The following is a 55,533-nucleotide window of genomic DNA, read 5'->3' as shown; positions in this document are numbered from 1 at the left end:
CTTCCAACCTTAGATCATTCTTCCCATATATCCGAACTGCTTTTGTTTTCATTTTATGTCTCTTTGTTTAGCGAATTGCTAGTAAGTATTGCACAGAGAACCACTGAGAAGTCACAGAGGACCACAGAGAGACTCTTTTACTCTGTGAAACTCTGTGATACCTCTGTGAAACTCTGTGTAATTGATAGTCATATTATCAAGTGTTCCTGTTTACTCCCAATGACGGCCTGTTTTACCTATCTCAACATCTCCTGGCCGCCGGTGACGGGTAAGGCCTGGCCGGTTTCGTATTCCTGGTCGATCAGGTAAAGGATGGCTTTCATCACATCTTCAACCCGGCATCCCCTTCCGGCCGGAACCTGCTTTTCGTAATGTGTCTTCACTTCATCGATTGTAATGGCGCCCGGTACTTTTCCTGCTTTGAGGTACTGCACAAACAGTCCTTTTTCAGGGTCACTCCACAACGGACCTTCAAAAAAATTCCCGGGACAAACCGAATTCACTTTTATATTCCACGGCATCAGTTCAAGAGCAAACGACTGGGTGAGTCCTATGCTTCCGAACTTGCTGCCAGCATAGGCGAAATTGCGGTTACTGCCTTTCAGTCCCGATTTGGAATTGATCTGGATGATATCGGTGAAATAACTCTTGTTGTGGCTTGCCTGCTGTTTCATAATCGCCGAAACATGCCTGGCACAAACGAAATATCCTGTATAATTTACTTTTGTAATAAATTCAAAGGTTTCAAGGGTCATATCTTCGAGTCCTCCTGCACGGAGAACCCCTGCATTACTGATGAGAATATCCGCACCCCCGAAAGACAAAACCGTTGTCGAAATCATGTTTTTTACAGATTCTTCACTTGTAACATCTGTTTCACAAAAGAGGCACTCATTCTGCTGACCAGGTTTATTCAGTCCGGAAGCAAGTTCTCTGCCTTTTTCCGTGTTAAGATCCGCAATCACCACATTGGCTCCTTCATTCATTAATCCTTTTACAATACCTTCACCGAAACCCTGCGCACCACCGGTAACAATGGCTATCTTGTTTTTTATCCTGCCATGACCAGCAGCCGCATCGGCTACCTTTCGCCTGTAGTTTTCAACTTCCCAGTTATCGATGAAAGCTATTTCACTGTCTGACAAGAAATGGGGTCCTCCGAAATTCTCACTTAAATAGCTTACCTGCATCCAGTCCTCAAATACATCCTGTTCCGTTTCAACCGATTTTACATTGGTATCGAAAGCAATTATTCCATAACCCTTTATGCCGGCTATACGGGGCATGTACCCGTGTTCGGCCCTGAATTGAAGTATTTTCTCCCTGCAATGGCTGATTATGCCTGCCGGTTCATCGGCGTCAATATACACCGAGCGGGCTTTGCAGTAGACAATTTGGTCGGGGATAAACGGCAACGAAACTTTCGAGAAGTTTTCCGGTGATGAAGTAAAATACCGGGCAAGCCGGTTGTTCCGGATACGAACCACTTTAAGGGAATCATCCGAAAATATCATACGCAATGCCGGCATGAATTCTACAAGCCCGGCAGGCAGTTCCTCACTGGTTGTATCGGGAAAGAGTCTGATTTCCTTTGTAATAGTATCATCTATATGGTTGTAAACGGCCCTGATTTCATCAGTAGAATCAGCCGCCACAAATACACCGTGGTTCTGAAGGAAGATCATTTTCGGATCGGCATCATGGTTTTCCCTCCACCGGATAAGCCTATCCTTCACCAGGTTGAAGAGTATATAGCCGGGATCGGTATAGGGAATATAAAGGGCATTTTCACCAAAAAGCCTTTTTATGGTTTCTTCTGCTTTGACTGAACACAGAACACCGTTGACCTTTGAAGGATGGGTATGTACTACAAAGGGATACCGGATAAGCTCGTGCAGCGAGGTTTCAACACTTGGTCTCCCGGTTGATCCGGGTTCGCAGGCTTTCTGCAGGTCCTCCTTAACTTCGGCTTCCCTTGCAAAGCTGTCCTGGCTGTAGAGGCGACTGTAAATAACCTGCAGCCGTTCACGGTTAAGTACAACGAAATTTGCTTCACGGATATCCTTCATGGCGGTTCCGCTTGATTTCACCCATATACGGCTGTCGTTCTTGTAAGAAGTATTACCTCCTCCTGCAATTACATAGCTTTTATCACTGCCGTAGAACCGTGTTATTTCAACAAGATCAGAAACCGGGTTATCCATGTTTTTGTGATTTAGTTTTCATATGATGAAGGATGACGGCATTGCCGAGCTTAAGAAAATAGCTGATATCGCCGGAGTGCTGAAACCCGTTTTCACGTCTGGCACGCCGGTATTGGTGCGCGGCAACCACACACGCCCCTTCATAGGCGATTGTCCGCATGGCATCAGTTAAAGGGATTTTGCCACGGGTATCACAGATCAGAGGTATCAATCCCGGTGAATTGTGCTCAGTTCCCATAAGTACAATGAAACCTGCATTGTGAAAGTAATGCACAAATTTCTGAAGTGCCGCCGCATCATTTCTGCCGGGAATGAGTTCAATGCAATTGACGTCCCACGATTGCAGTTCTTTGCTGAGCCTCTCAGGTGAGCTTTCAAATTCTGTGTAATTACCTTTTACATCATCAAGCAGTACCGGGTAACAGGGTATTCCCCCTGCATTCCGGATAATCCTGATGATTTCATCAATGGCAGGAAACGTGGCCTCATCTTCTTCCACAAATGCCTTGCCGCCGGCTTTCAAAAGATTGGACCTGATTTCATTTTCAATGGCAGGAATAGTATGAAGATCAGCCCCCGATGGTTTTCCGTCGTATATTTTCAAAAGAAATTCTTTCCTGGCTGAATCATCATCCGAAAGGTTATATACGGCTTCTCTCACTGCACAGGCAACATGCCGCTCGCGAACCAGGTTTTTAGCATATTTTGACTGAATACCCTCATAGGAAAACTGAATTTCTGATCCTGCCTCTGAGAACAACAGGTTTACTTTATGAATCATAGACCGGATCTGTTCCCGGCTCAATTCAATAACCCTGTTGATTGTTTCAATATCGGTCGGATAAGGCTGAAAGGGATAATCAAGACCTTTACCGCAGAAATAGCACCTGCCGGGATTGTTAGGGTCATTTATCCTGATGTTTTGCTGCTGGTGCTTTTTTAACAAGCCTGTAAACTCTATATTGAAAAGCGGAAATACACCTGTTTTCAGGGCTTCTTCATAAAATGCTGAATAGCCGTCAGTCACAAAAAAATCATTTATGCCGGCTGCTGAAATCCCTTCCTTCAGGGCCATCTGAAAAATCTGTTCAATTGAGTTGAAAGCGCTGAAAGAATAGGGTGTATGCAAATGGGCATTTACATCGGTCACAAGGATCTCCGGATATTTGCTGAGAAGTTTCTTCTCGTCGGGAAATTCGGTAAGCCAGTTCATTTCAGTCAGGTTTAAATTCCGGCACGATTTCTTTTTAACTGGGTTTCTGATGTCCAGTCAGTCTTTACACGGTGGCCGTTCAGGGGAATGATGCGTTCATGGATGGCATCAATGATCCAGTAAGGCTGGGGAAAGAAATATTCTTCCATTTCATAAGCGGGCGTGATCCAGTTTCTTGAACCCACTATTACTGGTGGTGCATCGAGGTAATCAAAAGCCAGGGCTGTTATGTTTGAGGCCATATCACAAAGGAATGAGCCCCGGGCGCATGCATCGCTGGCCAGTATAATCCGGCCTGTTTTTTTAACGGATTCAAGAACAGGCTCATAATTGAAAGGAACAAGGCTTCGGGCATCGATTATTTCAGCTGACATGCCATATTTCGATTGCAGTTCTTCAGCTGCTTTCAGGGCCACATAAAGCGTTGAACCTATAGTGAGGATTGTGATATCCGTGCCTTTTCTCTTTACATCCGGCTCACCAACCGGTATTTCATAATATCCTTCGGGTACGCCGCCTTCATGAAACTGTTCACCGATATCATAAATCCGCTGACTTTCAAAGAATACAACCGGATCGGTTCCCTGCAGGGCGCTGTTCATAAGACCTTTTGCATCATAGGGAGTTACGGGGAAAAGAACCTTGATTCCCGGAACATGCGCGATAAGCGATGACCAATCCTGCGAATGCTGTGCACCATATTTTGAACCAATGGAAACCCTTATCACTACAGGCATTTTAATGAGGTTGCCGCTCATCGATTGCCATTTCGGAAGCTGGTTGAAAAGTTCATCACCGCAGCGTCCGATGAAATCGCAATACATGATTTCAGCAATTACCCGGCCTCCAGCCATGCCATAACCGATGGCGGTTCCAACAATGGCTCCTTCTGCAATGGGGGAATTGAAAAGCCTGTGATAGGGAAGCGCTTCGGTGAGTCCCCTGTATACAGCAAAAGCTCCTCCCCAGTCGCGGTTCTCCTCACCATAAGCCACAAGGGTGGGATCCTTATAAAACCTGTCGATTATGGCTTCAAATATGCCGTCGCGAAGCTGGTACTGCTTTACTTTGGAAACCGGTTTGCCGGATTTATCCAGGTAAAACCTCTCTTTAGTTTTAATGCTTTTTACCCTTGGATTTTCTTCAAGAGGCATGAGGGTCTCAGGCTGTCCGCTTTCAATGGCATCGATCGAACCATTAGAAAACATCATATTTCCGATGGCATCCGGATCAGTCACAAGATTTATCCTCGGTGATACCGAATCATCGATAGTCATTTTCAGAATGTCCTCGATGGTCGAAATAATATCTGATTTGATTTCATTGAGTTTAGCAACGTCCGCAATACCGGCTAGCTCAAGGTCGCGGGCATAGGTTATGATTGAATCCACCTGCTGCCAGGCTTCCACTTCTTCCTTACTTCTGTAGGATGAGGCATCAGAGGGTGAATGACCGCTGAAGCGGTAAGTGAGCGTATCGAGCAAAACAGGTCCCTTTTTCTCTTCGATAATTTTGCGTTTTCGCCTGAATGCGTCAATCACTGCAAGCGGATTGAAGCCATCCACCCGTTCGGCATGCATCATGTCGGGGTTTACGCCGGCCCCAATTCTTGCTGCTATCCCATATCCCATGGTTTCGCCGCATGTTTGTCCGCCCATGCCATACTGGTTGTTCATACAGTTAAAGATTATCGGAAGCCCACCTTTGCAGGAGTCTTCCCATAACTGCGTGTACTGGTCCATTGTGGCAAATGAAATGCCTTCCCATACCGGGCCGCAGGCCATTGATGCATCGCCGATGTTGCAAACCACAATGCCTTTCTTCCTGTTTATTTTTTTAAAAAGTGCGGCGCCCACTGAAATATCACCTGAGCCACCCACTATGGCGTTATTGGGATAAACGCCGAAAGGGGTAAAGAAGGCGTGCATTGATCCTCCCAATCCTTTATTGAACCCGTTTTCCCTTGCGAAAATTTCAGCCAGCGTTCCATAAAGCAGAAATTTCACTGCAAGTTCCCGGATATCGCCGTGAAAGCCTTTTTCAACAACAGCCAGGATTTTACCATTGAAGTATGACTGCATGATGTCATACAACACATTCTCATCAAGCTGATGTATGGCGGAAAGACCTTTGGCAAGGATTTCCCCGTGACTGCGGTGCGAGCCGAAGATCATGTCATCCACCGTTAACGTGTAGGCCATTCCAACCGCAGATGCCTCCTGTCCCATCGACAGGTGCGCCGGCCCCGGATGATTATAGGCAATTCCCCTGTATTCATTTTTAACCTTGATATCGTTAATCATATTCTCAAATTCCCGGATGATGACCATATCCCTGTAAATGCGTACAAGGTCGTTTCCCGAGTAATTTTTGCTTTCCTCGGCCAGGGTCTTGCTGTATTGATTAACAGGGATGGTGCCGAAGGATAAAGTGCCTTTTTTGCGGATATCGGCGGGACTTATGAATTGTGATCTTGGCATAGGATTATACTTTAAAATTCTTTGAAATTTTCAATCTGGTCTTTGATTTCTTTCAGGAAGAGCGTGGCAGGGCCTCCGTCAATGGCACGGTGGTCGTATGTGAGCGATAACCCGATAACCGGGATGAATCCGAAAACGCCGTTGCCGAGGTCGGCCGGCCGGTGAATGATTGTATTCACGCCAAGAATGGCTACCTGTGGAGGATTAATAATAGGGGTAAACATTTCGACTCCATAATTACCGAGGTTAGAAACCGTGAAGGATGCCGCTGAGCCCGATAACAATTCAGGGTTTATGCTGCCTTTCCGGCAAAGTGTGGCCATATCACGCAGGGCTTTTGACAAATCAGCCAAAGATAAGTTTCCGGCATCCTGCAGAGCCGGAACCATTAGTCCGCGTGGTGTATCCACTGCAAGTCCAAGGTGTATCCGGTTGAAATACCTTATTTTGTCGCCCATGAAATGCGCGTTTATGGCAGGATGTTCATTCAATGCCCTGATCACGGCAAAGCATACCATATCGTTTATTGTAATGGAGGCATTGGGACTTTTATCGCCTTCCTGTTTAAAGCGGTTCCTGAGGGCGAGGATGTTGCGGACATCAGCCGACATATGATGAGTAAGCTGGGCGGAATTACTGATCGAATCATGCATGGTGCGTGCGATGATCTTCCTTACATTCGACAGGGCGGTATCAGAATATTCCTGTGAAGGACGATCTGAAACAGTCATTTTAGTTTGCGATGAGGCTGCTTCAATATCGCGGGCAATGATCCTGCCATTGGGGCCGGTTCCTGTAACCGAGTTTATATCAATGCCAAGCTTTTGCGCCATATTCCGGGCCCGAGGTGAAATGCGGAGACCTGCGCAGGGGTCAGTACCTGAAGTCATGCTGAGCAGAGTTGAAGCAGGAGTCGAAGCATTTTCGGTATCAAATACCCTTCGACTTCGCTCAGGGTGACTTTCCGGGGACGCGGACAGGTCTGCGACGCTGACAGGTCTTTCATCCTCCGGATTTCCTATTACAGCCACGACCGAGAGTACAGGCACTTCAGCGCCATCGTCGAAGAATATATCAAGCAGAACACCTGATTCTGGGGCTTCCACATCAAATGAAGCCTTATCGGTTTCATAGGAAAACAGGATGTCACCTGCTTTAACCGGATCACCTTTTCTTTTCAACCACTGTGTGATGATACAGGTCTCAACGGATTGACCCTGTCGCGGCATTATGATGGTAGCAGCCATAAGTTTGAAAAATTTTGTTTACAGGTTGCCGGGTATTGAAATATAAAAAGGCCGGATTTCCTGAAATTTTATTGTAACTTGTAAATATAAGTTATAATTATTTATATCTTTACTACGTAAAAAATACCGTAAATGTTAGCTAGTACAAATATAGTATTTTAACTTGTATTTACAAGTAATTAGTTTTATGAATACAACTTTACCCCTGTACCGTTCATTATATGAACAGCTCCGGAGGCAAATCACCCAGGGCGTTTTTAAAGCAGGCGATATACTGCCATCCGAGAACCAGCTTTGTATCCAGTACGGCATAACAAGGCCGACAGTCCGGCATGCACTCGATGCGCTGCTGAACGACGGCATGATAAGGAAGCACAGGGGAAAGGGCAGTATTGTGGTGGGTCCCCAGAATGGCATCGGCATTCTTTCGATTTCAGGAACAACTTCCGCTTTGGGAAGGCATAATCTCAGGACACGGATCCTTTCGAAACCACTGGTAACCCGATGGCCTGACGATTTCTTTTTTCAGCTTCCGGATCATTTCAGGGAATCAGGATGCATTTATATCGAAAGGCTGAGGCTTGTCAATGATGTCCCTGTTTTTTACGATCTTAATTTTTTGCCCAATATTAACCTGCCGCGCTTTTGCAACCGCAAATTCGAGGACCAGTCGCTTTTCGACATTCTCAGAAAAGCCTACCAGGTTGAAGTGAAGAGCGGAGAACAGCGCATCAGGGCCATTCACGCGGATAATCTTACTGCAAATTACCTGAATGTGCCAATCGGTCATCCGATCCTTCATCTGCAGCGCAAAATCAACACCAACCGTCCGGGCTTTTTCTTTTATTCCTCAATCTATTGCAACACGCAGGAGCACGCGTTGTACGGGACGTTTTAGCAATAGTCCGTCATTGCGAGGAGCTGGGTAAATCATTGATTATTGCAGAATTAAATGTCGACGAAGCAATCTGCCAGCACAGGAATGGCGTTGCAAAGGGATACGCCGATCCTATAACACCGAAAACTAAATACAGATTTACGATTATGAAGATTTGCTGACAGTATCTCATGGCATCGCCCTGCCTGTGCCGGCAGATTGCTTCGTCGCAATAAATCTTTGCTATAATCACTATAAATGTACGCTCCTCGCAATGACGGGGCTCTGCCTACCAGCCTACTCCATCACCGCCTTCATCCCTGAAAAAATAATCTCCTGGGCGGTTTCTTCGTTTTCGGCTTCAGAGTAAAGCCTTATGACGGGTTCTGTGCCGGATGAGCGGATCATCAGCCATTCATTGTCGGAAAAGAAAAACTTAAAACCGTCAAAAACTTCAAACCGTTCCACACCAAAGCGGCCGAAATGATCAAAGGTACCATTGCTGCATTTTTCAATGATCTTGTTCCTGCTGTTCCTGTTTAACTCGATATTCGCCCGCTCATAAGCAAATGGTCCCGTAATGCTCAGCACTTCATTGTATAATTCTTTCAGTGACTTTTTGCTCTCTACAAGCCACTGCCATATGGTTAAGCCTGCCCTTATCGCATCCCTTTCCGGAATATTGTCACCTATCGAAATACCTCCCGATTCTTCAGCTGCAATCAGTATCTGGTCTTCGGTCATGATCCGTGATGACTCCTTAAAACCTACATGCGTTCTGACCACTTCAAGGCCATAATGGGCGGCGATTTTCTCAATTTTATTTGTAGTCGAAAAGCTTACGAGGATTTTGCCTTTCATCTGTTTATACCCAGCCAGGTAATGAATGAGCATCAGGGCAATCTGGTTTGCATCGTAATACCCTGCCTCTTTGTCGAGCATGGCAATCCGGTCGCCGTCGCCGTCAACTGCAATGCTTGAATCAATGTTCTTCCTGCTCCATACGAGTTCGATAAGTTCATGCAGGTTTTTTCTCAGTGGTTCCGGCTTTACGCCTTTGAAATACGGATTTACTTCAGCGTGAATATTGACAGCCTCGGGCAGTATTTTATGGATGAAATTCTGGCTGCTTCCAAACATAGAATCAAAAGCAAAGTTCAGACCTGATTCCTTCATCGCCTGTACATCGAAGGAATCAAGGATATCTTTAACATAAACGCTTTCCAGGTCAATATAATTAATATAACCCTGTTCCAGAAGGTAATTCCAGTTCAGTAATTCAAGGTCAATCTCCACCTCCGAGGTGATGAGGTTTTCGATGTCCTTAAGATCTTTCTCAAACATCGGTCCTCCATGATCGCCCCTTAGCTTGTACCCGTTAAACTCCGAGCTGTTATGACTGGCTGTTATTATTATGCCGCACTGTGCTTTCAGTCTGCTTACTCCCAGCGATACCATGGGGGTGGTAACAAACCTCTCGGAAACATAAACCCTGATTCCTTTTGAAGCCAGGATTTTTGCCACCGCTTCCATAAACATCTCACCACCGAAACGACAATCATACCCGACTACAGCAATTGGATTTTTAAATTTGCGGGTCAACCAGAGCGCGGTGGCGAGTGAAATTTTTGCCACATTGTCGATGGTAAAATCCTTTGCGATTATACCTCTCCAGCCATCGGTTCCAAACTTGATCTTGTCCATAAGGGTTCTTTGTTCAACGGATATTAGGTTTTATGAATATACGGCGATTTTTGCTACCGGAAAATTTATTTTATTCACTATTTAAAAATTTTTCGCTGGTTCAACGCCTTCTGATATATCCTTGCATTTTTGTTATGCTGATCAAGAGTCCGGGCAAAATTGTGATATCCTGAAAAGTCCTCTTTAGCACAAAAGTAGAAGTAATCATGTCGTTCATAATCCAGCACCGAATCAATAGCCTTTATTGTAGGAATGCCTATCGGTCCCGGAGGAAGCCCGTCATACAAGTAGGTGTTATAGGGCGAATCAAAAAAAGTATCATTCTTTAAAATTCGCTGCCGTTCAAAATTTCCAAGTGCGAATTTTACTGTAGGATCTGCCTGAAGCCTCATTCCGTGGTCCAGCCTGTTAATATATACTCCTGCAAGCCTCCTGTACTCATCCTGGTGATTGGTTTCATTAATCACGATGGAGGCCAGCGTAATCACCTCATTAGGTGTAAGTTTGATTTCCCTGGCTCTGCCAGTCCGTTCCATATTCCAGAACTTCCTGTATTCCTTGTTCATCCTCTTGAAAAAAGATTCAGCATCCGTATTCCACCAGAATTCATAGGTGTTCGGAATAAACATTCCGATGATAGTACGACTGTTGAAACCGTACTGCTTAAGAAACTGATCATCCTGCATAAGGTTCAACAATTCATCCTTGCCGGGCTCAATTTGTGCATCAATTTTTTCGGCAAGTTCATCTACAGTCCGTGCCATGTTGATAACCAGCTTTACAGGTTCCTGGTTTCCTGACCGCAGCATGTTGATCAGCTCGTTATTCGACATATTATAACGGATCCGATAACATCCGGGATGGATGTGTTCTGCATAGTTCTTTTTGCGGGCGGCCCATTCGAATGTTTTTCGGTCTTTAATGATCCTGTGTTTTTCAAGCTCATTGATGACGTCATCGTAGGTGGAACCCGTGGCAATGTACAGCAGGTAATCCTTTTTCTGTGGGGTAAGGGTGTTGGGACCGTAAATTTGTTTATACATCCGGCCAAGCTGGATTCCGGCCAGTATAAATATTACAAGAATGATATAAATAATATACCTGATCGTTTTGCGACTGCTACTCATGGAAATTTGTATTAGGCTTTTACAACATACAGCTGACCGGCTTCATCGCGGATCACCCTTATTTTTTCTCCTTTTTCTATATAACTGATATCTGCCCGTGCATCATATATTTCACCTTCAATTTCAACTCTTCCTGAAGGCCTTAATATTGTAAAAGCTGTGCCTGTCTTCCCGATCATTTCTTTCTGCCGTGTATCAATGCTTATATAACCCTGACGGTGATCCTGCACTGTACCCAGTGCCAATCCTGAAACCCGCTTTGAAAAGGCGAATTTGCGGGTTCCCAGAAGCATGATCACAAATGAAAAGAACATCGAAACCACAACGGTGAAGAACGCCCTGGCAAGTTGTGAAAGTGCTGCAACGCCTTCAAACCTGAAGGAAACATTATCAACAAGACTCAGAGTCAGACCCGCAATCACCAGTATGATGCCTGAAATGCCCGCCACCCCGAAACCCGGAATAAAGAACAGTTCAAGAACCACAAGCGCTATGCCAATTATAAAAAGAAGGATCTCCCAATGTTCGGCCAAACCTTCAAGATAAAGCGGGGCAAAATAAAGTAACGCTGCTCCCAATGCCGCTATCAGAGGAAATCCAATACCGGGGGCCTGCATTTCAAAATAAATGCCGCCGATCATGATCATGATCAAGATGCCCTGGACTATCGTGCTTAACAGGAAACCAATCAGTTTGTCGACGCCTGTGGGCTTATACTGAGCCAATTCAGCATCTTTAAGGCCTGCTTTGGCAAGGACTTCCGCTACACTGTTTGCCATGCCTTCGCAATAACCGTTTGCAATGGCTTCCTCAACCGTGAAGGTGAGAACTTTCGATGAATCATCAATTCCTTTGGCCACTATGCGCGGATCTACCATGGCTTCGGCAATTACAGGATCACGCCTCCATTTAATGATCGTATCATTGCCGTTCACAATCGTGTCTTTACCGTGCGCTTCAGCCGTTGAACGCATTGTGGAACGCATGAACGACTGGTATTTGTCGGGCAGCGCCCCGCCTGTCTGATCCACTACTGTTGCCGCCCCTATGCTGCCTCCGCTGCGGATATAAATACTGTCACACGCTATTGATATCAGTGCCCCGGCTGAAATGGCCTGGTTATCCACAAATGCCATTACAGGAACAGGACAGTTCAATATCCTTGTCCTCATGGAATCGGCAATATTCACGAGTCCGCCGTATGTATTTAAATGTAACAGGATATAATCGGCCTTCAATTCAGCGGCTTCTTTAAAAGCTTCCTGCATAATACGCCAGGATGGCTTTCCGATTTCATCCCTGATTTCAAAAACATAAACAAGAGGCTTTTTACCCTTTTTTACGGCACTGCTGTTATTGTCAAGTCCGGCCGAGGTAAGGATCAGCAGAACAGGTACAATCAGGGTCAGTTTTTTAATGAATGGAACGGGGTTCATAGATATGTTCTGATTTATGAAAACGAGGTAACATGCAACAAAAATACAAGTTTCTCAAACCTCAAACAAATTCTTTATCTTCGTGTGTTTAAATAAACTTTATGGAATTAACATCATTGACCGCCGTTTCGCCGGTTGACGGAAGATACAGGAACCTTACAGCAGACCTTGACCAGTATTTTTCCGAATTTGCACTGATAAAATACCGGGTGCAGGTTGAAGTGGAATATTTTATTGCCCTTTGTGAAATTCCTCTGAACCAGCTAAGCGACTTCAGGCCCACTGATCATGAATTGCTCCGGGGCATTTACCGGATTTTTTCGATGGCCGATGCCGTAAAAGTGAAAGAAAGCGAAAAAACAACCAATCACGATGTCAAAGCAGTTGAATATTTCCTTAAAAGCCGTTTTGATGAAATGAAACTTTCAAAGTACCGTGAATTTATTCATTTCGGCCTCACATCACAGGATATCAATAACACGGCCGTTCCGCTTACTGTTAAGCTGGCTGTGCATGACGTGTACCTGCCGCTTCTTCATAAAGTGATTGCAAAACTTAAGGAGATGGCCGGGGAATGGAAGGATGTTCCCATGCTGGCCCGCACTCATGGTCAGCCGGCGTCTCCGACAAGGCTTGGGAAAGAAATCCAGGTTTTCATTGAAAGGCTTGAGACACAAACCAACCAGCTGCTCAATATTCCGTTTTCAGCAAAATTCGGGGGCGCCACAGGCAATTTCAATGCCCATAAGGCAGCTTACCCGTCAACCGACTGGATCGAATTTGCCAACCATTTTGTAAATGACACACTCGGATTAAGCAGGTTGCAAACCACCACACAGATTGAACACTATGATAATATGGCCGCGCTTTTTGATTGCATGAAGCGGATCAACACCATACTCATTGACCTTGACAGGGATTTCTGGACGTATATATCAATGGAATATTTCAAACAGAAGATCAGGGAAGGGGAAGTGGGCTCTTCGGTTATGCCTCATAAAGTAAATCCTATCGATTTCGAAAATTCAGAAGGGAACCTCGGTATGGCCAATGCCATTTTCGAATTCCTTTCGGCAAAGCTTCCGGTATCACGCCTCCAACGCGACCTTACCGATTCGACTGTTTTACGCAATGTGGGAGTGCCGTTCGGCCATACCGTAATTGCGCTGAAATCACTGCTGCGGGGACTGGATAAGGTAATTCTGAACAAGCCGGCTCTTGACCGTGACCTGGAGGCCAACTGGATTGTAATCTCTGAAGCCATGCAGACCATTCTCCGCCGTGAAGGCTATGCCAATCCATACGAAGCACTGAAGAGCCTTACACGTACCAATAAACAACTTGCCCGTGAGGATTTGCATGAGTTCATCGATACTCTGAAAGTTTCGAATGAAGTGAAAAATGAGCTTAAAAATCTGTCGCCGTTTAGTTATACAGGGTTCTAACTGAAATTATCCGAAAAGAACTAATCACCTTTTCCTTTTTCACAGGCTTCGTTTATAAATACATAAGCTATCCGGAAATACTTTTATTATTGTATATTCTTGTTTTAAGTAAACATTAACGGGTTCATAGCAATAGGAATTTTTCATTATGATATATTCAATATCCTTTTGCATTAATGATTTCATTTCATAATCAATATTGACTTGCAGGGCTTTGCGGTGTTCAGGATCACACAAAAGGGAACGATGAACATACCTGACAGGACAATCTCTTTGTAAAATATAATATAAAACGGATTCAAAATTTCCTGTAAAGATACTATCCTCCGGTTTTAACAACGGTTTGAGATATACTGCCACCTCTTTTGGCATATCTTCTTTATCGTAATAATCATGTTTCTGCATCACGACATTACCAGCAATAAGCAGCATTAAGAGTACAGTGCCTATTGAATGATTGATTATTCGATTTACCCAGACCGGTTTCCTAAGATCATTTATAAAAAATCCTCCTGCCACGATACTTACAGGAAGCATTAGCTGAATGAAGTAATGTCCGAACGGCTTCCCGGGCAGAAGTACAGCCACCATTACAATTAAGCACCATGTAATCATCAATTCTTTAGGTAATTCCGATTTACTCTCATTCCTTTTTAATTTGAACAGGGTATAATAGAAGAAAAACAGAATGGGAAGAAAACGCAAATGAAAATCCGATATATACAGTATTGTTTTAAACAAAGATTGCTTAACCGGTATATTGCCTGAAACGGTGAAGGTGTAGAATAATAACTCCTTCAAATGCCCTTTTTCATAATAATAGATTATGAGAATCAAAAAAGGAACCAGGAACCCGAGGCAGGCAGTTGCACAGTTTATAACTGCCGAGGCAATCAATTTCTTTTCTTTCTTAAAAAGGCTTGCGAAAAAAACATAAATCAGCCACGCAGTCAGATCGAAAATCACCGTGTATTTTAGAATGAATCCTATACCCAGCAGGAGACCAATTAAGAGAAAATCAGCTGTCCTTTTTGCATGAATAAAAGTATAAAATCCAACAGCCGTAAGGAAAGTGTAGAAGAGTTCGGGATTAATAAATACACCAAAGTGGGTAAATATTGACAAAAAGAAAATGAATATGACTCCAGCCGCTATGGCTGGCTTTTGTTGTGAATAAAAACTAAAACTGATTCTATAAATGAAATACGAAGTGAAGCCGATAACGATGGCTGTAAATAACCTGATCATTATTATGGACGAACTGATGTATTTGATGAACAAACCCAGTAACAGAAAAATACCAATCGGTTTGGTATCGATCAGATCAACAAAATAAATTTTCCCTTTGAACAATTCCCTGGCTATGACTAAAAAGGTGCCTTCATCATGACTTATTATAGAAGGAAAAAAGGAAAAAAACCGCATGATGATCGAGAAACCAATAAATCCGCATAAAATCATCAAACTGTTACCATGTACAGATGAGACTTTCCATTTCATAGTTTAGTGACAATTGATTTATAAAATTGTACAGTATTTAATACCATGTTCTGTACGGAGAAGATATTTTGCATTCGTTTTAATGCTTCATCAGCAAATCTTTTTCTCAGATCGGCGTTATGAACTAGACTCTCAACAGCAGTTGTTATGCCACGCGCATTTCCTTTTTTTACAACCAGGCCCGATTTGTTATCTTCGATAAGTTCAACAAGTCCTCCTGCATCAGAAACCACACAGGGTACACCAAGGCACATGGCTTCCATAACGCTTCTGCATAAACTTTCACTTAATGATGGTTGTACATAGATATCACAGGCAGCTATTAATTCATAAACATCCTTCCGGAATCCAAGAAGATGTATATTTTGTTTAAAAGGACTCGATTTGATAATTTCCAGATTTGCGGCCGAATCAATTCCCGAACCAATCAGAAGAAAATGCACAGGTAATTCAGGATCCAGGTAGTAAGAGGACTCCAGTAAATATTGCAGCCCTTTTATCTTTCTCATATTGGCAACACAACCTACTATTAATGAATGATCGGCTATCCCAAGATCTTTCCTTGAGAAAGGTTTAACGCTGCTAAAAGAGCTTACGTTCATGCCTTTATAAATCATTACTGCCTTTTTTGGCCTGAATAGAAGTTGTTTCTGCATATGTTGCCGGACATATTCCGAATTGCAAATAATCCAGTCAATACGGGGATTAAGATGTGCCCACCATGAAGTAGGATCATACCAGTATATCCCGGCTGCTCCACGATAGGCAATCACTTTAACAGGAAGTCCGATTGCGGCAAAAGAACCATTGATAATAGCCCTTGTATTGAACAGGTGTACAATCTTGTATTTTTCTTTTTTTATTTCATTTCTAATTTGAAGAATAGACCGCAAACTGAATTTATTACGCGAAAAGCCAGGAATTACTCTGATTCCGGAATGCCTGAAAATATCCACATACGGTGAATCCGCTGGGATCAACACATCCGGGGTTATCCCCTGATTTTTCAGGCCGTAAATCAGTTCAATATCCGGTTTTGAGTAAGCACTATCCTTAATATTGCTTATAATAAGAACTTTTAACTCCATGTAAATCAAATAATAATTTGTCAGAATTAAACATGATAAAAATGATATACCGTATATGCATCATGAAGTGCAGAGAAAACCGCCTGATATTTTAATTCCATTGTTTGACCAGAATGATATGAAAAAAAGCAATCTTTGCGACAAAGATTATAAATTTATAATGAAACAATTTTTCAAATTATTAAAAGATTATATTCCTCCCTATAAAAAGTATCTCTGGCTGAACTTCCTTTTTAATTTTCTGAGCGCCGTTTTTGGCGTGTTTTCCCTCATCAGCATGCGGCCGGTCCTTCAGATCCTGTTTGGTCTTGAGGCAAAAGTATACGGCTATGTAAGCCTCACCTCAGGTATACATAGTTTCGGAGAACTCGGTAAAGCCTTGCAGCACAACGTGTATGCCTACATAACGAATGTAAGTGAAATGAGGGGCGGAGATACGGCTCTTGTGCTGATCGGCCTTTTCCTTGTTTTCATGGTTCTGCTGAAAGTGAGTTTTTCGTATTTCGCCAGCTATTCCATTGTAACGCTCCGCACTTCGGTAATCCGGGATATGCGTGACAGGATATACAAAAAAACAGTAAGCCTGCCCATAGGCTTTTTTACCGAAGAAAAGAAAGGTGATATCATAGCCCGCATCACCGGTGATGTTTCAGAAGTGGAAGCATCCATTATGAGCTCGCTTGATATGTTCTTTAAAAATCCGCCGATCATTATCATCTCATTGATAACGATGGTTATCATGAGCTGGCAACTCACGATTTTTGTGCTTATTCTGTTCCCTGTGACAGGCAGCCTAATCGGGCGCATCGGGAAGTCTCTTAAGAAAAGCTCGCTGAAAGGGCAAAACAAGATGGGAGAGTTGCTGAGCACAATCGAGGAGACTCTTTCAGGACTCAGAATCATAAAGGGCTTTAATGCAGAAAAAAAGGTTTACAACCGTTTTCAGAAAGAAAATGAGGATTACCGGAAGATCATGAGCCGCCTTCTGAAAAGAAGATACCTGGCCCATCCGCTTAGCGAATTTCTCGGTACCCTGATCATTGTTATTGTTATGTGGTACGGGGGCCATCTGATCCTCAATTCAACCAGTTCGCTATCACCGGATAAATTCATCGTATACCTGGCTGTTTTTTACAGTGTGATCAATCCAATAAAGGCGTTTTCACAGGAATATTACAGTATTCAGAAAGGTCTTGCTTCCATGGAAAGAATCAACAGGGTACTTGAAGTTGAAAACAATATCGTTGAAACCCCAAATGCACTGGCTGTTCATGGTTTTACCGACTCGATCGAGTATCGGGATGTTTCTTTCAAATACCGCACCGATTATGTGCTGAAGGATATCAATCTCACTCTTAAGAAAGGAAGGACAATTGCCCTTGTAGGCCATTCCGGTTCGGGAAAATCAACCCTTGTAGATCTCCTGCCCCGATTTTACGATGTGATTAAAGGAAGTATTCTTATTGACGGACATGATGTTCGCGACTTAAAAATCACCGATTTGCGTTACCTGATGGGTATTGTGAACCAGGATCCCATCCTCTTCAATGATACATTTTTCAACAATATAACTTTTGGCGTTGACCAGGCAACTGAGGAGCAGGTAATTGCCGCGGCAAGAGTTGCTCATGCACATGAATTTATAACAAAAACCGAGAACGGGTATTACAGTGTGGTGGGCGACAGGGGAAGTAAGCTTTCCGGCGGACAGAGACAACGTATAAGCATTGCCAGGGCTGTATTGAAAAATCCGCCGATTCTCATCCTCGATGAGGCCACATCGGCACTCGATACCGAATCGGAAAAGCTGGTCCAGGATGCGCTGCTTAAACTGATGGAAAACCGCACATCCATTGTCATAGCTCACAGGCTTTCAACAATAATTCATGCCGATGAAATTTTTGTTCTCAATAAGGGAATCATTGTGGAACGAGGTACACATGAACAGTTGCTGGCATTGAAAGGTGAGTACTCCAGGTTTTACAGTATGCAATATTTTAACTGATCATCTTTTTTGTGAAAGATTCAGGTAATTATCAAAAACATATTGTTGCATTGTTTTGGCAATATCAATAAGACTTGAGTCGATATTCCCATAGGAATAATTTAATCCATGTTCAACAAAATCATAACCAAAACCACTGCTGTCAGTGATCATGGCTATACCGTTTTTTATAGAGTAGAAAGCAAAGGATTTCGATTCGGGTGACAGCAAGTCCTTCCCCAGCAAAAAATTTTCTGCCGGCAGTCCCAGTTGATGCAGCAGGGTATACGCAATGTTGGCCTGCGAACCGATTTTTGAAACAACCGTATCCGTGGCAACTGCACCTCCGGTAAAAAGCAGGGGAATATGGTGCTTCCGCGGCTCAAATACTTCGTCAAATTCGGGCAGACGTGTGCCATGATCAGCTACCATTATGATCAGCGTGTTGTCCCATTGGCCCGATTCCCTGAACCGGCGGATAAAATCGCCCAGGCAGCTGTCAGCATAAAATGCCGAGCTGTAAAATTTTTCTGTAAGAGTCTTGTCGCCGAATTTAGGTTTTCCTGGTATTTCAAAGGGTTCATGATTGCTGAGGGTAAGCATAACTTTAAACCAGGTGCCAGTATCGGCTTTGATATCCTCAAGAAACCGGTTGTATACATAATGATCCGGAACTCCCCATTTACCGGTCCTTACGGATGCAGGGAAATCACTTTCCGAGGTAATCTTCTGGAATCCGCCGTTCACAAAGTACGACCGCATATTGGCAAAGTCTACATCACCACCGTATAGAAAGCTAGTATGGTATCCTGCATCAATGAGTGCTTTTGAAAGGAATGCAAGATTTTGCGTTTTTTCAGAGTATTTCATTATAGGAATTGCCTCGAGAACCGGGTAACCGCTAATAACAGTGGCAACACCCTTATCTGTCCTCGAATCGGTTGAATAGAGCTGGCTAAAAAGCACACCATGCTTTGACATTTCATTGAACTTAGGCGTAATGTTCGGAGTGCCGCCCAACGGTTCAATGAGCTTGGCTGAAAATGACTCAAGAATCAGAAGGATGATGTTCGGACGTTTAATCTTTAGAATGCTATCCGGAGTTCCGCTTCTGTATAAATCAAGCAACACCGATTCATAGTTTTTTTCTTTATGAAAGACATAGGGATTACGGGTTTCCTTATTCTCAACAACCGATTGGCCAAAGTTCCACATTACATTCACTGCAGCATGGTTAGCAAAGGAATTGCTGCTGAAATAAACACTCCCCGTGTTAACCGGCGAAACTCCCAGTCCCCCCCGAATGGGTATAATCAGTAATCCGACTATAAACACCAGTGGGATGAAGGCTTTCATACCTGCCTTTGTGCTATTGGCAAGTGATGAAGATATGTATTTCCTGTAAAAAATGAAAATGAGGACTGTAAAAGCTATGAATGCGGTAAAATAGGCTATCAGAGTAAGAATGCTTGAAGACGCCAGCACTTCTTTGGGCTTGTTCAGAAAACGGAGAGGGGCGCTGTCGAGCCTGGTTCCCCAGTATTTATAGGCCTCAAGGTCAACCAGCGTTATCAGCAGGAATACCAGAATGACTATAAAGGTATATGCATTGATGATAATGCATGCAGGTTTATTCCTGAAAAAGGAAGTGACAAGCAGTACCAGGGCAGGGAAGAGTGTGATATAGCCTGTCATTGAAAGATCGAGTTTAAACCCGTGACTGAAGATTTTTAGCCATGTTCGGGCAGAAAGGTCAAATGACTGGCCATACTGGTAGATCAGGAAAACAAGTCTTGCAATAACAAAGGCACAAAGCCATGATATGAAGTATTTCAAAAGGAACAGAATACGGTCTTTCATCGATTTTTTTCAAACCGGTAAAAGTAGTAATATTTTAGCTCACTCATAATAATGCATCTCCACAATATACTCATATACCCTTGGTGGCAGGAAGTGCCGGATATCTTTGCGTGCCTTTAATGCATCACGGATGAAGGTGGATGATATTTCCATGAGGGGTGCGTCAACTACTTTGCAATTGGGATGTTCGGAAAGATCAACCGGATAGCCAGGCCGTGGATAGATATAGCGTGTGTAATTTTCTTCAATAACCCTGTAATTCTTCCACTTTTTAAATGTCGGTAACCCGTCAGACCCCATAATCAAAATGAATTCATGCGACGGGTAAAGTTCTTTCATATACGCCAGCGTATCAACTGTGTAGGATGGCTTCGGCAGTTTGAATTCTATATCGCAAACCCTCAGCCGGTCATCATCTTCTACGGTTAATTCGAGCAATGCCCTGCGTTTGTGGTCTTCGAGAAGGGTTGCTTTTCTTTTCAGCGGATTCTGAGGACTGATCACAAACCAAAGCTGATCGATGTCAGTGAACCCCGTCATGTAATTGGCAATAGCTAAATGACCGATATGTACGGGATTGAATGATCCGAAATACAAACCGGTTTTCATGACTATTCGTTCTTCAGAAAATTTCGTACAAGGTTTTCAGTTTCCTTCAGCGCCTTCTCAAGGATGTCGTTTTCAACTGTTATATCAAACTTGCGCGCAAACTTGATTTCAAGGCTGGCTTTATGGATACGGTTTGTGATTTTCTCAGCAGTCTCCGTTCCCCGTTTTTCAAGGCGTTCCTTCAGTACTTCAATTGATGGTGGCATGACAAAAACAGCCAGGGCATCGTTTCCGAATTTTTGCTTGAGATTGACACCACCCATAACGTCTACGTCAAAAAGAACATGCTGATTGTTATTCCATATCCGCTCAACTTCCGATTTAAGCGTTCCATAGTAACTGTTCTTATATACCTCTTCCCATTCAATAAATGAGCCGTCATCAATCTTTGCTTTGAACTGATCGGGTGAAATAAAATAATAATCGCGGCCATTGATTTCTCCGTCACGCGGAGGCCTTGTGCATGCCGAAACCGAAAAGGCAAGTCTGAACTCCTCTATGCCGAGCAGGTGCCTCACGATGGTTGTTTTGCCGGCCCCCGAAGGTGCTGAAATAATGATGACTTTTCCTGTCATACTATAACACGTTCAATAGTTGTTCCTTGATTTTTTCAAGTTCATCCTTCATGAGGACAACCAGTTTCTGAATGCCTGAATGATTGGCTTTTGAACCTATTGTATTAATTTCACGGCCTATTTCCTGTGCCACAAAACCGAGCTTGCGGCCTACCTGGTCCGATTCCTCCATTACTTCGATGAAATATTTGCAATGCTGTTTCAGGCGTGTTTTTTCTTCTGAAATATCCAGCTTTTCAAGGTAATAGATTAGCTCCTGCTCATACCGGTTCTTATCAATGCTTTCCTGCGGTATAAAATCAAGCAGCGAATTGCCTAATTTATTGCGGATTGATTCGGTCCTTTCATTCTCAAACGGTGCTATGTGCTGCAGGTAATTTTCAATCATACCAATCCGGCCTGAAATGTCCGATGCAAGCGCTGCCCCTTCTGTGCTCCTGTATTTATCGAGTTCGTCGATGGCATGCTTCAACGATAACATAAGCTTTTCCGATTCATCAGGATCCACTCCCTGCTTATCCGTATTCAGGGCTTCAGGCATCCGCAAAATTGACTGCAATATGGGCTCGTGATCCGACAGTCCGATTTCTGAAGCAATTTCCTTAAGCTGAGTGTAGTAATCTTTTACAACGGCGGCATTAATCTGCGTCGCCTGTTTTCCCTCACGGAATTCAAAAGAAACATTTACTTCCACTTTGCCGCGCTTGATCCGGCTGGAGATTTCATTGCGGATATCCATTTCCTTCTCCCTGTACCCGTTGGGCAGCCTGATATATAAATCGAGCTGCTTGCTGTTCAGGGATTTTATTTCGAAAATAACTGTTTTATCGCCCAAATCATAGGTAGATTTCCCATACCCTGTCATCGATTGTATCATTCCCGGCTCTTTTTTACAAACCTACGTTTTTTTTTCAATATTCACGGGTTTTACCTCACATGAAAATCCAGTACTACCTGATCTTCAATGGATGCCACAAGGTTATCCCCGATTTTAACCGGGCCTACTCCGGCCGGTGTGCCAGTAAATATAAGGTCTCCTGTCTTCAGTGTGATGAAGTTTGATACATATTCAATAATGTCATCGAATGAAAAGATCATATCACGAGTATTTCCGGTCTGGACATTCTTCCCGTTAATTTCCAGTCTGAAATTAATTGCATTCCGGTCTGGCACGGAGGCTATAGGGACAAATTTGTTTATTACAGCCGACTGATCAAAAGCCTTTGCAATTTCCCACGGATGGCCATTCTTTTTGCATACGTCTTGCAGGTCCCGGGCTGTGAAATCAATACCCACACCGGCCTGTTCATAATAGCGGTGAGCGAACTGCTTTTTGATGCTTTTTCCAAGCCGGCTTATTTTCAGCACAATCTCAGCTTCGTAATGGATCTCATTCGAGAAGGCCGGAAGAAAAAACGGGTTGTTATTCAGCAGCAGCGCCGAATCAGGCTTCATGAAAAAAACAGGCTTTGACGGAAGAGGGTTATTCAGCTCCTTCGCATGTTCAACATAGTTGCGGCCGATGCAGATGATTTTCATAGGGGTGTTTGTTAGCCTGTTAGTCAAAGCCCCGTCATTGCGAGGAGCTTGATAAAACAAATAGTATTTATACAAAAATAATTGCGACGAAGCAATCTGCCAGCACAGGAAGGACCTGACCAAGCCATACACATTGCATCGGTGTGCCTGTTCGGGCAGATTGCCTCGTCGCTTTACATCCTGCTAAAATCAAATATTGTCATGCTCCTCGCAATGACGATCATATCATCGCAATGACGGACTTTTTCCAAACGCACTCCGCAGCTTAATAGCCGTGAGAACGTTTTTGGTATGAAGCGGAAACTGGCCGTTCATCATCCATCCGTAATATCCCTGGTCTTTTCTAAAGATCTCCTCAACAATCTGGCCTTTGTATTTTCCAAAATTGAAGATTTCCTGGCCCTGTTCATTGTAAATGATCCTGCCCAGGAAATCCACATTCTGGTTCTGGCAGGAATATTTTGACAATTCATCAACATCGTTCGGGAGATCGGTATACCGGTCGAGCTGGGCTTTCAGTATCTCATACGTGGCATAGGTGTCCGCTTCGGCCGAGTGAGCGTTTATCAGTTCCTTTTCACAGTAAAACTTATACGCTGCGCTTAATGTGCGCTGTTCCCGCTTGTGAAAGATGACCTGGATATCCACAAATTTTCTCTTTTTTAGATCGATATCCGTTCCGGCCCTCAAAAACTCCTCAGCCAATAGGGGCAGATCGAACTTATTAGAATTATATCCGGCAAAATCGCATCCTTCAAAAGTATTGGCAAGCGATTTGGCTACTTCACTAAACTTCGGAGAAAACTTTACATCATCATCAGTAATCCCATGAATGGCAGTGGACTTCGGTGGAATGGGAACAGTAGGATTAATTTTCATTGTTTTCGATTCCTCATCCCCGTTCGGATATATCTTGAGGTACGAAATTTCAACAATCCGGTCTACGGCCACATCAATCCCTGTAGTTTCCAGATCAAAGAAAATCAGCGGATTTTTTAAATTGAGGTTCATGAAGGTACTACGAATTGATCATCATCGGCATCAGCAGCATCAGCACATCTTCACTTTCATTCTCCTTGTTAAAGGGAATGAAAAGCCCTGCCCTCGATGCATCGGATAATTCGATTGACACATCCGATGATTGAATGTTCGTAAGAATCTCAACAAGAAATGTAGATTTGAAGCCGATTTCAAGATCATCGCCATTGTACTGGCAAGCAAGTTCCTCTACGGCAGAGGTGGCAAAATCAATGTCCTGTGCCGATACAGTAAGCCTGTTTCCTTTAAGCGACATACGGATCAGGTTACTGGCCTGGTTTGAAAATACGGAAACGCGGCGAACCGTGTTCAGCAATTTAACCCTGTCGATCAGCAGTTTGTTCGGATTGTTGGTTGGAATTACCGAATTGTAGCTTGGGTAATTACCTTCCACAAGCCGGCAAACCACTTTAAAAGAAGGTGTTGAGAAGAAAGCATTTTTATCGTCGAATTGGATGCTCACTTCTTCATTTCCCTTTGACAGCAGGTTTTTCAACAGGGCAGCAGGTTTCTTGGGCAGAATAAAGGAAGCACCTGCATCGGAAGTTACATCCGTACGTTTGTAACGCACCAGCTTATGAGCGTCTGATGCTACGAAGGTAATGTCTGAAGGACTGAGTTCCATGAAAATGCCGTTCATGACAGGCCTGAGTTCATCATCTGCCGTTGCGAAAAGAGTGCTTGTAATACCGCTTACAAATGAAACGGCTGAAATCTTTAATGAAACCGTTCTCTCTGGTTTTATGCGTGGCAACTGCGGAAAATCGTCGCCGTGCTGGCCCATTACCGAAAACTGGCCATTCTCGGAACTGATGGTTACAGCAAAAGAATCATTATTGATTGTGAATGTCAGTGGCTGATCAGGGAATTCACGCAATGAATCCGTAATCAGTTTGGCAGGAATGGCTATGTTGCCCGAACCATCAGTGTTTTCGAGTTCAAGTGTGGTAACCATTGTAGTTTCCAGGTCCGAAGCAGTCACTTCAAGGGTTTTTCCATCCAGTTTGAAAAGATAATTGTCGAGTATCGGTAGAGTATTTTTCGAACTGATCACACGGCTTAATGCCTGAAGATGGTTCAACAGATCAATGCTTGATACTACAAATTTCATGTACAGAGTTTTTAACTATTAATAAAACACGCTATTATCTTGCTACTTACGTGGTGTCGTAAGGGTACCAATATTACAAAAAAAAAAGGATTGTCTTGGACGCGAAAAATCATTTTTTTTCAACGGTCTTATAACCGTGAAAATTTCTTTTTTCTCAACCACGTATAAATCAAACCGGCTAATATAACAACAAGCGGAGGCACTAAGATATTGATAACCACCCACTTTTTCCTTTCGGTTTTCAGCTTTGCCTTATCCAGCAACCGGATGGCAATTTCCCTCGAACGCAGGTTAATCAATCCCCTGTGTCCTGTCATATAGTGAACAGCATTAACAATGAAGTCCTTGTTTCCATAGGTCCTTGAAGTGAACCGGTCAAAGCCAAGCGGGGCAACCATTATACCTTTGGGAGTAGGCTTTATTTCGTTCCTGATCATGTCGGCATCGGCTACAACAAGCATCGACGAAGGTTTCCCGTTACCAATGACATCCACAGTAGTATCCGGGAACAATGAGCCGGTCATCCTGTTTTTAAAAGCCGATTCAAATGACCCTTCTAGCAATACGGCAAGAGGAATAAAACTCCTTGTGAAATCCTGTTGCCTGGGCGTTAGCCTTACCTCATCCAGCGTGATCATCACAGGGGCAGCCACTTCCCTTGAATATTGAGATGTTCGCAGAAGCGCCGTTTTCTTAATTCCTTTCCGGGCTTCAATGGTGTCAATTGACCCGGCAAACTCAGCTTTTATCATGGTGAGATTACGGGTTACCGGATTATTTACAGGCGCTGTGAGTAATGGTGAATATAGCCACGGAGCAGGTCTGAAATCAGGTGCATTGCCCATAAGAGCCACATTCACAGGAACTGTTGCACATTGAACATCCTGCACCAGCACCGGGTTGATCCTTACTCCATACCGGAACAACAAATCCTCAATGTTCAGGCTCCTGATAAGCGCTACTTTCGGATTTCCGCCACTTATACTGTCAAGGCTGGCATCAACCATATCAATGAACCATAACAGCTTTCCGCCCTTCATCACATACTGGTCCAGTACAAACTTGTCCTTTTCATTAAACGCCTGCGTCGGACCGGCGATGATCACTGCCTTGTACTGATCAAGCACTCCAGGCCTGCCATTGATTTTTCCTCTGTCTACCTGAAAGTTCCAGCCTAATTCATTGGTAATATCTTTAACCTGGTATTCATTGAATTCTCCCTGTCCTTCAAGAAATGCCACTCTTTCAGTGGAATCTGCTGCAAGGGAACTGATAACCCTCATGAATTCGAATTCAAAGCTTTCGATTGAACTATTGATGTTTTGCTCGGCACCTGATCCGGGGTTATTCTTGAGCAGGTTAACCGGAATTTCAACGTTTTTATAGTGTACAAGCGCTCCGGGAATGATAACCTTCTCAGAAGATCCGCCTTCTTTGTCGTTATCCAGAATGTTTGTAGGCTTCAATCCCTTATCAACCAGTGAATTGAGGAATTTATCCGTTTCCTTTGAGTCTTTTCCTTCAAAGGGATTAACAAACTCATAGGTCAGCTTTTTACCTGCATACACCCTGAATTCATCCAGGGTTTCCTGCAGCCTTTGTTTCATCTTATAGAACGGGATATTAAGGTCTCCGGTAAGGTAAACCGTAATACTGACTTCATTTTTCAGGTTCTTCAGTGTTTCACGGGTAAAGGGTGAAAGTGTATATCTCTTTTCCGATGTAAGGTCGAAACGGTAATATTTAACAGACAGCAGCCAGGCTACTGCAATTATTGCAGCAATAGTAAGCAACAGCCTTAATACCGGGTTTTTTATTCTCTTGTTCATTCGGATTGCTATTTTCGGTATTCCAGACTGGTTTTGGTCATCAACATAAATATCGAAATCAGTGCCAGGAAATACACAACATCTCTTGTGTCGATCACTCCACGGCTCATCGACCGGTAATGATCCATTATTCCAAGAGTAATAAAAAAGCTTCCTGCTTTTCCTTCTGAAAAGAGGCTTGAAATCTGTTCAAACCCGTAACAGACAAATAAACTGATAATGGCCGAAACCATAAACGAAATAACCGGGTTATCAGTAAGTGAGGAGCAAAAAATGCCGATGGATGCATAGGCAGCAGCCAGCATCAACAAACCGACATAGGAACCCCATGTTCCCGCATGATCAATATTGCCGACCGGATTACCCAGCAGGATTATCGAAATATAGTAAATAAGAGTCGGAAGAAGCGCAAGGATAATCAGAACAAGGGTGGCCGAATACTTGGCAATAGCAATCCTGACGGATGAAAGCGGCCTTGTGAGAAGCAGATCAAGAGTGCCCGAACGCTTTTCCTCTGAAAAACTTCTCATAGTAAGTGCCGGAATCAGCATCAGAAACACCCACGGTGCAATATAAAATAACGTGTCAATGGTTGCGTAACCTCCCTCCGGTAAATTCATCGGGCCTTTGAATACCCACATGAACAGGCTGTTAATTAAAAGAAAAACTACTATTACAATGTATCCTGTGAGAGAATTGAAAAAGCTTTTAATTTCCTTTATAAATAGCGAGTACATTGTAAATGCTTAGTTATTATTGACGGCGCTTGCTGTAAAGGTACGTGAAACAATCAGGGGATTCCCGAATTTTGTTTTGATATTGGCCGTTATTACCACTTTCTGATTCAGCGCCGATCCCGGGGGAACATTGAAGTCGACCTGTGAAATACCGTTTTGAATGGCCAGTACAAGCATCTGGTCCGACAAATATTTGCCGCCGTCAAGAGCACCCCTGTAAAACTTGGCCTGTGCGGAAGGATCAGAAAGCTCAATCTGCAAAATTATTTTATTAGCCTGTCTCAGAAAATCCTTTTGTGTGATTTTAAGGGTGGGGTATTCGGTAATCAGTGTTCCATCAGGCTTGTATTCCTTCAGTCCAACCCCCGGATTGCCGTTTTTAACAGGAACTTCAGCTTTTATTTTGCCATCTTCATAATAATACTTCTGTATGCCGTTGGCATAACCTTTTACATAAGGAGTAACCCTGTAAGGTTGTTGACCATCTTCATAATACCAGATTTCATCACCCTCTTTGATTCCATTCTTATAAACAAGGGTGGAATTCACTTTACCTGATACGGCATAAAAGTTCGTCGCCATTCCCTCACGGGTGTTGTTTACATAATTCACCTGCGAGAGTAAACGGCCATCGCGGTCGTAGTTTTTTGTAAGACCATGGCGAAGGTTGCCTTTGGCTTCAGTTTCCGTCTTTATTTTCCCGTTGCTGAAGTATTCTTTAAGGGTTCTTACAGTATTTGAATCCACAACTGAATCCGTGGCTGCAATAGCCTGTTTTGCATCCTGCTTTTTAACGATAGTATTGCATGACATAAGCAATGCAAATACAAATGCGAAAATGCTGAAAGTTGTTTTCATCCTTAATTTTATTTAGAAACAGGGCTGAAGTTAAGAAAAAATACACAATGTGATTCTCTTCCGATTATCTTTGCGATTCATTAAAAATTATGAGCCGATCGAAGACCAAACCGTTGCTTGAAGCGGTTTTAATAACCGACGTGGCTGCTGAGGGCAAGGCTCTCGGGCATCTTAACGGAATGGTTGTTTTTGTCACCCAGTGTGTGCCGGGAGACATTGTAGATGTGCAGGTTATCCGCAAACGGAAACGCTTTATGGAAGGATACCCTGTCAAATTCCACAAATATTCTGAAAACCGAAGTAAACCGTTCTGCACTCATTTCGGGGTTTGCGGAGGCTGTAAGTGGCAGCACCTGCCGTATGCTGAACAGGTTGCCTACAAACAAAGACAGGTGAAAGATATGCTCGAAAGGATAGGCAGGGTTAATCCTGGCACTGTCTTACCGGCGTTGGGATCAGAAAAGCAGACGGGTTACAGGAACAAACTGGAATATACCTTTTCAAATAACAGGTGGCTTACAACAGCTGAGATACAATCAGGAGATCACGGTATTGAGAGAAGAGGACTGGGCTTCCATATCCCCGGTAGATTCGATAAAGTTCTTGACATCAGGGAATGTTATCTGCAACCGGAACCTTCAAACCGCATCCGTGAGTTTGTTAAGCAATACGCCCTGGATCATTCTCTTGAATTTTTCGACCTGATCAATCAGCAGGGTTTGTTGCGAAATCTCACAATACGCAATAATCTTAAGGGTGAGGTGATGGTCATCGTTTCATTTTTCAAAAGGGAAATGGAACCGATAAACAAATTGCTGAACGAACTCTCGCAGAACTTTCCCGAAATCGCTTCGCTCATGTATGTGATTAACGGAAAAGCCAATGACACACTGAACGACCTTACAGTGGAACTTTTCAATGGTGCTGATCACCTCATCGAGGAGATGGAGGATCTTAAATTCAGGATATCTCCCAAATCATTCTTCCAAACCAATACCGCGCAGGCTCACCGGCTTTATTCCGTTGTCCGTGATTTTGCAGCATTAAACGGCAGCGAGACCGTTTACGATTTATATACCGGAACCGGCACCATTGCCCTGTTTCTGGCTAAACACAGCCGGCATATAACCGGAATTGAATACGTGGATGAGGCTATTGCCGATGCAAAAATCAATGCTGACCTGAACCAGATCGCGAATGCATCCTTTTTTGCCGGCGACATACGGGCCATTCTTACACCGGGGTTTATAAGCGCACAGGGCCATCCGGATGTTATAATAACCGATCCTCCCAGGAACGGAATGCATGCCGATGTGGTTAAAGCGATTTCTGAGGCTGCACCGTCAAGAATTGTTTATGTAAGCTGTAACCCTGCCACTCAGGCTCGTGATATTGAGATGCTTTCAGACAGGTATACCGTGTTGAAAAGTCAGCCCGTGGACATGTTCCCATTTACACACCATGTGGAAAACGTAGCCTTGCTAAGCCTGAAAAACGGTTGATAAACTTTTGGGATATATGAAATTACATCTGTTATTTTTGTAATATTATGCAACAAAGCTAACAGCATGGGAAATTTCTTTCATGGCATATTTCAGACCTTTTTTCTGATAGGCTATTGTATATTGTACATTGTAACGATAATTATCCTGAAGCCTTTCCGGTATCACAGGCGAAGATCAAAATCCACCATCGTGCTTAAATTCACATACCTGCTGTTCCTGGCTTCTTTTATGGTCTTTACCTACCTGCTTTTATTCGGTAAAAAGGAAATCAGGCAATCGGAGCAGCCCTATGAAACCCTGTTCAATATTCATTTCCTGTTTTTTCTGACTTCAACGATAATCCCGAATGTAGGTATAATGATCCGACGTAAGATCAAAAAGAACCGGATTGAATACAATGTATTGATATCCCTCATCAACATCATATATTTCTGCTATCTCGCGTACCTGTGTTTTTCGCATAAGTGGGCTTTGATGTAGCCTCAGCTTTTCAGAAAATCAAGCGCTTTCTGTAACTTGTCTTCCATAGGCCATTCACCGTTGAGCCAGTTGATCATGCATCCTTCCCTTTCCATTTTTCTGAACCAGGTTCGCTGTCTTTTCGAGAACTGATGAATAGCGGTATTCAGTTGATTTTTCATTGAATCAAAATCAATTTTGCCTGTAAGGTACAGTGTAATGAACCGGTATTCCAATCCATAATACACCAGTGAGTCCGGTGAAATCCCCGATTTAAGAAGTGCATCCACTTCTTCCACCATCCCTTCATTCAGCCTTTTATCAAGCCGTTCTGTTATGCGCTGCCTTTCTTCCTGCCTGTCGTAAATCACTCCGAGGAACAGGGTATTCAATTGCTGATGTGTTTTATCATGCGATGCATTTTGTTTATAATAGTCTTCTATTTCTATAGCCCGCAATGCATGTTCCTTTGTATCGACATCGGTTTTGTTATGCAGGGTCTTCATCTGTCCGAGGATCGCTTTCAGTTCTTCAAGCGTTTTATTTTCGAGCTTCTGCCTCAACGCAAAATTCTCAGGCACATAATCAAGCCTGTAATTCCGGGTTGCTGCTTCGATGTACATTCCTGAGCCGCCGCAAAGTACAGGCAGCTTACCCGAAGAGGTTATCTGTGAGAAAGCCTTTGAAAAGTCACGCTGAAATTCATATACGCTGTATTTATAACCCGGTTCAGCAATATCCAGCAGGTGAACGGCAATCATTGTGTCACCCACACGGTAATCGGCATAATCTTTACCGGTTCCAATATTCATCTTCCTGTAAACCTGCCTTGAGTCGGCACTGATGATTTCACCTCCTGCCGCATGGGCAAGCGTGGCTGCAAACGCTGTCTTTCCGCTTGCTGTAGGACCAAGCACCGTTACCAGGTTATATTTCGAGTCAATCATCTGATATTTCATTACGGCTAATTTATGGAAAATCGGATAAATTGAACTTATTTTGCATCACAGCGCCAAATCAATGCCTGCAATAGAAATAAAAAACAAGAAGGCCTGGCATGAGTATGAGATACTCGACAAATTTGTCGCCGGTATCGTGCTTACAGGTACAGAAATAAAATCCATCAGGGCCGGTAAAGCCAGTCTTGTGGATTCATACTGCTATTTCAGTGAGGGTGAGCTGTATGTGAAAGGCATGCATATTACCGAATATGATTTCGGCAATATTTTCAATCATTTTCCGAAACGCGACAGGAAACTGCTTCTTACAAAAAGGGAACTTAAAAAACTTCAGAAAAACGTCAAAGAAAAAGGGCTTACTATTGTTACCCTTAAAATATTTATCGCCGACACAAGTTATGCAAAACTTGAAATCGCCCTTGCACGAGGCAAGAAAGAGTATGATAAACGCGAAGACCTTAAAAAGAAGGATGCAACCCGTATAATGGACCGGATGATGAAACACTGAAAACTATTGCTGGAAGAAGAAGTTATTCAGCTCGTAAATATCTCCGGCCGTCAGTTTTGAATCAAAATCAAAGTACCTGTCAATCTCTCTCAGCATTTCATCGAACGATATGTAGTTATCCTTGTCGGAATCAATCGACTTAAATTTATCGGGAATCGGAACCCCTTTTCCCTTCCGTCCTGCATAGGCGTCAGGCCTGCGGATATAAAAGTCGATTTCATTACGGCCGACTGCCATTGAATTGTTAAGGAGTGCAATCACATCCTCCTCTGTTATTCCAATTCCTTCGGCGTTTACATAGGCTCCCGGTTTACTGTTCGGTTCCTTATCAAGGTAATCATAAATGCCGTCATCGTCTGAATCGAGCGGGCAGCCGGAAGAATCGGTAGCAACGCCAAGCGGGGTGGCCGGACAGTCATCCATGGCGTCGGGCCATCCGTCATTATCTTCATCGCCCATCAGCATCGGATCAAATTCCTGGTCGCGGAACAGCATTTCGACTTTAAGCATTTTGGCTGATGAGAAAAGGTCGAGGTGGAAGGTCAGATAAGTGAAATTGAACATGTCATTGCCTTTTTTACCAATACGCCCTGTTTTGTTTTTTGAACTCACATGATCGATCGCATCGGTGAGCGTGTAGCTGAACGAATGGCCAAGCCTGATCATCAACCGGTTCGATAATTGCATATCGATTCCGAAGTCAAACGGTATAGCCAGGCCGTATTGTGAATACTGGCCGAGGCCCCAGTCGGTTGACCGCAGAGGAGTCTCATACTTGAAGTCGCGGCTCATCAGATGGTCGAGAGTTCCGTCATCCATTGATTGGGGAATATCGCGGATTGTACCGTCAGTCCAGTAATTGTACCGTACATTATTATAAATACCGGCATCAGGATCATACACCGAAGCGAAACTGTCAGTGCGCGAATTAAACAAAAGAGTTCCTATTCCAAGGGAAACAAACGGATGGATGCGCCTGTCCTTTTTCTTGTAAAGATGATCGAAGTCGTAATTGATAGCAATACCGAAATTATAGATGTCGGTCTGAAAGTTAAAGTTCTTACCCGGATCGTTGTATGAACGCTCATTGCCATTCAGTTTTCCGCCCATGAAATTGAATTCGGCTTTAAAATACCGTTTGTTATCAATGTAAGTGGACAGATTCACCTTGTATCCCAACGTTCCCATGGTTGGGGTGAAGTAATTATTTTTGATATCACCCAGATAATTCAGAACACCAACCCCAAAGCCCAATACCGGTTTATAAACCGGGTTAATATTCTCTACTTCAAGGTGCAACTGGCTTTCAAACTCATCGGTTGTCTGGGCCCTGCTATTATAGAAGGTGAGAAGCAGGGAAAGAAATACCAGGCCGGTTTTGAACAACCGGTTAGCTGAAAGGAGTTTTTTTTCTACTGGTACCATTTCTGTTCGGTGATCATTAGGGCTTCCTGTACTGTGATTCTTTTGCCGTTATTGTATGCTGTGATAAAAGCGTCTTTTACCGGTGTTGTATTCCAGATATGAACCCTGTAATCGCGGGCGTCCTTATATTGGGCAAATGAACCTATTGAATATTTCTTCCAGCCGTCATGGTTTTCCTGCTGTACCTTCTTTTCAAGGTTCATTTTACCGAAATACCGCCTTATATTAATCGGCTGGTGTCCTGCAGCAAGCTGAATCCTGTAATACACTCCGTTTTCCGGATCAAACATTGCCGTCTCACCCGTTTTTGGTTGTTTAACCTGCTTCTGTTTCGGTTCTCTTTTGGGCTTGTCGGTTTTCGTTTCAACCGGCTTTTCTGTTTTCTTGCTATCATTTAAAGCCAGTACATCATTATTGTACTGAACCTTTTCAACCGGTTCGGGCTGTGCAATGGCCTGGGCGATCAGTTGGGCAGCATTGTCGTTCGTGAGGCTGGCAATGTCAATATCCCTTTCAAGAATATCAACACTTACCGAATTCTGATCAACAAGGTACGAAAAGGCTCCTTTGATGGCGGGTTCAGCAAGCTTAGCCTGGTTTTTAGGAATAAGCCTGTATGAAACAGAAAAATAGGGTGCGTCAGGAACATTCATCCACAGAAACTTTACTTTCTGATCTTTGAAAGTAAATATGGCATTTTTCGGATCTACGGCCACAGCTGTGTATCCTGCCGGAACATTTTCCTCTATTTTAGCAAACTGGCGTGAAAGGTTCTTGCTTACAAGCATATTCACGAGGTAATCACCCTGTGAGCCCTTAACAGGTCGCTGCCTGATACAGGCCACTGAAATGGCATCAGGAGTGGCTGCCGGCATAATCATCTTTTCAAAATCGTTAATATCGACAACAAGTGAAGGATCCACATCGGGTGAAGGCGTGATGTTGATGGTGACAGGGTCAATATCCACGGATACCCGCTCATTGTCGCGGATGTAAGAGAATTTTCCGCCAAGCGTAAATGTGCCTTTCAGCCTTTCATTCACTTTAACTTTATATGAAACAGTAACCTGGTCGTTCGATGGAACCTTGAGCCAGATAAGCCTTACCCTTTTGTCTGTAAATGAAAAATCGGCATTTGATGAAGTGCCTTCAGCGGCGATGAGACCCGCGGGAATATTCTGTTGTAACCTTGAAAAACCTTCAAGGTTGCCCTTGTTAACGGTTACTTTTACTTCAAATTCAGAACCTGCCTGAACATCAGAAGGTGCATCCAGCTTAACAGATACATCGCCGGAGAACATCTGCAAAGCCAGCAATACCAAAATATTCAGAAAGGTTATAATCAGTTTAACCATTGGTTTGGTATTAACAGGTTGTTAAAAATATAGAATCCTGAAACATGAGTTCAATTAACTTATTAACAACTGCTGCGCGGTCGGTACTTCGGTTCTGCTCAGCATCATACTTCGACAAGCTCAGTATGAAATGCTTCGACAAGCTCAGCATTTCAGAAGTTGGGACTCAGAATGTATTTGCTGTAAAACTCGTTTATATGTTTTACGGCATCTTCTGCTGTATCCACAACTTTAAACAGTTCCATGTCATCAATGCTGATGTTTTTGTTTTCATCGAGCATTACTTCTTTAACCCACTTGATCAAGCCATCCCAATAATCAACGCCCACAAGGACGATCGGGAACTTCCCGATTTTTTCGGTCTGAATCAGTGTAAGAGCTTCGAAAAGCTCGTCAAATGTTCCGAATCCGCCCGGCAACACTACAAAGCCCTGGGCGTATTTGATGAACATTACTTTGCGTACAAAAAAATGATCGAATGTGATCAGTTTGTCAGAATCGATAAATAAATTCGGTTCCTGTTCAAAAGGAAGGTCAATGTTAATTCCAACCGACCGTCCTTTGCCTCGTTTAGCACCAAGGTTGGCAGCTTCCATAATGCCTGGGCCGCCGCCGGTTATTACTCCATAACCATACTGTGTAAGCTGATAGGCAATTTCTTCGGCCAGTTTGTAAAACTTTGTACCCGGCTCGGTGCGTGCTGATCCGAATATCGAAACACAGGGTCCGATACGGGCCAGTTTTTCATAGCCTTCAACGAATTCGGACATTATTTTGAATATGCCCCAGCTGTCGGCCGATTGAATTTCCTGCCAGTCTTTATTCTTAAATGCGTCAATTATTTTTTCTTCTCCGTGAGTCATAGTAATGCTGCAATCTAGTATCTATACGTGAATGATGAGAGTTGGTTGTATTTGGGGGTAAATTTAGTTAATTACTCAAAAAAAGCACATCATTGCATGACCGGTTCCTACGGTCAGAAGCAATCTGCCCGAATAGGAAGGGCCTCGCCAAGCCAGAAATATATTTCGAAATTCCTTGCAATGTCCTGCCTGTGCCGGCAGATTGCTTCGTCGCAATTACTTTCTGTTATAATCAAAACCTGTGTTCAAGCTCCTCGCAATGACGGCCCGCTCAAACCTCAAACCTCAAACCTCAAACATTTCTTCTTTAAGATACTTCGCGGTATAGCTTCTTTCATTCCTCAGCACTTCTTCCGGAGTTCCGGTGCAGAGGACTTCGCCGCCGCGGGCGCCACCCTCGGGGCCCATGTCAATGATATGATCCGCAACTTTTATCACATCCAGGTTGTGCTCGATGACAACAACCGTGTTTCCTTTGTCGGTTAACCGGTTCAGCACTTCAAGCAAAACCCTCACATCTTCAAAATGGAGTCCGGTTGTAGGCTCATCAAGTATGTAAAGCGTTTTGCCCGTATCTTTTTTTGACAGTTCGGTCGCCAGCTTGATTCTTTGCGATTCACCACCGGATAGGGTTGTAGAAGGCTGTCCAAGTGTGATATAACCAAGTCCTACCTGCTCGATAGTGGCCAGTTTATGCCGAATGGCCGGGATACCCTCGAAAAATTCAACGGCCTGGGTTATTGTCATATCAAGAACTTCACTTATGTTCTTGCCTTTGTAACGGATTTCAAGTGTTTCCCTGTTGTAGCGCCTGCCGTTGCATTCGTTACACTGCACATATACATCAGGAAGAAAGTTCATTTCGATAGTCTGCACACCTGCTCCCTGGCATGTTTCACAGCGCCCTCCCTTTACATTGAATGAGAACCGGCCTGCTTTATAACCCCGTATCTTCGATTCCCTGGTTTGCTCAAACAATTTCCGGATATCCGAAAAAACACCTGTATAGGTGACAGGGTTCGATCGCGGTGTTCGCCCTATAGGCGACTGGTCAACCTCAATCACCTTATCAATATGCTCAATGCCTTTGATTTCTTTATATGGAAGGGGCGACAGGGATGAACGGTAGAAATGACGGCTCAGGATGGGGTAGAGTGTATCATAAATGGCGGATGATTTTCCGCTACCTGATACTCCGGTGATGCAAATGAATTTTCCAAGGGGCAGTTCAATATCCACATTTTTAAGGTTGTTCCCGGTTGCACCGGCAAGGATAAGCTTTTTGCCGTTTCCCGGTCTGCGGATTTCAGGAATTGCTATTGTTTTCTGATGGTTCAGGTATTGTGCAGTGAGCGAATTGCTTTTCATTATTTTATCAGGAGTTCCCACCGAACAAATCTCCCCACCATGCCTACCGGCAAACGGTCCAAGATCAACAACGTAATCGGCACTCATGATCATCTGCCTGTCATGCTCAACCACAATAACTGAATTCCCTGAATCACGCAGCTCTTTGAGCGACTCGATCAGCCGGTGGTTATCCCGCTGGTGAAGCCCGATGCTGGGTTCATCCAGGATGTACAGCACATTAACAAGCTGTGATCCGATTTGCGTGGCAAGCCTGATGCGCTGGCTCTCACCGCCCGAAAGACTCCCTGCACTGCGGTTCAACGACAGGTAGTCAAGTCCGACATCAAGTAAAAAGCGGATGCGGGTTCTGAGTTCTTTAAGGATTTCAGTGGCAATTGCCAGTTGCTTGCTGTTCAAGTACTGGTCGACTGTGGTCAGCCAGTTAAAAAGGTCAGTGATATCCATGGATGCCAGTTCCGCGATGTTCTTATCATGAATCAGGAAATACAGGGATTCCTTTTTTAACCTTGTTCCCTTGCATTCAGGGCATGTTATCTTTTCAATATACTGATCGGTCCAGGTCTCTTCATCTTTCTGGCCTGCCGCATTCATGTGATTCGCAATGTAATTGATCACTCCTTCGAAACTCAGGAAATAGTTGGTTGAAAATCCGAGAGGGGTGTTTTCAAGCTTAAAGGTTTCCTCGGCTCCGTAAAGGATGACATTCAGCCCTTCTTCGGGAATTTCACGGATGGGTGTTGTAAGTGAAAATTTGTATTTGGCAGCAACAGCCTCAAGTTGCCAGAATATGAGGGCATTTCTGTATGGCCCGAGGGGTTCTATTCCTCCTTTTTTAATGCTGAGTTCAGAATTGGGGATTACTTTCGAAATGTCGATCTGGTTCACGGTTCCAAGACCGTTACAATGCGGACAGGCACCCTGGGGCGAGTTAAATGAAAAGGTATGCGGTGCAGGCTCATTATATGACAAACCGGTTGTAGGGCACATAAGAAGCCGGCTGTAATAACGGGGAGCTTTCTTATCCGCGTCAAGAAGCATGATGATTCCCTTTCCATGTTGCATGGCAAGGCTTATTGAGTTTTTCAACCTTGTCCTGTCGCTCGCATCCACTTCCATTTTGTCGATCACTATCTCGACAAAATGAGATTTGTAGCGGTCAAGTTTAAGGCCATGCCGGATTTCGATCAGTTCTCCGTCAACGCGTGCGTTGAGAAATCCTTTTCTCCGTATTTGTTCGAAAACTTCCTTGTAATGTCCTTTACGTCCTTTAACGATAGGCGCCAGGATGTAAATCTTTTGCCCTGCATACCGTTCGATGATCAGGTTGATGATCTGCTCATCGGTATATTTTACCATGGGTTCGCCTGTATTGTATGAATAGGCAATACCTGCCCTGGCATACAGAAGCCTGAGGAAGTCGTAAATTTCAGTAATGGTGCCGACTGTTGAACGAGGATTCCGGCCGGTTGTTTTCTGCTCAATGGCAATTACCGGACTTAACCCTGTAATCTTATCCACATCGGGCCTTTCCATGTTACCAAGAAACTGCCTGGCGTAAGCCGACAGCGTTTCCATATAGCGGCGCTGCCCTTCAGCATAAATGGTATCGAAAGCCAGTGATGATTTGCCGCTGCCGCTCAAACCGGTTATAACGGTCAGTTGATTCCGGGGAATTGTAACATCTATGTTTTTCAGGTTATGAACACGCGCACCGTATACATTAACTTCCCCTGTTTCTAAAGCCCTGTTGTTGGTTGTTTTAGTAGTCAATTTCGTTACTGGATTACCCTTTGCCCTTCATCCGGTATCCTTATGTGATAGATCTTTCCGGAAGTGCCGGGAAGATAGTTGTCACGGAGCCAGGGATTAAATTGCTTAATAATCTTGTAATTCGTAGAATTCTCGACAGCAAAATCGGTGATGTTTTTTATTTCCTTATCCACATCCACCTGGTGTGTCGAAATCACGGGATAATAATCATTGTCTTCGAGATGAAAACCGTATTCCGAAGGATTTTCGGTTATGAGTTTATGTGCAATAAGCCTGAAAACATACCTTGCCGTTTCATCATTGAGTAACAGGTCATAGTAATTGTTTGTTTTCTGCCGGGCTATCTGGTTCTCGAGGCCCTGGCGCCCTGCATTGTAAGTAGCTGCTGCCATTGTCCAGCTGCCGAATTCCTTATAGCTTTGAAGAAGGTACTTACAGGCCGCTTCGGTCGATTTTTCCAAATCGTATCGTTCGTCTACTACTGAATTCACTTCAAGACCATATTCTTTTGCGGTTGATTCAAGCAATTGCCAAACTCCGACTGCTTTAGCCGGTGAAACCACATTCTCAAAACCGCTTTCAGCCATTGCCAGGTATTTAAAATCGTCGGGAACTCCATACTTTTTTAATACCGGTTCAATTGTTTTGAAATAACGTTTTGATTTTTTAAGAACCATCAGTGTGCGAGAATGCCAGTAACCGTTTACAAGCATCTCTTTGTCGAGGCTTTCACGGGTATCAAAATTGACAAGCGGAACGGTTTCGCCGGCAAATTTAAGCTCATGAGGCAAACTAAATGGTTGTGTAAGTGACGGCATACGGTCGGGTAATGCCGGCGTGCCATCGTTGCCGGTAAAACCCTGTATAGTTACAAATACTCCAATAATACAACAAGCTCCTGCTACATATAACACAGGTCTCCACCAATAAGTAAATCTTCCTTTTGACATATCTCCCTCTGTGAAAAATAATAGTGCTAACCTTTTTTACGGAATAGCGCAAAGTTAGTTAAAAGGATAATCGGTTTTTATTTCAGTAACCTTAAAATTTTTTATATAAACATGTAGAGACGCACGGCCGTGCGTCTCTACGAATGTGTTATTTCAGAAATACCTGTGAATAAAGGGATATATCTTAAAACCTGTAATTCAACCCGGCAAAGAAGCCAAAGGAGAAAGGATGAACGATAATATCCGAAGACGTGCCGATCGGATTCAGGTAATACCGGAACCGGGGTTCAACGGTAAAATCAAAATTCTTTGAAACCGGGTATTCCAGCCCTAAACCTACGGATCCCTGGTAGTTTATCCTGTTAATATCACTGGTTTCGCCGATTGTTGTTTCAGATCCGTCATAGATCATACGAACCGTATTGCCTACAAGGAAATTGGTCACCATACCGCCGGTGAACGTGAAGTCGATTTTCCGGTCAATGATCTTGTACTTCATGATAAGCGGGACTTCAAAATAATCAAATATCTGCTGCAGGGTGACATCCTTTGATGTGCCCGTGACAAGGGGATAAACGAGTGCTTCGGATACACCTTTATCTTCTTCGGTTATGTTTCCCGCCGAGTTATATGACTGTGATTTTTTGTTATCGATTACCCCGCTTATGGTTCCGGTGGAGTTATTTACCTCTATAAAATTCCGGCTGTTATCATCATTGTTGTCGAGACTGACCGTCTCAACGCTGTTTTTCTGCTGACCGTATCGTGAATAATAAATTCCTGATTGTACCGAAAGGCGTTTGCCTTTGGAATATGATACCCTGAATCCGCCGGCATAGGCTATAAGGCCGCTTTCATTTTTATTGAGGACATCAATGTTAGAGGACTGCAATTTGTCCGATGAAATATTCCTGTCGGAATATAACGGTGCTATTTCGCTACCCAGCATCCATTCTCGACGGGCAGCCACTTTTTCATCAGTATAACCTTCGTTGTAATCAGCCATTAATAAAGCCGCAGCTTCTTCCGGCGTCATTGTTCGGATATTTTCTAAGTCTTCGTTTTTTGTATCTTCAGAAGAGCCAGCTACAGCATAACCCATAATGGGCGACAGATATGCCATGGCTTGCATTTCTTCAGGTAAACTAACTGCAGACCCGGAAACGGAATTTTCATAATTCGTTGCCTTATCGGCTATGTTTTCAGCAATTGATGGTGATTGTTCTGCTTCTTGTGTTTTTGAGCTGGTTTTAGGTATACGTTTTGACAATGCAACCGGGTTTGATTTATCCGGAACAGGACTTTCAAGATGAGCGTTAGATGATGTACCTGTTCGTTCAGTTTCAACGGTTACCGGCATGGTGCTTTTCCCAGGCGGGATTTGCCGGGTCAGTTGCCGGTTCATTAACGGTTGCTGGTTCTTCATTGTGATCCAGTAATATCCCAGTCCGGTGGACAGTAGAATGGCCATTCCTGCCGCGATGCGGAAAACAAGGATCATTATCCGTTTCTTTTTTCGTTCAGCCAGCTTACGGCTGATAATCTCCCAGCTTGATTCAGGAGGGCTCAGCTCAAAACCGCCCAGCCTGTCCCTGAAATAGCTGTCTGTTTTATTCATATCGTTGTCCATGGCTCATTTCATTTGAACCGTTCTCAAATAATACTTATTCACTTTTTCCTGCAGGATAGTCCTTGCTCTTGAAAGATTCGATTTTGAAGTGCCTTCACTTATGTTCAGCATTTCACTGATTTCCTTATGCGAGTAACCATCCAGGGCATACATGTTGAAAACAACCCTGTAACGGGGTGTCAGTTCCTGAATGATGTTCACCAGTTCACGGGCTTCCATTTCGGCTGTAATATCTTCGGATTCTTCATTTACCGGCATTACGGCATTTTCTTCAGTAACCATATGCCTGTAATGAACCCTGTATTTCTCAAGCGCCGTATTTACCATGATTCGCCTGATCCAGCCCTCAAACGCTCCTTTAAATGCAAACTGGTTAATTTTTTCAAAAACCTTAATAAATCCTTCCTGCAAAATATCCTGTGCATCCTCATAATTACCTGCATATCGCAGGCATGTCCCGAACATTTTTGTTCTGAACATGTCATACAATTCACGCTGTGCCCGGGGATCATTCTCCTGGCACCCGCTGATAATCTTATGTAAGTGATCTACCAAATACACAGTTTGAACAACTCAAAATTAAGTTTTAAATTCATTCGTTCGCTTAATCTTGTGATGTTGATATACAGATGAAATAATATGTCAAAGGGTTGCGTTTACTAAATGAATTTTTCAATTGTTCATTTTCGTACACCCGATGTTCAGAAGTGTACATTCCTGCTCATTAAAAATCAGTGTAAACTTTCGATAAGATTCTGTTTAAAAGGATATTGTGTAAAAAGGTATATTTTTTGTTAAAAATTTCTTAAACCGCTCAATCACGATGATAAAACTTAAAAACGTTAACAAATCTTATGTCACCGGAAGCAATTCGTTACATGTGCTCAAAGGCATAAATATGGAAATTGAACAAGGCGAAATGGTTTCCATAATGGGTGCATCAGGTTCCGGGAAATCCACCCTGCTTAATGTGCTTGGTATACTTGATAACTATGATACCGGTGAATATTACCTGAATGGGATGTTTATCCATGATATTAATGAAACAAAGGCTGCCCATTTAAGGAATCATACAATAGGTTTTGTTTTTCAGAGCTTCAACCTGATTTCATTTAAGAATGCAATGGAAAATGTGGCTCTTCCCCTTTATTACCAGGGCGTAAGCCGCAGAAAAAGGAACCAGATTGCAATGGAATACCTCGACAGGGTTGGATTAAAAGATTGGTGGACACATCTTCCGAGTGAACTTTCCGGTGGCCAGAAGCAGCGTATTGCAATCGCCCGTGCGCTCATCTCAAAGCCAAAGGTAATTCTGGCCGATGAGCCTACCGGGGCTCTTGATTCAGTGACTTCAATGGAAGTAATGGATCTGCTTCAGGAAATCAATGACGAGGGTATCACCATTCTGATTGTTACCCACGAACACGATATAGCACTCAGGACTCAGCGTTCGATCAAACTGAAGGACGGACTGATCGAGTGTATCACCTATCACAAGAACGAATATAAGGCCGTTTCATCCTTTTAATTCAGCAGAAAATGTTTGACCTTGATAAATGGCAGGAAATTCTCAGCACCATCAATAAAAACCGGATGAGGACTTTCCTTACCGGTTTCAGTGTGGCGTGGGGAATTTTTATGCTCATCATTCTGCTCGGATCGGGCAAAGGCCTGCAAAATGGCATTAATTCACAGTTTAAACAGGACGCTGTGAATACGATCTGGTTCGGACCCGGAACCACAAGCAAGGCTTACGAGGGACTCAAGGCCGGGAGGCAGATTAAGTTCACCAATGAGGATTACCAGTATGTGCGTGACAGGATGCGCGGTGTGGACAAGGTATCCGGAAGATACTACATGTGGCAGAACAGGGTTATTTCATATAAAAAGGAATATGGTGTATTTGACCTGATCTGTGTACATCCCGATTACCAGGATGTGGAAAGCGCCAATATGGTTGAAGGTCGTTTTGTTAACCAGGTGGATATCCAGAAACGCCGTAAAGTGGCTGTTATCGGTCGACCAGTTCAGAAAGCCCTGTTTAAAGACGGCAAAGATCCGATCGGTGAATATATTAAGGTAAACAATGTGCCCTTTATGGTAGTGGGCATTTTCAGTGATAAAACCGATCGCGACGAAACACGCGTTTACCTGCCGCTAACCACAGCACAGATGATTTCGGGAGGAGCCAATGAAATACATAACCTTACCATTATAAGCAACCTTTCGGCAAAAGAAAGTGAGAAATTCGAGCAGGAACTCCGTGCCGACTTTGCCAAAAGACACCGGTTTGATAAGAATGATCAGAATGCCCTCTGGATATATAACAGGCTGAAAGATTACAAAATGTTCACGAACCTCTTTATGGCCATCCAGATCTTTGTTTCAATCATTGGGGCATTTACAATCATTGCCGGTATTGTGGGCGTCAGCAATATCATGATCATCGTAGTGAATGAGCGTACAAAGGAAATAGGTATACGGAAGGCAATAGGCGCTACACCCGGTTCGGTAGTCGGAATGATTCTGCTCGAATCGGTGTTTATTACCGCTATTGCCGGGTATATCGGACTGATCGCCGGGGTCGGAACTCTTTCGCTTGTATCTTCCATAATTCCCGAAAACCAGTTTTTCGTGAATCCGGAAGTGGATTTCAAAATTGCGGTTATTTCAACTCTGGTACTGATAATAGCCGGATCAATTGCGGGACTTATGCCTTCATTGCGGGCTTCCCGGATCAGGCCTGTTGTTGCTTTGCGTGATGAATAAAACTTACAGCCATGTTTGACAGAGACAGATGGAATGAAATTTACAGCACGCTGAAGAGCAACAAGCTCCGCACATTTATGACCGCTTTCGGCGTATTCTGGGGGATCCTGATGCTGATCATCATGATGGGATCGGGTAATGGCCTTAGAAATTCGGTATTCGACGGATTCCAGGATTTTGCCACGAACAGTGCGTTCATGTGGACACGCCAGACCACAATACCTTATAAAGGCCTGCCACGCGGAAGAAACTGGTTATTCAACAATGCCGACATGAAAGCCCTGAAACAGAATGTACCTGAGATGGGTTACCTGGCTCCCCGTTTGCAGCCATGGTCGGGTAATGGTGATAATAATGTGGTAAGGGGACTCAAAACAGCTAATTATGATATTTTCGGGGATTACCCGGCGTTCTTCCGGATTGATCCGGTAACCATGCTTTTGGGACGCGAAATCAATGATCTTGATATAATCGAAAACAGGAAGGTGGCTGTTATCGGCAAACAGGTAAGGAGTGAGCTTTTCGATTCAACAGAAAACCCGATTGGGCAATACATCCGCATAAGAGGCGTGTATTTCCAGGTTGTCGGCGTTTTTGAGCCCAGGAACAAGAATATCAGCTTCGGAGGGGACAAGGAGAAGTCAATTTTTATTCCTTTTACCTCTTTGCAGATTGCATACAATATGGGTGACGAAGTGCATTTTATAGCCTTTACGGCAAAGGATAAAATACCTGTTTCGGATGTTGAAAAGAAGGTAATGACCATCCTGGCCGACAGGAATAAGATAGCACCCGAGGATGAACAGGCCTTCGGCCATGTTAACCTCGAAAAGGAATTCAAACAGATGACCGGTCTGTTTACCGGTATCAATGTGTTAATATGGATTGTCGGTATTGGCACCCTGTTCGCCGGTGTAGTGGGCGTGAGCAACATCATGCTTATCGTAGTGAAGGAACGCACAAAGGAGATCGGCATACAACGGTCAATCGGAGCCACTCCATGGAAAATAATAGGACAAATACTTATGGAATCAGTAACATTAACAGCTATATCAGGCATGATTGGCCTGGTGATCGGGGTCGGAATTCTTGAATTCATCAATTACCAGATGATCCATTCCGGCGGAGAATCCGAAATGTTCAAAAATCCGGGGGTTGACTTCAGCATTGCAGTTACAGCCCTTATCGTACTCATTTTTGCCGGCCTTTTTGCCGGGTTCATACCGGCCAAGAAAGCGGTGAGCATTAAGCCGGTTGAAGCCTTGAGAGCAGAATAATAACAGTAATATATAAAAGCACATCCATGAAAAAAGTATTGAAAGTTCTTCTCCTGGTTATTGTAATTGCCGCTATTGGCGGAACCATGTTCTTCCTTTACCAGAAATCGAAAAAGAAACCGGTCGTTTTTGAAATAAAATCACCGTTCATTTCCAATGTAATTAAAAAAACAGTTGCCACAGGATCTGTCGTTCCCCGCAAGGAAATTCTTATAAAACCGCAGGTTTCGGGAATCATCGAGGAAGTATTCATAGAAGCCGGTGATAAGGTGAAAAAGGGAGACCTGATCGCCAGGGTAAAAATCATTCCGAATATGGTTGAATTGAATAATGCCGAATCGCGCCTTAACAAAGCAAAGATCAATTTTGAAGATTCAAAAATGATTTATGAGCGCCAGAAAAAAGTGTATGAAGAAGGTGTAATCCCCGAGGCTGAATTCCAGAAATACAAACTTGAATACATGAATGCCATGGAAGAGCAGGAGACTGCCGAATCAAATCTCCAGCTTATTAAGGAAGGGGTTTCAAAGAAATCGGGAGCAGCCACCAATACCCTGATCCGGTCGACAATTGAGGGTATGGTCCTCGATGTACCGGTGGAAGTGGGTAATTCGGTTATTGAATCGAATACATTCAATGAAGGCACCACAATTGCCAGCGTGGCCGACATGGGTGAAATGATCTTTAAGGGAAAGGTTGATGAAACCGAAGTGGGCAAGCTGAAAATCGGTATGCCCCTGATCCTGTCGATTGGCGCCATTGAAAACGAAAAATATGACGCCACACTTGAATATGTTGCTCCTAAAGGGAAAGAGGAAAACGGCGCCATCCAGTTTGAAATTAAAGCAGACGTAAAACTTAAGGATAATGCCTTTATAAGGGCAGGTTACAGTGCCAATGCCGATATAGTTCTCGACAGGAAAGACAGTGTTATGGTAGTTCCTGAAAGCCTGATCAAATTCGAAAAAGAAGGTGATTCGGCTTATGTTGAAATTGAAAAGACTCCACAGATGTTTGAAAAACGGTATATCAAAACCGGGTTATCTGATGGTGTGAATATCGAAGTAAAAGAAGGACTGGATCTGAAAGACAAGATCAAGGGTCAGCAAAAACAGGAAGAAGAAAAGAAACCTGCTGAAGCATCACAGGGATAAACATCCAAACGATTATATACGATTCTCCTTTCATTAGTTTATTTTTAGGTTATTTAGGTTAGATAGACCCCTGCGCAGCCAACGCAGGGGTTTTCTTTTTCGGAAAAAAGTTATTAACAATTACAAATCTTAAAAAATGCTAACGTGCAAAAAAATAGTGTTAAAACGTAACTTTTGTGTTGAAATAGTAGTTAATAAGTAGTAAATTAGCTTTTGATAACTTGTTCTGTTTTTAATGAACAAAAGTTAATTAGGCAAAATCACTAACTAAACTTTACCCATTATGCTTGACGTAAAGTACAACATCAAAAGTCTCATCTCAAGCATTTACGAATGCCAGAAAAAAATCATCATTAACCGTCGTTTCATCCGTGAACTTGAATCGGAAGGACATGATACAGGTAAGCTGAAAAACGAAATTGATGATTTGGAACGGAAAATCGGTGAGTTCCAGAAGGAACTCCGGAAGCGCTATCAGTTTACTTACTAAGTATTATTCTAAGAAATCAATCTCACAGGCATCATCAAAGACCACTCCAAAAGAGTGGTTTTTGTTTTTCATTGCCCCGGCCTTCAGGCCGGGTGAACAACAAAATAAAGATCCGGTGTAAAGTTTCTGTTTACCGGAGATGGCTAAAGCCATCCTAATCAATCTGCCTCTTCATAAACCACCAGTCATGCAGGGTGAGGCTTATAATGAACATCTGGTATTTTTCTTTTACAAGCCTGTTTTCTAAAGTTCCGTTTATTCCGTAATTATAGGAAAAATTGATTGTAGTACGGTTCTGAAGAATCGGGAATCCCAGTCCTGCCGTAATTCCATTATCTGCAAAAGTACGCTCCCTGAACTGCAGGTATGATTCCTCATGGTAATATCCAAGGCGATATGAAATACCCCCGAAATACCCTAATTTGTTAAATCTTCCCGGGATAAGCTCAATTCCGGCCCTGATTATATTGTTGCTCCTGTATTTGAAATTACTGCTATTGGAAGAGGTATTCGACCAATCCTGGTAAATATAATCCCCGCTTATCGTGAGGCTGTTTTTATACATCACGGAAAAACCACCGCCGAAATACATGGGAAATTTAAACGTGCCATGATCCGTGTTTTCATCTTTTAAAATATCACCCTGGAATTCGTAAACGGTTATTTTATCTTTTTGTGTGAGGTAATGAGTGTTACCAAAAATACCACCGAGGGTTACTTCAATATTTTTATTTACAGGAAAGAAATACTGCGCACCAAAATCAGCATAAAACTTTTTAAGATACCGTGATTGTTTGATGATCAAATCGTTTGTCATAAGATCAGGAGCATTAATTTTTTCAGAAGATTCAATAGTTCCGAAAAGGTAATTCATACTGACTCCCAGGCTCAGGTGCTTAAAAAAAGTAAATGAATTATTGATGTAAAACTGGTTCAGTCCTCCTGATCCGGATTTCTGAACATTATAGGTTCCGTTTGGCGTTCCCTGGATCTCTTCAGTGGTTTTAATCTTATAGCCTACCGAACTGTAAGGAGATATTCCGATACTGGCTTTCCAGTTATTCATTACCGAGAACCCGATGGCTATATTATGAATGTTGAAGTCGTTTCCTTTTTGTGTACCTTCGTTACTTGTTGAGTATTTTACAATATCTCCATTTAAACCGAAATCGAAAAAGAACGAAATGCTGTCAACCGTATGGAGAGAAGCAGGATTCACACTATTGAGATAGGCAGGTGATGAAAGGGCAATGCCGGTTCGTCCCATAGCGAGGTTTCTTGTAAAGCCTTTCGGCAGAATCTGACCAATGCCGTAAACGGAATAGGGCAAATGGGTCCTTTCCTGGGCTGATAAGCCTACCTGAACAAATGAAAATACGATAAGGTATAAAAATAATCTGTGCATTGTGGTTCTTTTATTCGATGTTCATATAGTATATTTTCAGCCGTACCTTGTTAATCCTGTTCTTATGACTTCCTATGATAAGCCTGCGTGATGTCTGATACAGGTCATCAGCTGAAATGGTCATCAGCATGGCCGGTGTGTCATCATTCTGTTTTTCAAGATTACTTTTGATGAAATTCGTAATCTCAAATGTGTACCGGGTATTCTCCTGGTTTACCATATCAATCGTGAGATTTTCAAAGGACGAATACCTGTTGGACTTATTATATAATAAGGAGCCCCAACGGTTCAGATCGTCAGTTGAAGTCAGGCTAAGGTTTACAGGTAAGGTCTCTTCGGTATAGGTATTGGTTGCAGGTTCCACTTCAAGTTCAGCGTTGAGGATCTGGATATCATTCCCGACGTAGTATAAATTTTTAAGATACGGAATCTCAAGACGGGTAACGATCCCTACACCGGAATGAAGAAATGTCCGGTTTGCCGTTTCCGAAGAACTCAACTTATCATGCAGGTTTTTGGGGAACGGTACTTTGGGGTTGTACAGCATAAACCGGTTAAACTGTTTGCCGGCCGCTGATTTGAAATCAACATGGCGCTTCACAACTGAATATTGAACATAATGATAAAACACCCTCATAGCCGGTGCATATGGGCTCCCGGAGCCGACCGGAAAATAAAAACCCATAACTGATTTATTGTTTTCACCATAGCGGACCATAAAACCTTTAAAGAAATCTTCCCAGTCGGTAGCATCAGTTACGCGGTGGTTATTATTCTTCATGTAGGTGAACAACTGAATTCCAAAAGTACTATCGATCGGTATCCAGATAGTATCACCTGAATTGGGCGACGGTTTGAATGTTATACTGCCAAAAAGTTCCGGCATTGCAGCAATGCTGTCAGTATTATAAAAATACCCGTCGGCGCTGTTTGTTTTAATCGTTTGCTGCAGACGATGAACATCAATTGTAAACGGCAGCGCTGTGTCTCCTTCATAATACTTATTATATACAAGGCCCAGGCATAGCGAATCAAACACGTAATCATCCTGTATTCCGAATTTATTTGTTCCCGGTATATCAACAGTGAAGAAGCTGCTTGCAGTAAAAAGCCCGAAATCAGGATCATCAAATCGTCCGATAACAGCTGACGGCGCAGATAATCCGGATGTATGAAGCGAATCAAGCATTACCGTGTAACTGTTAACAGTAAATGTATCTATGAGGGAAATGCTGCTTTTTACATCCACATTGTCCGTTCCGATATCAAATGTTTTATTCTCACTGCACGACATCCATAAAAATGGCAGTGTGAGAATATAAATAAGATTCCTGATCATCCTGTATATTTTATCTGTTAACTAAAAGTTCCTGTGTTATGCCTTGAAATAAAGATTTACGGGAAACAAATCTAATTTAAATTGGCAGACAAAAATATTTATTTCATCTTTGTCCTCGCAAAATAAAGACTAAAAATTTTATTAATCGCTTCTATGTCTTTATTTTTGCTTTGCAGAACCAAACGTTAAAAATTATTAATAAAGAAAAATTGCATTCAGAGTTTTAAAAAAAGCACTTAAATTCATCGCAAAATTAACACTAGTATTAGTTAAACTACATCACATGAAAATACCGAAGAATGTTTTATTAGTTATGCTGCTGACCCTGGCCGTTGCCACCACAGTTATTTCATGTAAAAAGGACAAAACCACTGATTTAATAGGCAATTGGCTTGAAAAGCCCGATTATAGGGGAGATGCCAGGCAAGAAGCCGTAGCATTTGCAATTGGCGAAATGGGTTATGTGGGTACCGGTTATAACGGAGATGATCGCTTGAATAATTTCTATTCCTATAATGTTAACGCCGACAGATGGGAAATCGTTGCCACAGATTCACTTATGACCCCAAGAACCGGTGCTGTAGCTTTCACCGCCGGAGGTAAGGGATATGTCGGCACAGGTCGTGATAATACAAAAGAATTGAAAGACTTCTGGGAATATACTCCCGAAACGAACACCTGGAAAAGGGTCGCTGATTGCCCTATTGGCCGGTATTCTGCCGTTGCATTTTCAATAAATGATATTGGTTACATGGGAACCGGCTATAATGGCAGCACGCTGCTCGACTTTTACTCTTACGATCCGCAAACTAACACATGGAAAGAAATTGCCTCCTATCCTACCAAGGTAAGGGAAGCTGTAGCCTTTGTATTGGGTAACAAGGGATATGTGGTTACCGGTGAAAAGAATGGCGTAAACATCGACGATTTTTTCATGTATGATCCGGGAACTGATAAATGGACGGCTATGCGTAAAGTTGACGATGTAAGTGCCGAGTCATATGATGATGATTATACAATTACACGCCAGAAAGCGGTTGCATTCACTATAGCGGGCCGTGCTTATGTAACAACCGGTGAAAAAGGCGGTACAGTTAAGGATGTATGGGAATACAACCCGGATACCGATCTTTGGGTAGCCAAAACCAGTTTTGAAGGTGTTGCAAGAAGCAACGCCGTTGCCTTTACAACTGCAAGTGGAAGAGGATTTGTCGCAACCGGATATAATGGCTCATCCACCTATTTCGATGATTTATACGAATTCAGACCTGTTGATGATTTCAATGCAGATGATTGATATTATGAAAATCAAGGATATTAGCAGGAAGCGGGTTTTTTATCCGCTTCTTTTCGTTATACTCGGTGGCATTATTGTTTTCAATGTTATTCATATTGTTTCCCCCCCGTCTGAAAGGGTGGTTGCCTATAAAATTGAAAACGGATGGGGATTCCGGATATTACGGGAGGAAAAAGTTGTTATTGACCAAGCCTTCATTCCTCTTATTCCCGGCAAAAATCCGTTTCCGACCAAGCGCCTTGCACTGAAAACCGGCAAACTGGTGCTAACCCATCTTCAACAAGGCATTGTTCCCGTGATTGATTTTAAGGATTTGAGGAAGATAGGGGTGATAAAATAATGTGCCAATAAATCAATAAGCCAATGTGCCGATTAACTCAAAAAAGCACATCAGCACATTAGCACATCAGCACATTCCTATATATGTATCACCTCCCCGTAAGCTGCTGCAGCGGCTTCCATTACGGCTTCCGACATAGTGGGGTGGGGATGAATGGTCTTGATGATTTCATGACCGGTTGTCTCAAGCTTACGGGCTATTACCAGCTCCGCAATCATCTCGGTCACATTTTCACCGATCAGATGGGCGCCAAGCAACTCACCGTATTTCGCATCAAAAATTAACTTAACAAATCCATCCTTGTTGCCTGCTGCACTTGCCCTGCCCGATGCCGTGTAAGGGAATTTACCTACCTTGATTTCATAACCTGCTTCTTTAGCCGCTTTTTCGGTAAATCCCACTGATGCAATCTCGGGAGTTGTATAGGTACACCCCGGCACATTATTGTAATTCAACGGCTCCGGATTCATACCGGCGATTTTTTCCACACAGGTGATGCCTTCGGCTGAGGCCACATGCGCCAATGCCTGGCCGCCCACAATATCGCCTATGGCATAAACTCCTTTTACATTGGTGCGGTAAAACTCATCCACCTTTATCTTTCCCTTCTCAACAGTAATATTCAGTTTTTCAAGTCCGATATCCTCAAGGTTGGCTGTGATTCCAACGGCAGAAAGCACTATTTCAGCTTCCCTTGTTTCACCGCCTTTTGGTGTTTTAATCGTGACCTTGCATAATTTACCTGTTGTATCAACCGATTCAACGCTTGAAGAGGTCATTACCTCCATGCCGGCTTTCTTAAACGAACGCTCAAGCTGTTTTGAAACTTCTTCGTCCTCGAGTGGCACAATATTGGGCAGAAATTCTACAAGCGTGACTTTTGTCCCTATTGAATTGTAAAAATGGGCGAATTCACTGCCGATTGCACCGGACCCGACAACAACCATCGATTCAGGTTTCTTCTTCAAAACAAGCGCTTCCCTGTAACCAATTATCTTTACCCCGTCCTGTATGAGATTGGGAAGTTCTCGTGAACGGGCTCCTGTTGCAAGTATGATGTTTTTCGCATTAATTTTGGTAACTTTTCCATCCTTGTCTGTTACGGCTACTGTCTGGTTATCCTCAAGCCTTCCGTGTCCTGCAATATGGTCAATCTTATTCTTTCTGAAAAGGAACTGAACACCCTTGCTCATACCGTCGGCCACTCCGCGGCTGCGTTCAACCATTTTGGCAAGGTCGGCTTTCGCTTCAGATTCCATCAGAACTCCGTAATCGGATGAATGCTTCATGTAATTGAAAACCTGGGCGCTTTTTAACAGGGCTTTTGTAGGGATGCAACCCCAGTTCAGGCATATTCCGCCTATTTCTGCTTTTTCCACTACTGCTGTTTTCATTCCAAGCTGTGATGCACGTATGGCGGCCACGTATCCACCAGGCCCGCTGCCAATTACTACGAGGTCATAATTCATTATTGAAAAAATTTAAGGGTTGAGTTATTCTAATTTTATATAATAGCAAAGAAATCTGCATTTTGTTCTACAACCTTCCTTTGTTCATTTTGATCCATTTTCTTCTGAAATACTTCTCAAGCAGATCACGGGCCGGTGTAAAAGGAGTTGTCTGTCCCGCCAGCACTTTCTGTTCATACCTGAGAAGCATTTTCTGAATCCGGGCATCGAAATAAAAAGAATCTTTCAGATTCTGGTTTATGGTTTCATACATCCAGTAACGCGACTGTTCAAGGCGTTTTCTTTCAAAATAGCCATTGTGTTTTACGGTTGCCATATATTCAAGAACCGTATCCCAGACCTCGGGAATTCCTTTACCGGTCCTGGAAGAACAGGTCATAACTTTTGGTATCCACCCTGAAGGTGAAGGAGGAAATAAGTGAAGTGCATTGGCGTATTCAGACCGCGCCCTGTCAGCTTTTTCCATATTCTCACCGTCGGATTTCGTAATGGCTATCGCATCGGCCATTTCCATGATTCCTCTTTTTATTCCCTGCAGTTCATCGCCGGCACCGGCCAGCATAAGCAAAAGAAAAAAATCAACCATTGAATGTACGGCAGTCTCACTCTGACCTACACCCACCGTTTCAATAAATATCGTATCAAATCCTGCTGCTTCGCAAAGAATGATGGTTTCACGGGTTTTACGGGCAACTCCTCCAAGGGATCCGGCGGAAGGCGATGGCCTGATAAATGCATGAGGTTCGGCTGAAAGCTGTTCCATCCTTGTTTTATCACCCATTATACTGCCTTTTGAACGCTCACTGCTCGGGTCAATCGCCAGAACGGCCAGCCGGCGGTTCTCACTGATAAGTTTCATCCCAAGCGATTCAATGAACGTACTTTTGCCTACTCCGGGAACCCCGGTAATACCTACACGTATTGAATGTCCCGACATGGGCAGGCATTTTTCGATGATCTGTTGGGCCAGTTCGCTGTGTGACGGAAGAGAACTCTCTGTTAAGGTGATGGCCTGGCTAAGCATGATCCGGTTACCCGAACGTATACCGTCAATGAACTCCTGAACGCCCGGGAGTTTGCGGCGCTTCTGCTTATGCCGCCTGATCGACTCTTCATTGATGTCGGGAGGCTGCGAAACGCCATCATTCACAATCAGTGCACTTTTATAGGTGGTTCCTTTCATTCGTGCTGTTCACTGTTTTTATTACCGGCTTGTGTTTCAACAAAGGCATTAATCCATAATATAGCCCTTGATTGTTTCGGATCGTTTGTAATAACAGTGATTGCCTTCTTTTGTGCTCCGTTTGTAGCCCGTGTGTTGAATACCGCTTTAATAAGTGTGGAATCGCCAGGGCCTATTTTGGTTTTTGCAGGCTGAACCGCAGTGCATCCGCAGCTTGCTGAAACTTTACGTATATAAAGATCGGATTTCCCGGTGTTTTTTATCGTAAACGAATGATCAACCGTTTTCCCCTCCGGAATGGTACCGAAATCAAATTCGTGTTCATCAAATTGGGCACGCGCTGCATTAGCCATTTGGTCAGCCGTGTAACCTGAAAAATCCTCCTTCAGCGAAGCAGTTACATTAATCCTGTTATTCGGCAATTCAGTGCCGTTGATCAGCAAATTGAGCCTGTCGACTGTGTAGTCCCATGACGGTGTCTGATCCGATAAATACTCTATTTTGATGACACCTTCCTGCTGGGGTTCAAGCTTTTCAGGAGTAACTGTTATTTTAAGATGGGCAGGAACCGACTTGAAACTTAGTGACATGGCATCCGTTTTCGAATTATTGAATACCTTAAGTTCATAAGTATCATTTCTGCCCTTAAATACTTCTCCGAAAGCTGCATAAATAGTCTGAATCCTTAAATCACCGACTGTAAACTTATAGGTATCCTCCACTTTTTCAGTGGGAATCACAACCCCCCGTAATCCCAGGACTACCTGTTGCACACTGGCATTGCTGATGATCTTTACCGTTTTTCCGATTGCCCCTGACTGGTTTTCAGGGTTGAATGTGACTTTTACGGTAGCCGACTTGCCCGGTAAAACCGGCTCATGAGGCCATGAAGGAACCGTGCATCCGCAACTGCTTTTAACATCATTGATAATGAGCGGCACCTTACCGTCATTTGTAAATTTGAATTCATGTGTGATCAAGCCATCCGTTTCCCTGACGGTACCGAAATCATAATCTTTTTCACTGAAAGATATTACCGGTTTTTCCTGTGCTGTGAGTATGGCTGAAGGAATCAGCAGCATGCCAATTAAGGAAATGAACTTGAAATGCATTGTAATTTTGAAGTTGATCAATCCCAAAGATATAAAAAAGGTTGTTCAATTTTACTGTAATTTTGAGCCATGAAACTCGTTCTAACAGCCGATGGCAGTCATACGATCTGGCTCCCGGAAATCAATGAACACTATCATTCCGCTTTTGGAGCGGTAACTGAGTCGGAACATGTTTTTATCAGGTCGGGCCTCGATTTAATACTTTGTCGAAAAGATAATCTGACCGTCTTTGAGGTTGGTTTTGGAACTGGTCTGAATGCCTGGTTCACCTGCCTGAAGGCTTTGAATACAGGCAAAAGAATTCATTATTATGCGATAGAAAAAAATCCCCTTCCTTCAGAGGTGATAAAAACACTTAATTACCCGGTTGAACAGGAGCATAATGCTTTATTTTACAAAATCCATGAATGCGGTTGGGATTCGGATTCTGTTATCCATGACT

The 55,533-nt window shown here is 43.3% G+C and carries 46 protein-coding genes; 14 read left to right on the top strand and 32 right to left on the bottom strand.

Annotation, left to right across the window (positions count from 1 at the left end; translation table 11 throughout):
* Positions 1-236 precede the first annotated feature (236 nt).
* Genes VK179_05200 through VK179_05185 form a run of 4 tightly spaced genes read right to left on the bottom strand, consistent with a single transcriptional unit; the run spans position 237 to position 7,144 of the window.
* The gene (locus tag VK179_05200; GenBank protein HLO58114.1) at positions 237-2,204 is read right to left on the bottom strand and encodes an SDR family NAD(P)-dependent oxidoreductase; all 1,968 of its coding nucleotides are present in this window, start codon (positions 2,202-2,204) and stop codon (positions 237-239) included.
* The gene (locus tag VK179_05195) at positions 2,197-3,417 is read right to left on the bottom strand and encodes a PHP domain-containing protein (protein ID HLO58113.1); all 1,221 of its coding nucleotides are present in this window, start codon (positions 3,415-3,417) and stop codon (positions 2,197-2,199) included. Before VK179_05195 ends, VK179_05200 begins: the two co-directional genes overlap by 8 nt.
* 11 nt (positions 3,418-3,428) lie before the next feature.
* Complete coding sequence (locus tag VK179_05190; protein ID HLO58112.1) at positions 3,429-5,897, bottom strand: thiamine pyrophosphate-dependent enzyme; 2,469 nt, start codon at positions 5,895-5,897, stop codon at positions 3,429-3,431.
* An 11-nt stretch (positions 5,898-5,908) separates the two neighbouring features.
* Entirely contained in the window at positions 5,909-7,144 is a 1,236-nt protein-coding gene (locus VK179_05185) for a dihydrolipoamide acetyltransferase family protein (GenBank protein HLO58111.1), read from the bottom strand.
* Positions 7,145-7,331: 187 nt separating this feature from the next.
* Here VK179_05185 and VK179_05180 point away from each other — a divergent pair, with 187 nt between their 5' ends.
* Positions 7,332-8,042: a GntR family transcriptional regulator gene (locus tag VK179_05180; GenBank protein ID HLO58110.1), complete on the top strand. Its 711-nt coding sequence runs from the start codon at positions 7,332-7,334 to the stop codon at positions 8,040-8,042.
* A 276-nt stretch (positions 8,043-8,318) separates the two neighbouring features.
* On the opposite strand, the gene VK179_05175 is transcribed toward VK179_05180, so the two are convergent.
* The 3 genes from VK179_05175 to VK179_05165 all read right to left on the bottom strand — a co-directional run bounded on the left by VK179_05175 (position 8,319) and on the right by VK179_05165 (position 12,288).
* Entirely contained in the window at positions 8,319-9,725 is a 1,407-nt protein-coding gene (locus tag VK179_05175; GenBank protein HLO58109.1) for a hypothetical protein, read from the bottom strand.
* A gap of 77 nt (positions 9,726-9,802) precedes the next feature.
* Positions 9,803-10,852, bottom strand: coding sequence for an endolytic transglycosylase MltG (gene mltG, locus VK179_05170; GenBank protein ID HLO58108.1), 1,050 nt, complete (start codon positions 10,850-10,852; stop codon positions 9,803-9,805).
* 11 nt (positions 10,853-10,863) lie between these two features.
* Positions 10,864-12,288, bottom strand: coding sequence for an NfeD family protein (locus VK179_05165; protein HLO58107.1), 1,425 nt, complete (start codon positions 12,286-12,288; stop codon positions 10,864-10,866).
* A gap of 101 nt (positions 12,289-12,389) precedes the next feature.
* Here VK179_05165 and purB point away from each other — a divergent pair, with 101 nt between their 5' ends.
* Positions 12,390-13,733, top strand: coding sequence for an adenylosuccinate lyase (purB, locus tag VK179_05160; GenBank protein ID HLO58106.1), 1,344 nt, complete (start codon positions 12,390-12,392; stop codon positions 13,731-13,733).
* A 39-nt stretch (positions 13,734-13,772) separates the two neighbouring features.
* Here purB and VK179_05155 read toward each other — a convergent pair whose 3' ends face one another.
* Both VK179_05155 and VK179_05150 read right to left on the bottom strand, forming a co-directional pair.
* Positions 13,773-15,233: a glycosyltransferase family 39 protein gene (locus VK179_05155; protein ID HLO58105.1), complete on the bottom strand. Its 1,461-nt coding sequence runs from the start codon at positions 15,231-15,233 to the stop codon at positions 13,773-13,775.
* Positions 15,230-16,321 carry a glycosyltransferase family 4 protein gene (locus tag VK179_05150; protein ID HLO58104.1) on the bottom strand — a complete coding sequence of 364 codons (1,092 nt, stop codon included), beginning with the start codon at positions 16,319-16,321 and terminating at the stop codon, positions 15,230-15,232. The genes VK179_05155 and VK179_05150 overlap by 4 nt, the downstream gene beginning before the upstream one ends.
* Before the next feature lie 160 nt (positions 16,322-16,481).
* Here VK179_05150 and VK179_05145 point away from each other — a divergent pair, with 160 nt between their 5' ends.
* Positions 16,482-18,326: an ABC transporter ATP-binding protein gene (locus tag VK179_05145; GenBank protein HLO58103.1), complete on the top strand. Its 1,845-nt coding sequence runs from the start codon at positions 16,482-16,484 to the stop codon at positions 18,324-18,326.
* Here the strand turns inward: VK179_05145 and VK179_05140 are convergent, their stop codons facing one another.
* The 10 genes from VK179_05140 to VK179_05095 all read right to left on the bottom strand — a co-directional run bounded on the left by VK179_05140 (position 18,327) and on the right by VK179_05095 (position 28,461).
* On the bottom strand, positions 18,327-20,165 hold the full coding sequence (locus tag VK179_05140) for a sulfatase-like hydrolase/transferase (GenBank protein ID HLO58102.1): 1,839 nt from the start codon (positions 20,163-20,165) through the stop codon (positions 18,327-18,329). It abuts the gene before it with no gap.
* 39 nt (positions 20,166-20,204) lie between these two features.
* Positions 20,205-20,774, bottom strand: a complete 570-nt coding sequence (nadD, locus tag VK179_05135) for a nicotinate (nicotinamide) nucleotide adenylyltransferase (protein ID HLO58101.1) — start codon at positions 20,772-20,774, stop codon at positions 20,205-20,207.
* Positions 20,775-20,776: 2 nt separating this feature from the next.
* Positions 20,777-21,349, bottom strand: coding sequence for a guanylate kinase (gmk, locus tag VK179_05130; GenBank protein ID HLO58100.1), 573 nt, complete (start codon positions 21,347-21,349; stop codon positions 20,777-20,779).
* 1 nt (position 21,350) lies between these two features.
* On the bottom strand, positions 21,351-22,226 hold the full coding sequence (locus tag VK179_05125) for a YicC/YloC family endoribonuclease (protein HLO58099.1): 876 nt from the start codon (positions 22,224-22,226) through the stop codon (positions 21,351-21,353).
* 50 nt (positions 22,227-22,276) lie between these two features.
* On the bottom strand, positions 22,277-22,888 hold the full coding sequence (locus tag VK179_05120) for a fumarylacetoacetate hydrolase family protein (protein HLO58098.1): 612 nt from the start codon (positions 22,886-22,888) through the stop codon (positions 22,277-22,279).
* A 225-nt stretch (positions 22,889-23,113) separates the two neighbouring features.
* Positions 23,114-23,899, bottom strand: a complete 786-nt coding sequence (locus VK179_05115; protein ID HLO58097.1) for a 3'-5' exonuclease — start codon at positions 23,897-23,899, stop codon at positions 23,114-23,116.
* A gap of 7 nt (positions 23,900-23,906) precedes the next feature.
* Positions 23,907-25,037: a DNA polymerase III subunit beta gene (gene dnaN / locus VK179_05110; GenBank protein ID HLO58096.1), complete on the bottom strand. Its 1,131-nt coding sequence runs from the start codon at positions 25,035-25,037 to the stop codon at positions 23,907-23,909.
* 128 nt (positions 25,038-25,165) lie between these two features.
* Positions 25,166-26,866, bottom strand: coding sequence for a gliding motility-associated ABC transporter substrate-binding protein GldG (gene gldG / locus VK179_05105; protein ID HLO58095.1), 1,701 nt, complete (start codon positions 26,864-26,866; stop codon positions 25,166-25,168).
* A gap of 8 nt (positions 26,867-26,874) precedes the next feature.
* Positions 26,875-27,603, bottom strand: a complete 729-nt coding sequence (gene gldF, locus VK179_05100) for a gliding motility-associated ABC transporter permease subunit GldF (GenBank protein ID HLO58094.1) — start codon at positions 27,601-27,603, stop codon at positions 26,875-26,877.
* Positions 27,604-27,612: 9 nt separating this feature from the next.
* Positions 27,613-28,461 (bottom strand): toxin-antitoxin system YwqK family antitoxin, encoded by an 849-nt coding sequence (locus VK179_05095; GenBank protein HLO58093.1) that lies wholly within the window; start codon positions 28,459-28,461, stop codon positions 27,613-27,615.
* Between the two features lie 89 nt (positions 28,462-28,550).
* Here VK179_05095 and rlmD point away from each other — a divergent pair, with 89 nt between their 5' ends.
* The gene (rlmD, locus tag VK179_05090; protein ID HLO58092.1) at positions 28,551-29,963 is read left to right on the top strand and encodes a 23S rRNA (uracil(1939)-C(5))-methyltransferase RlmD; all 1,413 of its coding nucleotides are present in this window, start codon (positions 28,551-28,553) and stop codon (positions 29,961-29,963) included.
* A gap of 66 nt (positions 29,964-30,029) precedes the next feature.
* Positions 30,030-30,446, top strand: a complete 417-nt coding sequence (locus VK179_05085; protein ID HLO58091.1) for a hypothetical protein — start codon at positions 30,030-30,032, stop codon at positions 30,444-30,446.
* A 2-nt stretch (positions 30,447-30,448) separates the two neighbouring features.
* Here VK179_05085 and miaA read toward each other — a convergent pair whose 3' ends face one another.
* Positions 30,449-31,384 (bottom strand): tRNA (adenosine(37)-N6)-dimethylallyltransferase MiaA, encoded by a 936-nt coding sequence (miaA, locus tag VK179_05080; protein ID HLO58090.1) that lies wholly within the window; start codon positions 31,382-31,384, stop codon positions 30,449-30,451.
* 61 nt (positions 31,385-31,445) lie between these two features.
* Between miaA and smpB the strand changes: the two genes are divergently transcribed.
* Positions 31,446-31,892 carry an SsrA-binding protein SmpB gene (gene smpB, locus VK179_05075; GenBank protein HLO58089.1) on the top strand — a complete coding sequence of 149 codons (447 nt, stop codon included), beginning with the start codon at positions 31,446-31,448 and terminating at the stop codon, positions 31,890-31,892.
* A 3-nt stretch (positions 31,893-31,895) separates the two neighbouring features.
* Here smpB and VK179_05070 read toward each other — a convergent pair whose 3' ends face one another.
* The 7 genes from VK179_05070 to VK179_05040 form a co-directional block, all read right to left on the bottom strand.
* On the bottom strand, positions 31,896-33,317 hold the full coding sequence (locus tag VK179_05070) for a hypothetical protein (protein HLO58088.1): 1,422 nt from the start codon (positions 33,315-33,317) through the stop codon (positions 31,896-31,898).
* Complete coding sequence (locus tag VK179_05065) at positions 33,305-34,672, bottom strand: hypothetical protein (protein ID HLO58087.1); 1,368 nt, start codon at positions 34,670-34,672, stop codon at positions 33,305-33,307. Before VK179_05065 ends, VK179_05070 begins: the two co-directional genes overlap by 13 nt.
* A gap of 152 nt (positions 34,673-34,824) precedes the next feature.
* Entirely contained in the window at positions 34,825-35,535 is a 711-nt protein-coding gene (locus tag VK179_05060) for a TIGR00730 family Rossman fold protein (GenBank protein HLO58086.1), read from the bottom strand.
* A 285-nt stretch (positions 35,536-35,820) separates the two neighbouring features.
* Entirely contained in the window at positions 35,821-38,676 is a 2,856-nt protein-coding gene (gene uvrA, locus VK179_05055) for an excinuclease ABC subunit UvrA (protein ID HLO58085.1), read from the bottom strand.
* A 5-nt stretch (positions 38,677-38,681) separates the two neighbouring features.
* Positions 38,682-39,626 (bottom strand): lytic transglycosylase domain-containing protein, encoded by a 945-nt coding sequence (locus VK179_05050; GenBank protein ID HLO58084.1) that lies wholly within the window; start codon positions 39,624-39,626, stop codon positions 38,682-38,684.
* A 184-nt stretch (positions 39,627-39,810) separates the two neighbouring features.
* On the bottom strand, positions 39,811-41,256 hold the full coding sequence (locus tag VK179_05045) for an outer membrane beta-barrel protein (protein HLO58083.1): 1,446 nt from the start codon (positions 41,254-41,256) through the stop codon (positions 39,811-39,813).
* A 3-nt stretch (positions 41,257-41,259) separates the two neighbouring features.
* Positions 41,260-41,811, bottom strand: a complete 552-nt coding sequence (locus VK179_05040; protein HLO58082.1) for a sigma-70 family RNA polymerase sigma factor — start codon at positions 41,809-41,811, stop codon at positions 41,260-41,262.
* A 268-nt stretch (positions 41,812-42,079) separates the two neighbouring features.
* Here VK179_05040 and VK179_05035 point away from each other — a divergent pair, with 268 nt between their 5' ends.
* From VK179_05035 to VK179_05015, 5 genes are all read left to right on the top strand, one after another.
* Positions 42,080-42,784, top strand: coding sequence for an ABC transporter ATP-binding protein (locus VK179_05035; protein HLO58081.1), 705 nt, complete (start codon positions 42,080-42,082; stop codon positions 42,782-42,784).
* 11 nt (positions 42,785-42,795) lie between these two features.
* Complete coding sequence (locus VK179_05030) at positions 42,796-44,025, top strand: ABC transporter permease (protein HLO58080.1); 1,230 nt, start codon at positions 42,796-42,798, stop codon at positions 44,023-44,025.
* An 11-nt stretch (positions 44,026-44,036) separates the two neighbouring features.
* Positions 44,037-45,302: an ABC transporter permease gene (locus tag VK179_05025; protein HLO58079.1), complete on the top strand. Its 1,266-nt coding sequence runs from the start codon at positions 44,037-44,039 to the stop codon at positions 45,300-45,302.
* A gap of 26 nt (positions 45,303-45,328) precedes the next feature.
* Positions 45,329-46,456, top strand: coding sequence for an efflux RND transporter periplasmic adaptor subunit (locus VK179_05020; protein HLO58078.1), 1,128 nt, complete (start codon positions 45,329-45,331; stop codon positions 46,454-46,456).
* 283 nt (positions 46,457-46,739) lie between these two features.
* The gene (locus VK179_05015; GenBank protein HLO58077.1) at positions 46,740-46,946 is read left to right on the top strand and encodes a hypothetical protein; all 207 of its coding nucleotides are present in this window, start codon (positions 46,740-46,742) and stop codon (positions 46,944-46,946) included.
* Positions 46,947-47,100: 154 nt separating this feature from the next.
* On the opposite strand, the gene VK179_05010 is transcribed toward VK179_05015, so the two are convergent.
* Together VK179_05010 and VK179_05005 are read right to left on the bottom strand one after the other, a co-directional pair.
* Positions 47,101-48,351 (bottom strand): hypothetical protein, encoded by a 1,251-nt coding sequence (locus VK179_05010; protein ID HLO58076.1) that lies wholly within the window; start codon positions 48,349-48,351, stop codon positions 47,101-47,103.
* A 10-nt stretch (positions 48,352-48,361) separates the two neighbouring features.
* Positions 48,362-49,690, bottom strand: a complete 1,329-nt coding sequence (locus tag VK179_05005) for a DUF4270 family protein (protein ID HLO58075.1) — start codon at positions 49,688-49,690, stop codon at positions 48,362-48,364.
* A gap of 283 nt (positions 49,691-49,973) precedes the next feature.
* On the opposite strand from VK179_05005, the gene VK179_05000 reads away from it, so the two are divergent.
* Both VK179_05000 and VK179_04995 read left to right on the top strand, forming a co-directional pair.
* Entirely contained in the window at positions 49,974-50,987 is a 1,014-nt protein-coding gene (locus VK179_05000) for a kelch repeat-containing protein (GenBank protein HLO58074.1), read from the top strand.
* Positions 50,988-50,991: 4 nt separating this feature from the next.
* Positions 50,992-51,327: a DUF4907 domain-containing protein gene (locus tag VK179_04995; protein HLO58073.1), complete on the top strand. Its 336-nt coding sequence runs from the start codon at positions 50,992-50,994 to the stop codon at positions 51,325-51,327.
* A gap of 77 nt (positions 51,328-51,404) precedes the next feature.
* On the opposite strand, the gene lpdA is transcribed toward VK179_04995, so the two are convergent.
* The 3 genes from lpdA to VK179_04980 form a co-directional block, all read right to left on the bottom strand.
* Positions 51,405-52,796, bottom strand: coding sequence for a dihydrolipoyl dehydrogenase (lpdA, locus tag VK179_04990; protein ID HLO58072.1), 1,392 nt, complete (start codon positions 52,794-52,796; stop codon positions 51,405-51,407).
* A gap of 67 nt (positions 52,797-52,863) precedes the next feature.
* The gene (meaB, locus tag VK179_04985) at positions 52,864-53,979 is read right to left on the bottom strand and encodes a methylmalonyl Co-A mutase-associated GTPase MeaB (protein HLO58071.1); all 1,116 of its coding nucleotides are present in this window, start codon (positions 53,977-53,979) and stop codon (positions 52,864-52,866) included.
* Positions 53,976-55,091: a DUF1573 domain-containing protein gene (locus VK179_04980; protein HLO58070.1), complete on the bottom strand. Its 1,116-nt coding sequence runs from the start codon at positions 55,089-55,091 to the stop codon at positions 53,976-53,978. Before VK179_04980 ends, meaB begins: the two co-directional genes overlap by 4 nt.
* 69 nt (positions 55,092-55,160) lie before the next feature.
* On the opposite strand from VK179_04980, the gene VK179_04975 reads away from it, so the two are divergent.
* Positions 55,161-55,533: hypothetical protein (locus VK179_04975; protein ID HLO58069.1), on the top strand; the 373-nt coding region annotated here is incomplete at its 3' end.

The sequence above is a fragment of the Bacteroidales bacterium genome (genome assembly GCA_035299085.1).
Classification (GTDB): Bacteria; Bacteroidota; Bacteroidia; order Bacteroidales; family UBA10428; genus UBA5072.
Note: the sequence above shows the minus strand (reverse complement) of the source record. Positions and strands in the feature narration are given on the sequence as shown.

Coding starts and splice junctions, on each gene's coding strand:
- VK179_05200 (HLO58114.1), bottom strand. CDS start 2,204: ATGGATAACCCGGTTTCTGATCTTGTTGAAATAACACGGTTCTACGGC.
- VK179_05195 (HLO58113.1), bottom strand. CDS start 3,417: ATGAACTGGCTTACCGAATTTCCCGACGAGAAGAAACTTCTCAGCAAA.
- VK179_05190 (HLO58112.1), bottom strand. CDS start 5,897: ATGCCAAGATCACAATTCATAAGTCCCGCCGATATCCGCAAAAAAGGC.
- VK179_05185 (HLO58111.1), bottom strand. CDS start 7,144: ATGGCTGCTACCATCATAATGCCGCGACAGGGTCAATCCGTTGAGACC.
- VK179_05180 (HLO58110.1), top strand. CDS start 7,332: ATGAATACAACTTTACCCCTGTACCGTTCATTATATGAACAGCTCCGG.
- VK179_05175 (HLO58109.1), bottom strand. CDS start 9,725: ATGGACAAGATCAAGTTTGGAACCGATGGCTGGAGAGGTATAATCGCA.
- mltG (HLO58108.1), bottom strand. CDS start 10,852: ATGAGTAGCAGTCGCAAAACGATCAGGTATATTATTTATATCATTCTT.
- VK179_05165 (HLO58107.1), bottom strand. CDS start 12,288: ATGAACCCCGTTCCATTCATTAAAAAACTGACCCTGATTGTACCTGTT.
- purB (HLO58106.1), top strand. CDS start 12,390: ATGGAATTAACATCATTGACCGCCGTTTCGCCGGTTGACGGAAGATAC.
- VK179_05155 (HLO58105.1), bottom strand. CDS start 15,233: ATGAAATGGAAAGTCTCATCTGTACATGGTAACAGTTTGATGATTTTA.
- VK179_05150 (HLO58104.1), bottom strand. CDS start 16,321: ATGGAGTTAAAAGTTCTTATTATAAGCAATATTAAGGATAGTGCTTAC.
- VK179_05145 (HLO58103.1), top strand. CDS start 16,482: ATGAAACAATTTTTCAAATTATTAAAAGATTATATTCCTCCCTATAAA.
- VK179_05140 (HLO58102.1), bottom strand. CDS start 20,165: ATGAAAGACCGTATTCTGTTCCTTTTGAAATACTTCATATCATGGCTT.
- nadD (HLO58101.1), bottom strand. CDS start 20,774: ATGAAAACCGGTTTGTATTTCGGATCATTCAATCCCGTACATATCGGT.
- gmk (HLO58100.1), bottom strand. CDS start 21,349: ATGACAGGAAAAGTCATCATTATTTCAGCACCTTCGGGGGCCGGCAAA.
- VK179_05125 (HLO58099.1), bottom strand. CDS start 22,226: ATGATACAATCGATGACAGGGTATGGGAAATCTACCTATGATTTGGGC.
- VK179_05120 (HLO58098.1), bottom strand. CDS start 22,888: ATGAAAATCATCTGCATCGGCCGCAACTATGTTGAACATGCGAAGGAG.
- VK179_05115 (HLO58097.1), bottom strand. CDS start 23,899: ATGAACCTCAATTTAAAAAATCCGCTGATTTTCTTTGATCTGGAAACT.
- dnaN (HLO58096.1), bottom strand. CDS start 25,037: ATGAAATTTGTAGTATCAAGCATTGATCTGTTGAACCATCTTCAGGCA.
- gldG (HLO58095.1), bottom strand. CDS start 26,866: ATGAACAAGAGAATAAAAAACCCGGTATTAAGGCTGTTGCTTACTATT.
- gldF (HLO58094.1), bottom strand. CDS start 27,603: ATGTACTCGCTATTTATAAAGGAAATTAAAAGCTTTTTCAATTCTCTC.
- VK179_05095 (HLO58093.1), bottom strand. CDS start 28,461: ATGAAAACAACTTTCAGCATTTTCGCATTTGTATTTGCATTGCTTATG.
- rlmD (HLO58092.1), top strand. CDS start 28,551: ATGAGCCGATCGAAGACCAAACCGTTGCTTGAAGCGGTTTTAATAACC.
- VK179_05085 (HLO58091.1), top strand. CDS start 30,030: ATGGGAAATTTCTTTCATGGCATATTTCAGACCTTTTTTCTGATAGGC.
- miaA (HLO58090.1), bottom strand. CDS start 31,384: ATGAAATATCAGATGATTGACTCGAAATATAACCTGGTAACGGTGCTT.
- smpB (HLO58089.1), top strand. CDS start 31,446: ATGCCTGCAATAGAAATAAAAAACAAGAAGGCCTGGCATGAGTATGAG.
- VK179_05070 (HLO58088.1), bottom strand. CDS start 33,317: ATGGTACCAGTAGAAAAAAAACTCCTTTCAGCTAACCGGTTGTTCAAA.
- VK179_05065 (HLO58087.1), bottom strand. CDS start 34,672: ATGGTTAAACTGATTATAACCTTTCTGAATATTTTGGTATTGCTGGCT.
- VK179_05060 (HLO58086.1), bottom strand. CDS start 35,535: ATGACTCACGGAGAAGAAAAAATAATTGACGCATTTAAGAATAAAGAC.
- VK179_05050 (HLO58084.1), bottom strand. CDS start 39,626: ATGTCAAAAGGAAGATTTACTTATTGGTGGAGACCTGTGTTATATGTA.
- VK179_05045 (HLO58083.1), bottom strand. CDS start 41,256: ATGGACAACGATATGAATAAAACAGACAGCTATTTCAGGGACAGGCTG.
- VK179_05035 (HLO58081.1), top strand. CDS start 42,080: ATGATAAAACTTAAAAACGTTAACAAATCTTATGTCACCGGAAGCAAT.
- VK179_05030 (HLO58080.1), top strand. CDS start 42,796: ATGTTTGACCTTGATAAATGGCAGGAAATTCTCAGCACCATCAATAAA.
- VK179_05025 (HLO58079.1), top strand. CDS start 44,037: ATGTTTGACAGAGACAGATGGAATGAAATTTACAGCACGCTGAAGAGC.
- VK179_05020 (HLO58078.1), top strand. CDS start 45,329: ATGAAAAAAGTATTGAAAGTTCTTCTCCTGGTTATTGTAATTGCCGCT.
- VK179_05015 (HLO58077.1), top strand. CDS start 46,740: ATGCTTGACGTAAAGTACAACATCAAAAGTCTCATCTCAAGCATTTAC.
- VK179_05010 (HLO58076.1), bottom strand. CDS start 48,351: ATGCACAGATTATTTTTATACCTTATCGTATTTTCATTTGTTCAGGTA.
- VK179_05005 (HLO58075.1), bottom strand. CDS start 49,690: ATGATCAGGAATCTTATTTATATTCTCACACTGCCATTTTTATGGATG.
- VK179_05000 (HLO58074.1), top strand. CDS start 49,974: ATGAAAATACCGAAGAATGTTTTATTAGTTATGCTGCTGACCCTGGCC.
- VK179_04995 (HLO58073.1), top strand. CDS start 50,992: ATGAAAATCAAGGATATTAGCAGGAAGCGGGTTTTTTATCCGCTTCTT.
- lpdA (HLO58072.1), bottom strand. CDS start 52,796: ATGAATTATGACCTCGTAGTAATTGGCAGCGGGCCTGGTGGATACGTG.
- meaB (HLO58071.1), bottom strand. CDS start 53,979: ATGAAAGGAACCACCTATAAAAGTGCACTGATTGTGAATGATGGCGTT.
- VK179_04980 (HLO58070.1), bottom strand. CDS start 55,091: ATGCATTTCAAGTTCATTTCCTTAATTGGCATGCTGCTGATTCCTTCA.